This is a genomic window from Streptomyces sp. 11-1-2 (assembly GCF_003595545.1).
Classification (GTDB): Bacteria; Actinomycetota; Actinomycetes; order Streptomycetales; family Streptomycetaceae; genus Streptomyces; species Streptomyces hygroscopicus_B.
In genome coordinates this window covers 230,687-287,025 of record NZ_CP022545.1, presented here as the reverse complement: position 1 = coordinate 287,025, position 56,339 = coordinate 230,687, and the positions used below count along the sequence as shown (strand labels likewise).

Annotated in this window: 48 protein-coding genes and 12 pseudogenes (1 of these 60 cut by a window edge); 34 read left to right on the top strand and 26 right to left on the bottom strand. The window is 69.2% G+C overall.

Going from position 1 to position 56,339, the window contains the following annotated elements; translation table 11 throughout:
* Positions 1-496, top strand: partial view of an aminoglycoside phosphotransferase family protein gene (locus CGL27_RS01410; protein WP_119983871.1) — the 3' portion only. 461 nt of this gene lie to the left of the window's left edge; the window shows 496 of its 957 coding nt (coding positions 462-957); the start codon falls outside the window, past its left edge; its stop codon occupies positions 494-496.
* A 117-nt stretch (positions 497-613) separates the two neighbouring features.
* Here CGL27_RS01410 and CGL27_RS01405 read toward each other — a convergent pair whose 3' ends face one another.
* On the bottom strand, positions 614-1,387 hold the full coding sequence (locus CGL27_RS01405) for an alpha/beta hydrolase (RefSeq protein WP_119983870.1): 774 nt from the start codon (positions 1,385-1,387) through the stop codon (positions 614-616).
* A 266-nt stretch (positions 1,388-1,653) separates the two neighbouring features.
* Here CGL27_RS01405 and CGL27_RS01400 point away from each other — a divergent pair.
* Positions 1,654-1,737 (top strand): annotated as a pseudogene (locus tag CGL27_RS01400) (IS5/IS1182 family transposase); the annotation flags it as partial.
* A gap of 53 nt (positions 1,738-1,790) precedes the next feature.
* Here the strand turns inward: CGL27_RS01400 and CGL27_RS01395 are convergent.
* The gene (locus CGL27_RS01395; protein WP_205587591.1) at positions 1,791-2,879 is read right to left on the bottom strand and encodes an alcohol dehydrogenase catalytic domain-containing protein; all 1,089 of its coding nucleotides are present in this window, start codon (positions 2,877-2,879) and stop codon (positions 1,791-1,793) included.
* 101 nt (positions 2,880-2,980) lie between these two features.
* On the opposite strand from CGL27_RS01395, the gene CGL27_RS01390 reads away from it, so the two are divergent.
* Entirely contained in the window at positions 2,981-3,874 is an 894-nt protein-coding gene (locus CGL27_RS01390; protein ID WP_078638092.1) for a LysR family transcriptional regulator, read from the top strand.
* Positions 3,875-4,091: 217 nt separating this feature from the next.
* On the opposite strand, the pseudogene CGL27_RS01385 reads toward CGL27_RS01390, so the two are convergent.
* A pseudogene (locus tag CGL27_RS01385) lies at positions 4,092-4,301 on the bottom strand (ISAs1 family transposase); the annotation flags it as partial.
* Positions 4,302-4,553: 252 nt separating this feature from the next.
* Positions 4,554-5,144, bottom strand: a complete 591-nt coding sequence (locus tag CGL27_RS01380) for a TetR/AcrR family transcriptional regulator (RefSeq protein ID WP_119983868.1) — start codon at positions 5,142-5,144, stop codon at positions 4,554-4,556.
* Between the two features lie 522 nt (positions 5,145-5,666).
* Here CGL27_RS01380 and CGL27_RS51380 point away from each other — a divergent pair.
* Positions 5,667-6,068 (top strand): hypothetical protein, encoded by a 402-nt coding sequence (locus CGL27_RS51380; protein ID WP_240450306.1) that lies wholly within the window; start codon positions 5,667-5,669, stop codon positions 6,066-6,068.
* Positions 6,061-7,023, top strand: a complete 963-nt coding sequence (locus tag CGL27_RS01370) for an alpha/beta hydrolase (RefSeq protein ID WP_119983866.1) — start codon at positions 6,061-6,063, stop codon at positions 7,021-7,023. The genes CGL27_RS51380 and CGL27_RS01370 overlap by 8 nt, the downstream gene beginning before the upstream one ends.
* Here CGL27_RS01370 and CGL27_RS53410 read toward each other — a convergent pair.
* From CGL27_RS53410 to CGL27_RS01360, 3 genes and pseudogenes are all read right to left on the bottom strand, one after another.
* Positions 6,993-7,328 (bottom strand): discoidin domain-containing protein, encoded by a 336-nt coding sequence (locus tag CGL27_RS53410; protein WP_346345722.1) that lies wholly within the window; start codon positions 7,326-7,328, stop codon positions 6,993-6,995. The two genes, CGL27_RS01370 and CGL27_RS53410, sit on opposite strands and share 31 nt — an antisense overlap.
* Positions 7,329-7,637: pseudogene (locus CGL27_RS53405) on the bottom strand (fibronectin type III domain-containing protein); the annotation flags it as partial.
* A 43-nt stretch (positions 7,638-7,680) separates the two neighbouring features.
* Positions 7,681-8,445, bottom strand: a complete 765-nt coding sequence (locus CGL27_RS01360) for a hypothetical protein (RefSeq protein WP_205587590.1) — start codon at positions 8,443-8,445, stop codon at positions 7,681-7,683.
* On the opposite strand from CGL27_RS01360, the gene CGL27_RS01355 reads away from it, so the two are divergent.
* The 5 genes and pseudogenes from CGL27_RS01355 (at position 8,433) to CGL27_RS01335 (ending at position 12,495) form a co-directional block, all read left to right on the top strand.
* Positions 8,433-8,777: a LysR substrate-binding domain-containing protein gene (locus tag CGL27_RS01355; protein WP_119983864.1), complete on the top strand. Its 345-nt coding sequence runs from the start codon at positions 8,433-8,435 to the stop codon at positions 8,775-8,777. The genes CGL27_RS01360 and CGL27_RS01355 overlap by 13 nt on opposite strands.
* Before the next feature lie 74 nt (positions 8,778-8,851).
* Positions 8,852-9,949, top strand: a pseudogene (locus tag CGL27_RS01350) (mandelate racemase/muconate lactonizing enzyme family protein); the annotation flags it as partial.
* Between the two features lie 261 nt (positions 9,950-10,210).
* Positions 10,211-10,455, top strand: a pseudogene (locus tag CGL27_RS01345) (transposase); the annotation flags it as partial.
* Between the two features lie 350 nt (positions 10,456-10,805).
* Positions 10,806-11,504, top strand: a complete 699-nt coding sequence (locus CGL27_RS01340; protein WP_119983862.1) for an alpha/beta hydrolase — start codon at positions 10,806-10,808, stop codon at positions 11,502-11,504.
* A 136-nt stretch (positions 11,505-11,640) separates the two neighbouring features.
* Positions 11,641-12,495, top strand: a complete 855-nt coding sequence (locus tag CGL27_RS01335) for an alpha/beta hydrolase (protein ID WP_119983860.1) — start codon at positions 11,641-11,643, stop codon at positions 12,493-12,495.
* Between the two features lie 81 nt (positions 12,496-12,576).
* Here CGL27_RS01335 and CGL27_RS01330 read toward each other — a convergent pair whose 3' ends face one another.
* The 3 genes from CGL27_RS01330 to CGL27_RS01320 form a co-directional block, all read right to left on the bottom strand.
* Positions 12,577-12,963, bottom strand: coding sequence for an acetate--CoA ligase family protein (locus tag CGL27_RS01330; protein WP_119983858.1), 387 nt, complete (start codon positions 12,961-12,963; stop codon positions 12,577-12,579).
* A 633-nt stretch (positions 12,964-13,596) separates the two neighbouring features.
* Positions 13,597-14,565, bottom strand: coding sequence for an alpha/beta hydrolase (locus tag CGL27_RS01325; protein ID WP_078638085.1), 969 nt, complete (start codon positions 14,563-14,565; stop codon positions 13,597-13,599).
* Positions 14,566-14,669: 104 nt separating this feature from the next.
* Positions 14,670-14,987, bottom strand: a complete 318-nt coding sequence (locus CGL27_RS01320; RefSeq protein WP_119994192.1) for an antibiotic biosynthesis monooxygenase — start codon at positions 14,985-14,987, stop codon at positions 14,670-14,672.
* A gap of 143 nt (positions 14,988-15,130) precedes the next feature.
* Between CGL27_RS01320 and CGL27_RS01315 the strand changes: the two genes are divergently transcribed.
* The 7 genes from CGL27_RS01315 to CGL27_RS53020 all read left to right on the top strand — a co-directional run bounded on the left by CGL27_RS01315 (position 15,131) and on the right by CGL27_RS53020 (position 21,649).
* Positions 15,131-16,036, top strand: a complete 906-nt coding sequence (locus tag CGL27_RS01315; RefSeq protein ID WP_119983855.1) for an AraC family transcriptional regulator — start codon at positions 15,131-15,133, stop codon at positions 16,034-16,036.
* Between the two features lie 159 nt (positions 16,037-16,195).
* Positions 16,196-16,945, top strand: coding sequence for an SDR family oxidoreductase (locus CGL27_RS01310; protein WP_119983854.1), 750 nt, complete (start codon positions 16,196-16,198; stop codon positions 16,943-16,945).
* Between the two features lie 104 nt (positions 16,946-17,049).
* Positions 17,050-17,505, top strand: coding sequence for an SDR family NAD(P)-dependent oxidoreductase (locus tag CGL27_RS01305; protein WP_119983852.1), 456 nt, complete (start codon positions 17,050-17,052; stop codon positions 17,503-17,505).
* A gap of 1,014 nt (positions 17,506-18,519) precedes the next feature.
* Complete coding sequence (locus CGL27_RS01295; RefSeq protein ID WP_119994191.1) at positions 18,520-19,395, top strand: phosphotransferase; 876 nt, start codon at positions 18,520-18,522, stop codon at positions 19,393-19,395.
* Positions 19,396-19,674: 279 nt separating this feature from the next.
* Positions 19,675-20,589, top strand: a complete 915-nt coding sequence (locus CGL27_RS51375; RefSeq protein ID WP_240450304.1) for a hypothetical protein — start codon at positions 19,675-19,677, stop codon at positions 20,587-20,589.
* A gap of 320 nt (positions 20,590-20,909) precedes the next feature.
* Positions 20,910-21,461 carry a Tn3 family transposase gene (locus tag CGL27_RS01275; RefSeq protein ID WP_162952836.1) on the top strand — a complete coding sequence of 184 codons (552 nt, stop codon included), beginning with the start codon at positions 20,910-20,912 and terminating at the stop codon, positions 21,459-21,461.
* 62 nt (positions 21,462-21,523) lie between these two features.
* Complete coding sequence (locus CGL27_RS53020) at positions 21,524-21,649, top strand: hypothetical protein (protein WP_257789961.1); 126 nt, start codon at positions 21,524-21,526, stop codon at positions 21,647-21,649.
* 20 nt (positions 21,650-21,669) lie between these two features.
* On the opposite strand, the gene CGL27_RS51370 is transcribed toward CGL27_RS53020, so the two are convergent.
* Together CGL27_RS51370 and CGL27_RS51365 are read right to left on the bottom strand one after the other, a co-directional pair.
* On the bottom strand, positions 21,670-22,233 hold the full coding sequence (locus tag CGL27_RS51370; protein ID WP_240450303.1) for a monooxygenase: 564 nt from the start codon (positions 22,231-22,233) through the stop codon (positions 21,670-21,672).
* Between the two features lie 12 nt (positions 22,234-22,245).
* Complete coding sequence (locus tag CGL27_RS51365) at positions 22,246-22,812, bottom strand: FAD-dependent monooxygenase (protein WP_240450302.1); 567 nt, start codon at positions 22,810-22,812, stop codon at positions 22,246-22,248.
* 170 nt (positions 22,813-22,982) lie between these two features.
* Between CGL27_RS51365 and CGL27_RS01265 the strand changes: the two genes are divergently transcribed.
* The 5 genes and pseudogenes from CGL27_RS01265 to CGL27_RS01250 all read left to right on the top strand — a co-directional run.
* Positions 22,983-23,318 carry a winged helix-turn-helix domain-containing protein gene (locus tag CGL27_RS01265; RefSeq protein ID WP_078638080.1) on the top strand — a complete coding sequence of 112 codons (336 nt, stop codon included), beginning with the start codon at positions 22,983-22,985 and terminating at the stop codon, positions 23,316-23,318.
* A 306-nt stretch (positions 23,319-23,624) separates the two neighbouring features.
* Positions 23,625-24,116, top strand: a pseudogene (locus CGL27_RS01260) (transposase family protein); the annotation flags it as partial.
* Positions 24,117-24,196: 80 nt separating this feature from the next.
* A complete protein-coding gene (locus CGL27_RS53400) occupies positions 24,197-24,643 on the top strand; it encodes a hypothetical protein (protein ID WP_346345718.1) in 447 nt (148 codons plus the stop codon).
* Positions 24,640-25,656 (top strand): IS3 family transposase, encoded by a 1,017-nt coding sequence (locus CGL27_RS01255; RefSeq protein ID WP_346345721.1) that lies wholly within the window; start codon positions 24,640-24,642, stop codon positions 25,654-25,656. The genes CGL27_RS53400 and CGL27_RS01255 overlap by 4 nt, the downstream gene beginning before the upstream one ends.
* Before the next feature lie 29 nt (positions 25,657-25,685).
* A pseudogene (locus CGL27_RS01250) lies at positions 25,686-25,904 on the top strand (transposase family protein); the annotation flags it as partial.
* A gap of 20 nt (positions 25,905-25,924) precedes the next feature.
* Here the strand turns inward: CGL27_RS01250 and CGL27_RS01245 are convergent.
* Positions 25,925-26,602 (bottom strand): TIGR00266 family protein, encoded by a 678-nt coding sequence (locus tag CGL27_RS01245; RefSeq protein WP_119983845.1) that lies wholly within the window; start codon positions 26,600-26,602, stop codon positions 25,925-25,927.
* A 211-nt stretch (positions 26,603-26,813) separates the two neighbouring features.
* Between CGL27_RS01245 and CGL27_RS01240 the strand changes: the two genes are divergently transcribed.
* The gene (locus tag CGL27_RS01240; protein WP_119983844.1) at positions 26,814-28,355 is read left to right on the top strand and encodes an ISL3 family transposase; all 1,542 of its coding nucleotides are present in this window, start codon (positions 26,814-26,816) and stop codon (positions 28,353-28,355) included.
* Between the two features lie 582 nt (positions 28,356-28,937).
* Here the strand turns inward: CGL27_RS01240 and CGL27_RS01235 are convergent.
* The 8 genes and pseudogenes from CGL27_RS01235 to CGL27_RS01195 all read right to left on the bottom strand — a co-directional run bounded on the left by CGL27_RS01235 (position 28,938) and on the right by CGL27_RS01195 (position 40,706).
* Positions 28,938-30,164, bottom strand: coding sequence for a lanthionine synthetase C family protein (locus CGL27_RS01235; RefSeq protein ID WP_119983842.1), 1,227 nt, complete (start codon positions 30,162-30,164; stop codon positions 28,938-28,940).
* Positions 30,161-33,013 carry a lantibiotic dehydratase gene (locus tag CGL27_RS01230; protein WP_119983841.1) on the bottom strand — a complete coding sequence of 951 codons (2,853 nt, stop codon included), beginning with the start codon at positions 33,011-33,013 and terminating at the stop codon, positions 30,161-30,163. The genes CGL27_RS01235 and CGL27_RS01230 overlap by 4 nt, the downstream gene beginning before the upstream one ends.
* 73 nt (positions 33,014-33,086) lie before the next feature.
* A complete protein-coding gene (locus CGL27_RS01225; RefSeq protein ID WP_078646996.1) occupies positions 33,087-33,293 on the bottom strand; it encodes a hypothetical protein in 207 nt (68 codons plus the stop codon).
* 81 nt (positions 33,294-33,374) lie between these two features.
* Positions 33,375-34,598 (bottom strand): methyltransferase, FxLD system, encoded by a 1,224-nt coding sequence (fxlM, locus tag CGL27_RS01220; RefSeq protein ID WP_162952835.1) that lies wholly within the window; start codon positions 34,596-34,598, stop codon positions 33,375-33,377.
* A gap of 639 nt (positions 34,599-35,237) precedes the next feature.
* A complete protein-coding gene (locus CGL27_RS51360) occupies positions 35,238-37,274 on the bottom strand; it encodes a TauD/TfdA family dioxygenase (RefSeq protein ID WP_240450301.1) in 2,037 nt (678 codons plus the stop codon).
* The gene (locus CGL27_RS51355; protein WP_240450300.1) at positions 37,235-37,474 is read right to left on the bottom strand and encodes a hypothetical protein; all 240 of its coding nucleotides are present in this window, start codon (positions 37,472-37,474) and stop codon (positions 37,235-37,237) included. Before CGL27_RS51355 ends, CGL27_RS51360 begins: the two co-directional genes overlap by 40 nt.
* Positions 37,475-38,474: 1,000 nt before the next feature.
* A pseudogene (locus CGL27_RS01200) lies at positions 38,475-39,547 on the bottom strand (NmrA family NAD(P)-binding protein).
* 295 nt (positions 39,548-39,842) lie between these two features.
* Entirely contained in the window at positions 39,843-40,706 is an 864-nt protein-coding gene (locus tag CGL27_RS01195; protein WP_119983837.1) for a LuxR C-terminal-related transcriptional regulator, read from the bottom strand.
* A gap of 110 nt (positions 40,707-40,816) precedes the next feature.
* Between CGL27_RS01195 and CGL27_RS01190 the strand changes: the two genes are divergently transcribed.
* From CGL27_RS01190 to CGL27_RS01180, 3 genes are read left to right on the top strand one after another with little or no spacing between them, the layout of a single operon-like run.
* On the top strand, positions 40,817-42,559 hold the full coding sequence (locus CGL27_RS01190) for an AMP-binding protein (protein ID WP_119983836.1): 1,743 nt from the start codon (positions 40,817-40,819) through the stop codon (positions 42,557-42,559).
* The gene (locus CGL27_RS01185) at positions 42,556-43,761 is read left to right on the top strand and encodes an acyl-CoA dehydrogenase family protein (protein ID WP_078638070.1); all 1,206 of its coding nucleotides are present in this window, start codon (positions 42,556-42,558) and stop codon (positions 43,759-43,761) included. Before CGL27_RS01190 ends, CGL27_RS01185 begins: the two co-directional genes overlap by 4 nt.
* A complete protein-coding gene (locus tag CGL27_RS01180) occupies positions 43,758-44,528 on the top strand; it encodes an SDR family NAD(P)-dependent oxidoreductase (RefSeq protein ID WP_078638069.1) in 771 nt (256 codons plus the stop codon). Before CGL27_RS01185 ends, CGL27_RS01180 begins: the two co-directional genes overlap by 4 nt.
* A 346-nt stretch (positions 44,529-44,874) precedes the next feature.
* On the opposite strand, the pseudogene CGL27_RS01175 reads toward CGL27_RS01180, so the two are convergent.
* Both CGL27_RS01175 and CGL27_RS01170 read right to left on the bottom strand, forming a co-directional pair.
* Positions 44,875-45,021, bottom strand: a pseudogene (locus CGL27_RS01175) (alpha/beta hydrolase); the annotation flags it as partial.
* 32 nt (positions 45,022-45,053) lie between these two features.
* Positions 45,054-45,851 (bottom strand): annotated as a pseudogene (locus CGL27_RS01170) (IS3 family transposase); the annotation flags it as partial.
* Between the two features lie 73 nt (positions 45,852-45,924).
* On the opposite strand from CGL27_RS01170, the gene CGL27_RS01165 reads away from it, so the two are divergent.
* The gene (locus tag CGL27_RS01165; RefSeq protein ID WP_205587588.1) at positions 45,925-47,586 is read left to right on the top strand and encodes an IS4 family transposase; all 1,662 of its coding nucleotides are present in this window, start codon (positions 45,925-45,927) and stop codon (positions 47,584-47,586) included.
* A 10-nt stretch (positions 47,587-47,596) separates the two neighbouring features.
* On the opposite strand, the pseudogene CGL27_RS01160 reads toward CGL27_RS01165, so the two are convergent.
* From CGL27_RS01160 to CGL27_RS01145, 3 genes and pseudogenes are all read right to left on the bottom strand, one after another.
* Positions 47,597-48,038: pseudogene (locus tag CGL27_RS01160) on the bottom strand (transposase).
* The gene (locus CGL27_RS01155) at positions 48,035-48,619 is read right to left on the bottom strand and encodes a winged helix-turn-helix domain-containing protein (protein ID WP_276147921.1); all 585 of its coding nucleotides are present in this window, start codon (positions 48,617-48,619) and stop codon (positions 48,035-48,037) included. Before CGL27_RS01155 ends, CGL27_RS01160 begins: the two are co-directional and overlap by 4 nt.
* A gap of 807 nt (positions 48,620-49,426) precedes the next feature.
* Positions 49,427-49,813: a VOC family protein gene (locus CGL27_RS01145; protein WP_119983833.1), complete on the bottom strand. Its 387-nt coding sequence runs from the start codon at positions 49,811-49,813 to the stop codon at positions 49,427-49,429.
* Between the two features lie 103 nt (positions 49,814-49,916).
* On the opposite strand from CGL27_RS01145, the gene CGL27_RS01140 reads away from it, so the two are divergent.
* The 7 genes and pseudogenes from CGL27_RS01140 (at position 49,917) to CGL27_RS01100 (ending at position 56,330) form a co-directional block, all read left to right on the top strand.
* Complete coding sequence (locus CGL27_RS01140) at positions 49,917-50,684, top strand: TetR/AcrR family transcriptional regulator (RefSeq protein ID WP_078646994.1); 768 nt, start codon at positions 49,917-49,919, stop codon at positions 50,682-50,684.
* 519 nt (positions 50,685-51,203) lie between these two features.
* Positions 51,204-52,409, top strand: a complete 1,206-nt coding sequence (locus CGL27_RS51350; RefSeq protein WP_240450299.1) for an MFS transporter — start codon at positions 51,204-51,206, stop codon at positions 52,407-52,409.
* A gap of 364 nt (positions 52,410-52,773) precedes the next feature.
* A complete protein-coding gene (locus CGL27_RS49750; RefSeq protein ID WP_162952794.1) occupies positions 52,774-52,986 on the top strand; it encodes a hypothetical protein in 213 nt (70 codons plus the stop codon).
* Positions 52,987-53,464: 478 nt separating this feature from the next.
* A pseudogene (locus tag CGL27_RS01115) lies at positions 53,465-53,671 on the top strand (haloacid dehalogenase-like hydrolase); the annotation flags it as partial.
* 274 nt (positions 53,672-53,945) lie between these two features.
* A complete protein-coding gene (locus CGL27_RS01110) occupies positions 53,946-54,650 on the top strand; it encodes a type 1 glutamine amidotransferase domain-containing protein (protein WP_119983832.1) in 705 nt (234 codons plus the stop codon).
* Between the two features lie 178 nt (positions 54,651-54,828).
* Entirely contained in the window at positions 54,829-55,314 is a 486-nt protein-coding gene (locus CGL27_RS01105) for a VOC family protein (protein ID WP_119983831.1), read from the top strand.
* A complete protein-coding gene (locus tag CGL27_RS01100) occupies positions 55,311-56,330 on the top strand; it encodes a YncE family protein (RefSeq protein ID WP_119983830.1) in 1,020 nt (339 codons plus the stop codon). Before CGL27_RS01105 ends, CGL27_RS01100 begins: the two co-directional genes overlap by 4 nt.
* Positions 56,331-56,339: the final 9 nt, after the last annotated feature.

Sequence of the window (56,339 nt, the reverse complement as noted above, 5' to 3'; positions counted from 1 at the left end):
CGCCGACACCGTCGTGACTCCGAAGTGCGCCGACGCGGCGGCATGGGCCGCGGCGATCGACGTGATCCGCAAGCCCGCGCCGCCCTATGAAGGGCGATTCCTGCACCGGGACTTCCACCCCGGCAACGTGCTGTTCGACGACGTGCTGTCCCCGGGGCCGGCAGGCGTCCGGATCACCGGTGTCGTCGACTGGGCAGCGGCCTCCTGGGGCCCGGCGGATCTCGATGTGGCGCACTGCTCCACCAATCTCGCGCTGCTGCACGGCCCGGCGTGGGGTCTGCGGTTCGCCGAGGCGTATGAGGAGGCCGGCGGGGTGCCGGCCGCGACCGCGAGCGAGCGGCTGTACTGGCGGGTGCGGGACGGGCTGGCGTTCTCGGAAACAGTGCGGTTGGTGTCGCAGTCATGGCGGGAGGCGGGGAGGACGGAGCTGACGACACGAGCCGTGGAGGAGCGGCTGGATGCCTATGTGACCGCCCTGATGGACGTGCCGGGCTGAGCCAAGGCGGTCCGGGGCGGGCGCGGCCCCGGCCTCATCGTTCACCGCTCAAGGGAACCGACAGTTGGCGTCCCCGTCCGCGCCTGACCGCTGCCGGACTCCACCGGGCCGTGGCCGTCAACGGGCCGTACGGGTCAAGAGCTCCACGACAATGGCGCGCACCGCGTCGGGGCACTCGTACATCGGGCTGTGCCCCGCGTCCACCGTGTGCAAGGTGGCGTTCGGGAACGTCTGAGCCATTGCCGCGGCGTCTGCGGTTGTGCGTACCGGGTCGTGCCGTCCGTGGACGACCGCGACCGGTACGTGGATCGTGGGAAGGGCCGGTGTCAGATCGGTGTCGCGCTGGCTCGTCAGCGCGTCCACGGCTGACCGCGTGGGGATGGCGCTGCCGTAGGCGAGGAAGCGCTCCAACTCGGCCGCGGGCGGAGGGACCTTGAACGAGCGCTGCATCACACGCCGCGTCATGGCCTCGACTCCGTCCGTTGTGATGGCGTCGATCAGAGTGTCCACGTCTCCGTGCCCCCGTATGTGGGGGCCGGTGTTGATCAGTACCAGCCCTCTCAGCAGCCCGGGGTGGTGTGCGGCGGTTTGGAGGGCGATCGCCCCGCCGGTGGAATGGCCGATCAGGACCACCGGCTCGCTGCTGTCCGCCCTGATGCGGTCGGCGACCCACTCGGCGAGCGCGGGGATGCGGTACGCGTCGGCATCCGTCATCCACGACAGAGCCCGCAGCCGGCAGTGTCCCGCCAGCGCGTGTCCGAGTCCGTCGAATATCGCCGGGGCACAGAGGGTTCCGGGCAGCGCGATGGCAAGCGGGGCCGTGCCCGGCGTCGTACACCTGCCGGTGTCGCTGGACGGTACAGGCGGTTCGGTGTTGTGGGCACGATGCATGGCTCTGTCCGTCACTTCGGCGGCCCATTCCCGTCGGCTGCGGCCAGGTCCCCGCCCGGCTGTACGTTCAGCCGGCCCGGCGGCGGCCGGTTGACCAGGCCGCTGGTCCTCGAGCGCTCGACCTCGGTGATGCGCGGCTCGCACCCCTGTCCGCCGAGATCTTACAGGGTGGTTCTGGACTCTTTCAGTGGTCCTGTGACCGCCTGATGATGTGGGTATGGGCGGAATCTACTGGTCCGCCGCCTGCGGTCTGTTGGGGTGGTGGGGTGAGTGAACGCAAGCCGTATCCGAGTGAGTTATCGGACGGGCAGTGGTCGTTGATCGAGCCGGTGATCACCGCGTGGAAGGACCGGCAACGAAGCAGTGACCGGCCGAGCCCCGTGGTGGGGATCAGTGGGCCTTGTCAGCCGGCCGGTGGGGTGAGGCTGGTGCGGTCGAACGGGCCGCCGTGCGCGGCGGCGTACGCGATGGCGTCGTTGACGGCATCGAGGCCGAACGACCGGACGTGTTCGGGGGCGAGATCCAGAGCGCCCGAGGCGAGGAGGCGGATGATACCGACGTTGGCTGTGCGCGGGTACATCCACTGCCCACGCACGGTGATCGAGTTGCGCATGATCCATGGGTACGGGAGTGCGAGGTCGTCGCCACCGAGCATGCCGACGCCGCCCATGAGGACGACGCGGCCGTACTCGCGCACGGTCATGGCCGCCGCGCGCGACACCGAGCTGGGTGCGCTCGGCGGGAGCAGGTCGATCACCATGTCGATCGGGCCGTCGGCCGCCGCGGACATCGCCGCGCGGTCGGTGGCCTCGTCTCCGGTCAGCGGGACCGGGCGCAGACGCGGACCGAACCGGTCGGCGAGGAGGTCGAGCGCGGCCTGGTTGCGGCCCGGGGCGACCACGCGGCCCGCTCCCATCGCGAGCGCGACCGCGACCGCGCTGCTGCCGAGGTTGCCGGTGGCCCCGCTGACGAGCAGCGTCTCGCCGGCCGCGAGCCCGCCTGCCAGCAGCCCGCCGTAGGGGATGGTGTGCACGCTGAGCGCCGCCCAGCGGGCCGGATCGTCCCCTGCCACGGTGGGCAGCGGGAAGACGTTCTCCGTCGGGACCCGCATGAGTTCGGCGAACGAACCGTCGTGCAGGTACCGGGCGAGCCGCGCGCCGCCCTCGCCGCGCGAGCTCCAGCCCTGGAGCGTGATGTCGGGCGTCAGGGCGTCGTCCCGCGAGCGCACCGTCGAGTCGCACCACACCAGGTCGCCGGCGCGCAGCCGGGTGGCGTCCGGGCCGACGTGGACGATCCGCCCCACGCCGCCGATACCGGGCACGACAGGAGGGACGAGGGGGTAGTTCCGCTTGCCGCCGAAGACCTCGGCCGCGTAGGGCGCCACGCAGGTGGCGAGGACCTCGACCACCACCTCACCGCCCCTGGCCTCGGGGTCGGGCACCTCCCGCACCGTGAGCGGGGCGCCGAACCGCGTCAGAACTGCTGCTCGCACGTGATGACCTCCGTGTTCGTCCGTGCTCGTGGGATCGACACTAGGAGCTGGGTGAGCATGCGGGAAGCGAAGATCTGGCATCCGTGGTATGCGTATACCGCATGGACATCTCCAGCGCGGGACTGCGGGTCCTGCGGCAGATCGCCGAGTCCGGCAGCTTCACCGCGGCAGCCGCCCGACTCGGCTACACGCAGTCGGCCGTCTCACGCCAGGCCGCCGCCCTCGAACGCAGCGTGGGCACCACCCTGTTCGAACGCCGCCCGGACGGGGTACGGCTCACCCCCTCCGGCTTGACCGTGCTGCGGCACGCCCACACGGTCCTGGCCTCCCTCGCAGCGGCCGAGCGTGAGCTCACCGGCACCGTCCCGCGGACCGAACTGGTGCGGCTCGGGGTGTTCCTGAGCGCGGGCGCGGTGATCCTGCCCGCCGCACTCGCACACCTCGCGGCGGCCGGCCCGCAGATCACGGTCACCACCAGCGAGGGCACCACGCCCACTCTGATCCGGGCGCTGCGCGCGGGCTCGCTCGACCTCGCCGTGCTGACGTCCCGCCCACCCCACCGGCCCTTCGACGGCGACTCGCCGCGCCTGCACGTCGAGACCGTCGCGGACACCGAACTGGTCGTGGCGGTGCCGTCGACCGGAGAGTTCGCCGGACGCACCACGGTGCACGTCGACGAGCTGGTCGACGCCGCGTGGATCGCCACCCCGTCATCGAGCTCCGAGCCGCTGCTCGGCGTCTGGCCCGGCCTGCCCGGACGGCCGCGCATCATCCACTCCGCGCGCGACTGGCTGACGAAGCTCCAGCTGGTCGCCGGCGGCTTCGGTGTGACGACGGTGCCGTCCCGGCTCTCCCCGGTGCTGCCGCCCGGGGTAAGCCTGCTGCGCGTCGACGGCGCACCCCCCGAGGCCCGCCGGGTGCTCGTGGCGCGTCTCCCCGGCCACCCCGCCCCGGCCATCACGGCCGTCACCCGAGCGATCACTTCGACCGCCTGAACCGCCGCCAAGGCCGCGCACGATCACGTGTGCCAAGCTGCTCTGATCCCGCGCCTCCAGGCCGTGCCGCCGGTGCGGGGCAAGCGCGGCCGGCCCGGGGCCGCCCGGACATGATCCTTGCTGACCGCGGCTACGAACACGACAAGTACCCCCGTCTGGTCCGGGGCTCGGCGTGAAGCCGCTGATCGCCCGCCGCGGCACCGAACACGGCTCCGGACTCGGGGATCTCATTCGTCGTCGCACCGATCTCACGCCAGACCAGAGTGATGCCGTCGCCGTAGCGGACCGCGGAGAGCAGGAAAACCCGGCTCCCGTCAGGGCGCCATGCACCGCGCAGGCACTTGCCGTCCACCGCGATCGCCTGGCACCTGCGATGGACCGGATCGGCCCGGGCGGCAGCCTGGTGGGCCCGGCGCTGTTCACGCTCCTGATGGGGCGCGGGCGAACCGGAGCAGCGATGGGGGATGGGTGGCGGAACGAACACGGCCACCTTCGCGGATCTTGAAGGGTAGAGAACTCCATGATCCACAGGGGCCGTGTTCGCCTGCTTCCAGGGCCCACCACCGACGTCGACCAACAAGCTGGGACGAGCCGGGCAAACACCGGCGCCCTGACGCGCACCCTGACGCACGGCGGTTCTGCTCAGGCAGACGGCGAAGTCCGCTTCGCCGGACAAATCTCAGTCGCTCGCGCCGAGAGTCTGCGCAAGTGCGTCGAGGGTCACCTCGACGATGGCGCGCAGCTGCTCCGTGCTCGTTCCGGCTCTGCTCATGACGGCGAGGGACTGGTTCACGGCCGCAAGGTGGGTCGCGAAGGACTCGGCCGCCTCGTCGTGCAGCCGCCCGGCCTTCAGCGCGGCGCGTAGCCGGGTGTGCTGGAAGCCGATCGCCTCCCGTGCGCGCGCCGCGACGCTCGCGCTCAGCACTGGGGTCGCCATGACAGTTTGGGCCACCAGGCATCCGTCGGGCAGACCCGGGTCCGCGATGCGCTCCAGGGTGATGTCGAAGAACGCCCGCGCGGCTTCCAGGGGCCGGTCGGCGGCGCAGGACAACGCGGCGTCGTACTTGTCCCCGTAGCGCGTGGTGTAGCGCTCCAGGCAGCGCATGAAGAGCGTGTCCTTGTCGCCGAGGGAGGAGTAGATGGAGCTGCGGTTGAGCCCCGTCGCCCGGGACAGGTCGTCCACCGACGTGTCCGCGTAGCCGGCCCGCCAGAACTGGATCATCGCGGCATCGAGCGCCGTGGCGATGTCGAACTGCTTCTTGCCTGCCATGCCGGCACCTCCCTCCTGCTCTGCCTTCTTAGTGGAGACCATCATCTCATCTTGAACTAATCAGTTCAAGATGGGTTAGGGTGAAGGCATGATCGTGGCCGGATACCCCGCGAACCTCACAGCGCAGCGACACGCGCACCGCGTGCTCGCGGTCGGCGCCATCGCGTTCGTCTGCACCGTTGTCATGGCGGGCGGAACACTGACGATCCCGCTGTACGTGCCGTGGGCCTCGCAATTCGGCAACGTCGGCGATCGCGGAACTCGTGCGCGGGCGCAGGACGGCAGCCGTGCTGAGCACCGCGGCCAACATCGGCGGCCCAAGTCTCGGCGTCGTCGCCGCGGGTGTCCTGGCACAATGCGTCACGGCACCGACTCACACCGTGTTCTGGTGCTATCCGGCGACGTGGGCCGTCGTCGGCGTCTCCTGGCTGGTCATCCCGGAGACCGCAGACGAGACCGCAGACCGAACGGCGTGGGTTCTTCTCCTCGCTGGCTCCTGCGTTCCTGCGCGACGACCTGGGCGTGTCGAACTTCGCCGTCATCGGCGTGGGCGTCGGCGCGCTGTGGACCCGCTCCGGGCCGCTTTTCATCGTCGGCACCGTCTTCGCCGGCGCGGCGGTCGGAACGCTGTTCCGACACGGTCTGAGCGTTACCGACGCACTGTGCGATCCCGGCAATCGAGCCGAGCTCAATGCAACCTACTTCTTGTTCCTCCACTCCGGGCTCGTCGTCCCGGTCCTACTGCTCGGTTTCGCCGATCAGGCCGTCGGGACACGGGTCTCCAGCACCATGCTCGCCGCTCTCGTCGTGTCCACCGCGCTCGTGGGCCTGGCCCTCGGCCGACGCACCGAATCAACCAGCACACCTGACACCTTCAGCAGACCGTCAACACACCTCACACCAGTGGAGGAGAACCATGAATGACCCCGCAAGCACCCCCCGCGACTCCGGCAACCCGGTCCGCGACCTGCCGCTGCCCGACCTGGCCGGTTTCACCCACCGTTGGGTCGACGCGGGCGGCGTCCGGCTTCACGCGGTTGAAGGCGGTCGGCCGGACGGTCCAGCCATCGTGCTGCTCGCCGGGTTCCCTCAGACCTGGTGGGCATGGCGCAAGGTGATGCCGAACCTGGCCGACCGATTCCAAGTCATCGCGATCGACCTGCCGGGCCAGGGTCACTCCGAACGCCCGGACATCAGCTACGACACGCACACGGCCGCTGGGCACGTCCACGCCGCGGTCAAGGCGCTCGGAGTCTCGACATACTGGCTGGTCGCCCACGACATCGGCGCGTGGGTCGCCTTTTCCCTCGCATTGAAGTACCAGAGCCAGCTGCGTGGCCTGGCACTGCTCGACGCCGGCATCCCGGGCATCACACTCCCTGACGCCATCCCGACCGACCCCGAGCAGGCGTGGAAGACCTGGCACTTCGCCTTCCACCTCGTGCCCGACCTGCCCGAGACACTGCTCGCCGGCCGCGAACGGGAGTACGTCGGCTGGTTCCTGAAGGTCAAGACCCTCTCCTCCGACACCTTCGACGACGCCGAAATCGAGCAATACGCCGCGTCCGTGGCCGCCGGCGGCGGTCTCCGTGCGTCCCTGGCCTACTACCGGGACGCCGCCGAGTCGGCGCAGAAGAACCACGAAGCGCTGGAACAACAGCGCCTGACGGTCCCGATTCTTGGGATCTCCAGCAGCCACGGCTCCATCCCCGACATGGCAGCTTCCATCAGGCCGTGGGCCGACCACGCCACCGGGATCGTCGTGCCGGACGCAGGACACTTCATCCCCGATGAACAGCCCGATGCCGTCGCTGCCGCGCTGACCGACTTCATCACCGTACCGCCCTCTCAGAAGCCGCCATACACCTGGAGCTCGTAGATGCTGCCGCCGTTCCAGCTGGAATCGGTGACGGTCAGCCGCACGAAGCGGCCGGCGACCGGATCGTCGGTGTGGGCGTAGTCGGTCGTCGTCGTGGTGTTCGCTGTGGTGTGGTCCACAAGTGTCTTCCAGCGGACCTCGTCGGGTGACACCTCGATGCGGTACTTGTAGCCGCTGCTCTTCCCGAAGGTGGTGATCGCACCGTTCACGTCGTACGAAGCGCCGAGGTCGACCTGGATCCAGGACGGGTCGGGCAGGCCCGCGCCCTGCGCCCAGCGGGTGGAGAGATCCCCGTCCACCGCCATCTAAGGCGCGTAGTCCTTGGCGTACGACGACGAGGCGGTGACCGGCTTCTTCAGCGCGAGGTCGGAGCCGGAAGGCATGGTGACCTTCAGCACCTGGCTGGGCTCGGACTCGTTGCCGGCGGCGTCACGGGCGGTGATCCGGAAGGTGTACGTCTTCCCGGCGGTCAGGCCGGGCAACCGGACCGAGGTCTTTCCGGTGGCGCTGATCAGCGTGCCGTCGCGGTAGACGGAGTAGCCCGTCACACCGGTGTCGTCGGTGGACGCGGACCAGGTGAGGTCTGCGACGGTCGGGAAGTCGGTGACCGCGGTCGGGGGGTGAGGACGCGCCCGCCACCCGGCCCGGGGGCGAACCTCACTGCTGCGACAGGGTGATCAGCCGGGACCCATGAGGGGAAACCGCCTTCGCGGTCCAGGAGTTGTCGGACTTGCCGATGTCCCGTTGCCTCACCAGGTCGCGGACCTTGCGCTTGCCGTTGATGCCGAGCTGGTCCCAGGTCACCGTGATGTCGGCGGACGCGTCGCCGAGGTTGTAGACGGCGACGGCGAGCCGGCCGCCGGGCAGGCGCTTCTTCCACACCTGGAGCGGTCCGTCGGAGACCTGAGTGGGGATGACTCCTGCCCGGTCGATGGCGATCACCTCACGGTTGGTGAGGATCGAGGTGGCCTTGGCGTCGAGCTCGGAGATGTCGCCGCCGGCGTACAGCGGGGACGAGGCCATGGGCCAGAACGTCATGACGCTCTGGCGTTCGGTGTCGTTGATGCCGTCTTGGATGCCGTCTTGGATGCCGTCGCCGGTGTTGTTGGAAATCGGCATGGAGTCGAGGTCCGGCCAGTAGTTCGGCTCGACGACGTCGAGCCATTTCGGCAGGTCCTCCCACCTGTTGTCGACCGACGCCTGCCAGGTGGTGAGCGTGTCGCAGTAGCACTCGACGTCGGTGTCGACACGGACGCTGTTCGCCCATGGGCGCAGGCCCTCGCCCGCCTCCCGGGGGACGGGCCAGGCGCTGGCGGTCAGCCACATCGTGCGGCTGCTGCGGTCGATCGCCTTCGACCATGCCTTGACGTCCGCGACGTTGTCGGTCGTGAGGCCGTCGATCTTGATGAATCGGAAACCCACTGCTCGACTCCTACCTCGGCTACGAAGCCGAGGCCGCGCTGCACGCCAGCTACGTGGAGGTGCCGATGGGGCAGGTGTCGCAACAGCCCACCACGCTCGCCGCCATGGTCCGAGCCGGGCTCGGTGTCGGCGTCGTCAACCTGCTCGCCGCGTCGATGGTCCGGCAGGACGGACTCGAACACCGTCCGATCCGCGACCTGCACCGCTACCGCGACGTCGGTATCTGGTGGCACAGCGCACGGCCCCTGCCCCGCGTGTCCAAGACGTTCATCGATCTGGTCGTGGCGGCGCCACCACCGGCGGGCACGACGCCGGTCCCGCCGAGCGCGTAACCGGACATCCCTCGGATCGCGGATGACCGCCATCCGCGATCCACTATTGCCCGGGGAGGAGGGTGCTGGCTGCAATGAACTCGCCGCCGGACCGCGGCAAGGCGCCTGTGACCACGGCCGTTCTCGGCATCCCCCGAGATACCCGACGTACGAAGCTCCAGGACGCGGCTCGGTTTCCGCCACGTAGCGAAGGAGAAGAACACCCCATGCCCGATGATGCTCCGCAGGCGATCGGCGTGCTGTCGCGCGGTCTCAGCGACCTGATCCACGGCGACGAAGGCGCCGACATCGTCTCGGTGGAGACGTACGCGCTCGCCGTGCCACTGGCCCGACCCATCGCGGACGCCACCGTGGCCATGGATCACTGGACGGTGCCTGTCGTCGAGATCCGCACCCGTGACGGCCGGGTCGGCACCGGTATCTCCGGTGTTCACGCCGGTCCGGAGCTCCTGTGTTCCATCATCGACGACTACTACGCCCCCACCCTGCTCGGCGCCTCCTCCGAGGACATCCTCGGCACCTGGAACCGCCTGTACTGGCTGCCCACCCACTGGATAGGCCGCGCCGGCCCCGTGCACATGGCGCTCGGCATGGTCGACATCGCGCTCTGGGACCTCGCAGCGCAGCGCGCCGACGTTCCGCTGTGGCGGCTCCTGGGCGGCGCTGCCGACCCCATCGAGGCGTACAACACTGACGCCGGTTGGCTCAACGCCCCCGTCGACGAACTCATTCGCGGGCTGACCGGCCTCCTCGACCAGGGCTGGCGCCGGGTGAAGGTCAAGGTCGGCATGCCGGACTGGCGAGAAGACGTCGCCCGGGTCCGGGCCGTGCGCTCGGCACTCGGCGACGACGTGACCCTGATGTGCGACGCCAACCAGCGGTGGGACCTGTCGACCGCGAACCGGATCATGCCCGTCCTCGAAGAGGCCCGCATGGACTGGGTCGAGGAACCGCTGCACGCCGACGACCTCAACGGCCATGTCACCGTGCAGCGGTCGACGAGCCTGGACATCGCCGCTGGTGAAAGCATCTACAGCTACCAGCAGTTCAACAGTTTCATCGCCCACGACGCCATCCGTGTCGTCCAGCCCGACGCCACCCGGCTCGGTGGTGTGACCGAATGGCTGCAGGTGACCAGACTCGCCGCCGCGCGCGGCCTGCGCGTCGCACCGCACGCCGGCGACATGATGCAGCTCCACCAGCACCTCGTCGGCGTCGGCCTGTCGGCCGCCCCGCCGCTGGTCGAGTTCATCCCGTGGACCCAGGACGCCTACGCCGACGCAGCGTCGTCCGCGAGGGATACCTCCAGCGCCCGCAAGCCCCCGGCGCCTCCACCACCATCGACCCCAGGGCCCGCCACGACTGGCAGCTCCGCGGCGTCGGCGCCCTGCGCGCCCGATAGCCATCTCGGCTGCCCGCGGCGGACCTTCCGCCTGCTGCGTGTGCCGTTGCCCCCAGCCCGGGTACCGCGGGTCCCGGGCGTGGACAACTTCGCCCTGCGCCGGCGCCACCGCTGCGCCACGGTCCTGATCGACGCCGAGACCGACGAGCGGATCGAGGTGCTCCCCGATCGCAGCACCGACACCTCGAGACGTGGCTGCGCAAGCACCCCGGGGTAGAGGTTGTATGCAGGCACGGATCCGGCTCTTACGGCGAGGCGATACGCCGGGCCCTGCCCGGCCAGGTCCCGCGGCTCCGCGAGTGTGTGGGGCGGCCCCATGCGCGCCCGCTCCAGCCAGGCCAAGAGGCCCCGCCGTCTTCGAGCCAGTTGATCTGCGTGTCGACCGGTGTGGCGATCGAGTTAAGGAAGTCAAGGCAGAGCGTGTCGGCGAGGAGCGGAGCCGGAGCGTGTTGGACCATCCTGCCAGTCCCTTCTGGCGCATGTCGTTGCGGGCAAAGAGGACAATCACCCCCTTGAGGCTCCTTGCCAAGTTACTGATCCTTCGTAACGTCGCCACGGGCGTCAGGGCGGTTACTCGGCCGGTGCCCGCCCGCTGCCCGAGCCGGAGTAGTCCGGAAGGAGCGGGGATGTCCGAGAGCAAGGCCAGGGCCGTGCTGGCGCATGGCGCCTGGGCCGACGGGTCGAGCTGGAACGAGGTGATCGCCGGACTGCGATCCGAAGGCGTGAAGGCCGTCGCCGCACCGCTGCCACTGACCTCGCTCGCCGCCGACGTCTCGGCGCTCGACCGGGCGCTGGAGCGGATCGACGGGCCGGTCGTGGTGGTGGGGCACGCCTATGCCGGGGCGGTCATCGCGTCGACGGGCGACGAGAACGTTGCGTCGCTGGTGTATGTCACCGCGCTCGCCCCCGACGAGGGCGAGACGGTGGCCGACGTCTTCAACCGAACCGAGCCGCATCCGCAGGCCCCCCGACTCGGCCCCGACCCCCACGAGCTGATCTGGCTACCGGAGGACGCCTTCGCCAGGGCGTTCGCGCAGCACGCCTCGCCCGAGGAGCAGGCACTGCTGGCCGCCACCCAGCGGCCGCTCGCGGCGGGATGCATCGGGACCCCGGTGGGGCGTCCGGCGTGGAAGGACCTGCCGAGCTGGTTCCTGGTGGCCGAGGAGGACCGCATGATCCCCGCGGAGAACCAGCGGTTCATGGCCGAGCGTATGAAGGCGCGGGTGCGCACGGCTCCCGTCGACCACCTGCCGATGCTCACGCGGCCGTCCGTGGTCGTCGACATCGTGCTGGAAGCGGTGCGGGAGAGCGACCGGCACGGCTAGGGCCGGCGGCCATCTCCGGCGCAGATGGATAACCCTACTGACTCCATCAAGACAGTTACGTACGAGTGTGAACTCCGGACGTGGCGCGCGGCCGACCCGCCGTTGGCCGTGTCCCGGAAAAGGAGAGGTGCTTGTCATGGTTGACATCGCATACCGCACGGCGGACGTCGATGGTCTCAAGGTGTTCTACCGGGAGGCCGGAGCACCTGACGCACCGACGCTGGTCCTGCTGCACGGGTTCCCGTCCGCGAGCCACATGTTCCGGGAGCTGATCCCGCTGCTCGCCGACCGGTTCCACGTCGTCGCTCCCGACCTGCCGGGCTTCGGCATGTCGGACATGCCCGCGCGAGGCGACTTCGACTACACCTTCGAGCACATCACCGACGTGATCGACCGGCTGACGGAAGTCCTGGGCCTGGATCGCTTTGCCCTGTACGTGTTCGACTACGGCGCCCCGGTCGGGTTCCGGATCGCCACCCGGCACCCCGAGCGGATCAGCGCGATCATCTCGCAGAACGGCAACGCGTACGAGGAGGGGCTGAGCGAGGGCTGGAATCCCGTCCAGGCGTACTGGAAGGAGCCGTCGGCGGCCAACCGGGAAGCGATCCGGAAACTCGTGCAGCCGCAGACAACGGTCTGGCAGTACACGCACGGTGTTCCCGACGAGACGCGGGTCAGTCCGGACGGCTACGGGCTGGACAACTCCTACCTCACGCGCAGTGGAGCGGACGAGATCCAGCTCGACCTGTTCCTCGACTACGCGACCAATGTCGCGCTGTACCCGAGGTTCCAGGAGTACTTCCGGACCAGCAGGCCGCGACTGCTCGCGGTGTGGGGCAAGAACGATCCGTTCTTCCTGCCGGCCGGGGCCGAAGCCTTCAAACGCGACATCCCCGACGCCGAAGTCCGCTTCCTCGACACCGGTCACTTCGCCCTGGAGACCCATGTCGACGAGATCGCCACCGCGATCCGCAAGTTCCTCGCCCCGTAGGCGTCGCGGCAGGTTTCGCCGACGGTCCTGATCGGACTGACAACACGTTTTCAGCGCAGGAGAGGTTGATGCCCAACTGCGTCAATGCAGGACGGAACCGCTGTCGCCGGTGCTGAGTACGCCGTGAGCGTCCAGCGCTGTCGCCCCGTGGGGATGGACGAGCAGCGGATTGACTTCGAGTGCGGTGAGTTCCCCGTGTTCGGCCGCCGCCTGCACCGCCGCCTGGACCGCCTGTGCCGCGGCGTCCAGATTCACAGCGGGGACGCCGCGCCGGCCCGTCAGCAGTGGTGCGTGACGGAGACGGAGCAGCCTTTTCGCATGGCCGTGGGTGAGAGGTGCCAGTGCCACCGCGGTTTCGGCGGCGAGCTCGGCGGTGACGCCTCCGGTGCCCACCATCACGATGGGACCGAAAGACGGGTCCCGGCGCACTCCGACGATGAGTTCGTGGGAGTGCGGGGCGCGGACCATCGCTTCTACCGCGTAGGACGCGGAGTCCTGGGTGGAGCGGCTTTGGTGCGGTTGCCGGACGGGCTGCCGTCGCGCGGATGTTGCGATATGCCTGCCGCATGTGGGCGGGGGTGGGGTGCTGGGGGTCGGAGGGCCTCTCCCCGGGGTGGCGCAGGTCTTCGGCGAGCGGGCGGGCGAGGCGGAGGTGGGTGTGGGCGGTGGTGATGAGCCAGGTCCACAGGTCGGCGGTGTCCGCGTGGCGGACCTTCGGAGCGGTCCGGTCGAAGGTCTGTTTCATGAGTCTGAAGGTGTGCTCAAGATCGAATCTGTGGAGGAAGGACTGCCACCAGCGGTCTACGTTCGCTGGTGTGGCGGCGGTGGCCGAGTACCGTGGTCAGACGGGCTTGGGGGAGCGGTTGCCGGGCAGCCGCCCGGCTTCGAGCCGTAGCAATGTGCCCTGCGGGACGGGCAGTTCCGGCTGTGCTCGGACCGGGTGATGCTCCGCGGCCCCGGGCCTCGCCCGCTGCGGCATCTCGAAGCGTGGAGAACGGCCGCGTCATGTGCCGCCTGTTCCCAGGGATCTCAGCAGGTCGAGTGACCCGCGACGTCAAGCGCCGAGCTCATGCACACTGCATCATCGGGCTTTCGGTGGCGTTATGCGGCGGGGTTTGTGGGCAGGGTTCGGGTGAGCCAGTTGGTGCGGGTTCGGCGGGCTGTGGTCGAGATGTGTGCCTTCGGGTACAGGGCGTCGAATCCGTGGAAGCCGCCTGCCCAGACGTGGAGTTCGGCCTGGCCGCCGGCTGCCCAGATGCGGGTGGCGTAGTCGGTGTCCTCGTCGCGGAAGACTTCGGCGGAGCCGGTGTCGATGTAGGTGGTCGGCAGGCCCGCGAGGTCGTCGGCCAGGGCGGGTGAGACGTATGCGGGTACCTCGTCGTCGGTGAGGTCGCCGAGGAGGCAGCGCCATCCGAATCCGTTCATCTCGCGGGTCCAGACGCCGGGCCGGTTCGAGTACTGGAGGCTGGAGGTGGTGGTGTTGCGGTGGTCGAGCATGGGGCCGATCAGGACTTGGGCGGCGATCGTCGGGGTGCCGAGGTCGCGGGCCAGCAGGGTGACGCCGGCGGCGAGGCCGCCGCCCGCGCTGGCGCCTGCGACGATGATCCGGGCGGGGTCGATGCCCAGTTCGGCGGCGTGGCCGGCGATCCAGAGCAGTCCCTGGTAGCAGTCGTCGACCGGGATGATACCGGTGGCCTCGGGCGCGAGCCGGTAGTCGACGGAGACCACGACGGCGCCGAGCTCGTCGAGCCACTCCAGCGGGATGTCGATCTGTGAGAAGCGGTCGCCCATGACCATCCCGCCGCCGTGTATCCAGTAGACGCAGGGTGCGGCGGTGGTGGGGCCGGTGTTGGCGGGGCTGTAGACGGACAAGGGGATCGGGGTGCCGTCCGGACTCGGAACGGTGATCTCGCGCCGGTCGATAGCGCGGCCCTCGAGGAGGGGTTCGACGGGCATCGAGGAGAAGGGGCGTACCTGCGCCAGCACTTCCGGGCTGAGCTGGGACATCAGCGGCATGTCGGCCAGGAGTTCCTGCAGTTCGGGGTCGAGGGCGGGGCGTGCTGTGGTCATGGTCGTTGCCTTTCGTGGGTGGTGGCGGGACGGTCGGGCGAGGAGGGGGGCCGCCTCGGCGGACACCGAGGCGGCAGGGGGTGGGGTGTGGGGTGTTCGGCGGGTCAGAAGGCGGCTTTGCCGCGGACCGGGACGTAGTCGGTGTACTCGGAGTCCTTGGCGAGCAGCGGGTCGATCTGCGCCACGATGGCCTGGGCGGTCTGGCCGGCGAAGATGCGGTGGTGGTCCTCCTCGCTGGTCCAGCCTTCGGTGACGTGGACGACGTCGGGGTCGGACGCGGAGCGGGAGACGAGGTAGACGAGGCAGTGTTCGCTCGCGCCGGGGCTGCCCTCGTCCAGTCCGGTCAGCAGCAGGTCGACGAGCTGGTCGCCCATTCCGGGCCTGGCGGTCAGGGCGGCGTTGAAGCCGTAGTTGGCGATCATGGATTCCGTCTCTTCGGTGATGGAGTGCGGTGATTCCATTCAACCGGGTTGACCTGCGGAAACGTTAGACCGATTCTCGTTCGTACTTGCACGATCCTCGCGACTATGGGAACTATGGCGCGGGATGGTGCTGCAATGGACGCATGTACCTCGAAGAACTCCGCACCCTGCTGGCCCGCCATGCGCGGCCCGACTGGACCACCGCCGTCGACGGCGTCCTCATCTCGAAGGTCGACCGCCCTGATCCGCCGGCGCCCTCGATGTCCGGCACGCTCCTGGCGGTCATCGCGCAGGGCGCCAAACGCCTCGCCCTGGGGGAGAGGGTGTTCGAGTACGGGCCCGGGCAGTACCTGGTCGCATCCGTCGATCTGCCGGTCACAGGGCAGTTCACCCAGGCCGACCCCAAGCAGCCGGCGCTGGGGTTCGGTCTCGTCCTGGAACCGTCCGCCGTTGCCGAGCTGTTGCTCGAGGCCGGGCCCGGAGACACCCCCCGCAGCAGCGGGGGCGCGCCGTCGGGGATCGCCGTCAGTGACGCTCCGGCCGCGCTGCTGGACGCGGTGGTCCGGCTGCTGCGCCTGCTCGACGAGCCCCGCGACCGGGCCGTACTGGCCCCGCTGGTCAAGCGCGAGATCCTGTGGCGTCTGATCACCGGCGAGCAGGGTGGGACGGTTCGCCAGCTCGGCCTGGCCGACAGCAGCCTCAGCCACGTCTCGCGGGCCGTGCGCTGGATCCGCGAGCACTACGCGCAGCCCTTCCGGGTCGAGGACGTGGCGCGGCAGTCCGGCATGGGCGTCTCCGCCTTCTACCGCAACTTCCGAGCCGTGACCGCGATGAGCCCCATCCAGTTCCAGAAGCAGATCCGGCTCCAGGAGGCCCGGCTGCTGCTCGCCACCCACCCCGGAGATGTCACCGGAGTCGGCCACCGCGTCGGCTACGACAACCCGTCGCAGTTCAGCCGGGAGTACCGCCGCCAGTTCGGCGCCCCCCCTGGCCAGGACGCCGCCCGCCTGCGTCAGGCCGTGCGTGCGCCGACAGGTGTCCTGCCCTGAACCGGGTGGGCCGCGCAGGAGGATCGTGCAAGGAGCAGCGAGGATAGTTCTACTATCTCCGCAGGTCAAAGCGATTCAATGGGATCACCGGTTCTCCCGTGGAGCAGGGAAATGCCTGATCCGCCCGTATGGATCCCACCACATCGCAAGGGGCACAATATGAAGACGGTTCTGATCACTGGTACCTCATCCGGGTACGGGCGGGAGACCGCCCTCTACTTCCACTCGCAGGGGTGGAACGTCATCGCCACGATGCGGACGCCGCGTCCGGGCGTCCTTCCTGAGTCGGACCGGCTCCGCGTCGTCGAGCTCGACGTGACCAGGCCCGAGAGCATCACCGCCGTGTTCGAGGCCGAGGGCCCCGTCGATGTGCTGGTCAACAACGCGGGGGTGCCCTCGATCAGCGTGTTCGAGGGCACCCCCATGGCCCGGGTGCGGGAAGTTTTCGAGACCAACACGTTCGGCGTGATGGCGATGACGCAGGCGGTGCTGCCCCAGTTCCGCGAGCGTGGCTCCGGCGTGGTGGTCAACGTGACCTCCAGCGTGGTGCTGGGGCACATGCCGCTCTCGGCCGTCTACAAGGCGAGCAAGATGGCCATCGAGGGGTTCACCGCATCCCTCGCGCTCGAAGTCGCGCCGTTCGGTGTGCGGGCGAAGACGGTCGAGCCGGGCGCCTGCCTGACGACGAACTTCGCAGCCAGGGCAACGAACGGCGGGTCGCTGGACGCGCTCGTCCCGGCGCCCTACGCAGCGTTCGCGAAGCAGGCCATGGATGACTTCACGAGCCAGGACGTGTTCACCAAGGAGAGCGACGTTGCCGAGACGGTGTGGCGAGCCGTGCACGACATGACCGGCCAGCTGCGATTCCCGGCCGGTCCCGACGCGGTCTGGCTCGCCCAGGCGAAGTGACCAACCCAGCAGGCATGATGACGCCGCACTGATGCCACGAGCCGGCCACGTACACGGGCAAGTGGCCGGCTCGCCGTCCAGCGCCCACCCCGACGAACGGGAACCTGACCAACGACGAGAAGGCGAGCACGGCCCCGATCGAGGAGGTGCGGGCCGTCTGGGAGGTGAACGTCTTCGGTCCTCTGGCGGTGTACCAGGCCATGCTGCCGCTGCTTCGCAAGTCGTCGGATGCGCGCATCGTGAACGTCACGAGCGCACTGGGCTCGCTGACGACCATTGCCGACCCGGCCTTCGCGTATCACTCGGCCTTCGAGCCGGTCTACGCCGCATCGAAGACGGCGCTCAACGCCGTGACGCTGTCCATGATGATCGAGCTGGAAGCGACCGACACCAAGGTCAACCTCGTCTCGCCGGGGTTCGCGAACACCGCACTGGTCAACTTCGAGGGGACGGAGTCGGTCGAGGACGCCGCTCGCGAGGTAGTGCGCGTCGCCTGCCTCGGGCCGAACGGGCCGACCGGCCCCTTCACCCTCTGGGAGGGCGTGGACGTCCCGTGGTGACTGACTCCAACTCGAGCTGATCCGAAAGAGGCGCTGCGTCAACGGCGTGCGACGCCCACGCCCTTGTGATCGCCCGGACTTGACGGCGGTCACTGAACCGTGGTTTCGGATCACTTTCAGCGCCGGAGCCACAGAGGGTCACCACAAGCGCGATCATGAACGGCCGTGGGTGATCTGCTCCTCCGGGAACTGTGGTTCCACCAGGCGAAGCCGTGGTGACCGAAGGCGTCGTAGCCGGTGACGGGTTGGTGGTCGTACGGGCCGGCGCGTCAGCTGAGCGGGCGGCGTGTCCTGCCTGCGGAACTTGGTCGACCCGGGTGCACAGCCGGTACGTACGCCGACTCCCCGACACCGCGATCGGCGGGCGTCCGGTCGTGCCCGGCGTCGTGTCGGGGCCGGACCTATCCGGTGATGTACGCCGTGGCCGTCGGCTGCCGACTGCCGTGAGTACCCGAGTCGTCACGCACCCCAGACCCGTGACCTGCGGCTTCATGATGCACACCACCGAGTGGGGGCGGTGTCGGCACCGAAGCCTGGGCTGCTGGGGTGTGCATGCGCTGTTGGTGTATGCCTGGTCTGCTGGGGTGTGCCTGGGCGTGGGTGAGGACTTTCGGGACGTACCAGTCGGCGTGGTTGTAGGCGTAGATGGTGTCGGGGAGGTTGTGGCCGTCGCGGGCGCCGGAGTCGCTCGGGTATGGGTCGGCGGTGTAGATGGCGTCGTGCGTGTTGTACGGCGAGGGGGAGTGGCTCTCCGTCTTTCGGTGGCGGATGCTGGGCGATGACGCTCTGGAATATGGGCGGCAGGAACTGCATGGGGCCGCGGGGCGCCTCTGGAGGTTGATGCACGAGAATGCTGGTCAAGGGCGCGTGGCGGGCTGAGGAACGTTGGGCATGTGGGGCCTGGGCGGCCAGGTGGAGCAGGTGCGGATCACGGCCTGGCGCGTCGCGTGACGTCGCTTGTGTCGATATGTGTGTGCGTGGCGGCAGTTCGGGGTGCAGGCTGGCGGGGTGAATATTGAAGAGGTCGGCGCGCGGTTGGTGGGTCGGTTCGGCCCCGGGGCCGAGGGTTGGCTCGCTGGGGTTCCGGACCTCGCTGCGCGGCTGGCCGCGCGGTGGGGTTTCGTGCTCGGTGAGCTGTTCGGGAGTGGAGCCTCCTCTGTCGTCTTGCGCTGTCAGTGGCCTGACGGAACGCCGGCGGTTCTCAAACTCAGCCCGGATCGGGCACTGTTGGCCAGGCAGGTGGAGATGCTGCGCGTGTTCGCGCCGTCGGGTCGGGTGCCGGCCGTATTGTCTGCCGACGCTCAGGCCGGGGCGATGGTGTTGGAGGAGGTCCTGCCCGGCACCGGGGCCGAGGAGATGCCCCAGACGTCATTGCCGCAGCAGTGGGGAGAGTTGCTTGCCGCACTGCACGCCGTGGCCCCACCCGCGCACTGGCCACTGGATCTGCGCGGTCGGTGTGACGAGGCCTTCGTCCGGATCGGCCGGCGGCTGTCCGAGCCGGCCATCGGCGCACGGGTTGACCAGGCCGCGTGGCAGCGGGCGATACGGCGCTGTGAGACGTTGCTGGACAGTCAGGACAGGCTCGTGTTGCTGCACGGCGATCTGCACCTCGGCAACGTCCTGGACGGCGGCCCGTCGCGCGGTCTGGTCGCGATCGACCCCAAGGCATGCACAGGCGACCCGTGCTTCGACGCCGTCGACTACGTGGTGGCCGGCGCCGGACAGGAGGGTGTCGAGGCCCGTTGCCGGCGGGTGGCGACCGCGTGCGGGCTCGATGGGGACCGGTTGTATGCCTGGAGCCGGGTGATCGCACCAATGGCAGCCATCGCGCACCTCACCTATGACGGTCCGGAGCCGGTGGTCGACGAACTACTCGCCCTGTCTCGCTGATCCCATGCGAATATCAGTTCATGCCGGTCAGAGTGGCCTCGGCGCTCGTCAGCCACGTGTCGTGCAACCCGGCCGGGGTGTTCCGGATACCCGGCTTCGGCGCAGGGCTCAGATGTCCCGCGCCGGCCGAAGTCGGGCGCGTCGGTCATGAGACCGCCACCGATGCAGAGCCCGAGGTGGTGGACGTTGGCTGGGGTGCCGCAGAAGACCAGATCTCCCGGGAGAAGAGGTTGTCCTGCCAGGACGAGGGGACCGGCGTCGTACAAGGCGCTGGCCGCGGTGCGGGCCCCGGCCGAGCACGGCTTCGCCCATCTGGAGAACTGGCGCATCCTCCGCAAGGTCGCCACGGACCCGGGGCGGACGGCCGCGCTGGTGCGGGCCCTGCTGGTGCTGACGAACCGGGAAGTCGCCCGCCTGGCGACGATGTTCTGCAAGCGGGTGGCCACGAAGATCAAGAAGGCCAAGGACGAGTTGGAGGAGATCCGGCTCGCCGAACGGGAGATCGTTGAGGCCCTTATCGGGAACTACCGCACCGTTCTCAAGAACATCGACGCCGACGGCCCCGCCCAGGAGGCGCTTGGGAAGGCCGCGGCCATGACCGCCGAGGTCCGCCACGCCCTTCAGGGCCTGGACGACGAGGCGTCGGTGGACGAGGTCGCCCAGCGGCTGGACGGCGAGGTCTCCGCGGCGGTCCTCGCGATGGCCAGGGCTCTGGTGGTGCAGGCCGGGGGCCCGGGCCGGGTCACCAACGCGGTGGAGGGCTTCGGCGGGTTCGCCAAGCAGTACGAGCAGATCGAGAAGGTCTCCGCCCACCACGGCAACTTCTGGGAGGTGCTGTACGGGCAGATCGGCCGGGACCGCGCGGTCATGTTCGACCTGGCCGAGAAGCTGGAGTTCACCGAAACGTCCGAGGACCGGCGGGTACTGGACGCGCTCGCGTACGCCCAGCGGCACCGACACGCCCGCGGCGAGTACATCACCGCCTTCGACGAGGAGGGCAAGGCGGTGGACATCTCCTTCGCCGCGCAGAACTGGCGCAAGGCCGTGGTCGACAAGACCCGCTCGGGACAGTTCGTGCGCAAGCACTTCGAGGCGATGGTCTTCACCGCGCTCGCCGAGGAACTGCGCACCGGCGACGTCGCGGTCGTCGGCTCGGAGGAGTACGCGGACTGGTCCAAGCAGCTGCTGGACTGAAAGGTCGTCAAGGAGAAGCGGGTCTCCTACCTGGTCGAGGTCGGCCTGTACGAGGAGGGCGAGACCACCGCGTTCGATGCGGTCTCTTTCCGCCGGCAGCTTGAGGACAAGCTCGCCGCGGCCGCTGCGGCGGCGGATGCTGGGTACCCGGACAACGACGGCCTGGTCATCGACTCCGAGACCGGCGTCCCGTCGCTGAAGCCGCACCGCTCGGAGGGCCAGCGCCCCTCGGCGAAGCGCCTGGAGCAGGAGATCAAGGCCAGGATGCCGGAGCGCTCGCTGATGGGGATCGTGGTTCGGACCGCGTACTGGGTGGATTGGTGGCAGCGCTTCGGCCCGGCGTCCGGCAACGAGCCGAAGCTGGACGATCCTTCGGCCGCTACGTCATCACCACCTTCGTCAAGGGCACCAACATGGGCCCGTACGAGGCCGCTCGCCACATCCCCGGCGTGAGCGGGCACGAGCTGTCGTACACGGCGAACCGGCACTTCTCGATCGTGCTGTTGAACGAGGCGATCGCCGATCTGGTCAACGCGTACGCCCGCCTGGACATCTCCCAGGCGTGGGGCGACGGCACCGCGGTGGCCGCCGACGGTACCCACATGGACACCTGCCTCGACAACCTGCTCGCCGAGACCTCGGTGCGGTACGGCAAGCCGGGCGGGATCGCCTACCATCACATCTCCGACACCTACATCGCGTTGTTCACGCACTTCATCCCGTGCGGGGTGTGGGAGGCCGTCCACATCATCGAGGGCCTGCTCAAGAACACCTCCGAGGTGAAGCCGACCACCGTGCACGCGGAATCCAGCCCGAGGCGTACGACCCGAAGCTCGACGTCGACTTCACTCAGCTCCGCGACCAGGACCTGACCGCCGTCGGCCTCGGCCAAGCTGCCTGACCCGGGCCGCGAGCGGGTCGGCAACATGAGGCCATGGACGAGGCGAGGGGAAATCACCGGCCCGCATCGGCGATGACCTACCACGCCGAGCCGGGCTCGTCGGACATGGCGGCGCCGACCCGGCTGAGAGCTACCGCGGAGCTGCGCACCGACCGGTGACCGGTCAGTGCGGACCCGGTCTACCGGTTCGCGGCTTCGCGAGAGGTGATCCGGCTCATGCGGCCGACCGCGCGGCCCACCGCGTTGCGCACCGCGAGGCCCGGCCGGGTGCGGGGCACCATGAGCCTGGAGAGCAGACCGACGCGTCGCTGCCGCGGGCCTACCTCACGGCGGAGTCGCGACTCGTAGGCGGCGAAGGCGCGAGCGTGATCACCGGGATGGGCGGCGAGCTCTTCTGCGAGGGCGTACGCGCCCGCCATCGCCATGCTGGACCCGTCGCCCAGCAGGGCTGTCGCCGCCGCCGCGTCCCCGAGCAGTACGACCCGTCCGCGGGACCACGAGGGCATCCGGACGGTGGTCAGGGGGTCGAAGAACGGAGCCGGGTGGTCGAGGAACGCCGCCACGAGTTCCGGTGCCCGCCACCGCACGTCGGCGTAGGCGTCGGCCACGGTCTGCTTGTGAAGGGCGATGTTCTTGCGGTCGTGGGGCGCCGGCTGTGCGGCCCGGAAGGTGAAGATCGCGAGCGGGGTGGTCCGCGAGGGGTGGACGACCAGCATCCGGTTCGGCACGGTCAGCATCGTCATCTCGCTCGGGTCCTAGATGGCGTCGGGTTCCAGCGGGACGGTCGCGCCGTACAGGCCCAGGTCGCTCACGAACTGCCGCTCGGGTCCGAATACCAGGCGCCGTACGGTGGAGTGCATCCCGTCGGCACCGACGACCAAGTCGAAGCGCCGTGGCGCGGACCGCCGGAAGGTGACGTCGACCCCACCTCCGTCCTGGTTGAGAGCGGTGACCGTGTCGTCGAACAAGAACTCGGCCGCGGTCTGCGCCGACCGGTGGAGCACCTCGGACAGGTCGGCTCGGGTCACTTCGACCGTCGGCGCCTCGTCCGAGGTGAGCGGGAGTTGCAGGATTCGCCTGCCGCCGGGGTTGAGCAGGGTCAGCGACCGATTGCGGGTGGCGAGCCCGCGGAGCTGCGGGAGGATGCCCATGCGCTGGGCGACCGGGATGGCGGGCCCTTTCACGACGATCGCGCTACCACCGGAGCGCAGCTGCCGGGCATGTTCGATGACCGTCGGCCGGTATCCATTCCGGGAGAGCCAGTACGCGAGTGCGGGCCCTGCGATTCCGGCACCGACTATCAGCACTTCGGGCTTCTTCATGACGATGACCTCTCGGAGTGTCGATGACCAGGTCCCCGGCGAGTGCCGGGCCGGGTCTCAGGGAGCGGCGGCACGGGGCAGCACAACCGGACCAAGGTACGAACGATTTCGTACCTCAGTGGAGCACATCCTTCAGGTACGATTCAAGTCGTACCTGAAGGGGGTGCCACGTGGCCGGGAGGAACCGGATGGGCCCGGAGGCCGATGCGCTCGATCTGGGTGCGGTGTTTCGCGCCCTCGCCGACGAGCACCGTCGTTCGGTGATGACGGAGTTGGCCGCCGACCTCAGCGACAGCGAGCGGGGCTGCAACTCGTTCGATCTTCCGATCTCGAAGCAGACCCAGACCCACCACTTCCGGGTCCTGCGCGAGGCAGGTCTCATTGACGAGATCGACTACGGCAACCGCAAGGGCATCCGACTACGACGCGCGGACATCGAGAAGAGGTTCCCCGGGCTGCTCGCGCTCCTGGGAACAGAGCCCCCGGGCGGTACCGCCCCTCGCTGAGTACACCGGAGGGGAGTCCGAGTCGGCCCTGAGCCGCGAGCTCGACTGGATCCAGCTTGCGCCCGGCTCGCAGGTAGCCGAGCACGACGCGGGCACGAAGGGGATCGGTGTCGCTTCGACCACCGTCCCGCGCTCGTGATCGGCGCCGAGCACTTCCGCGCGCGCTCCCTCACGCCAACACCCACTGAGGTTTCCTCACCTGCGTGCGGAGCGGTGCCACTGGGGTGAGGGCGGGGTCCGGGCGTGGAGAAGCTCCTGGTAGACGGGTGGGTGTCGAGTCCAAGCCGTTCTGCCAGGAGCTTCCGCGTGCTTGTCTACCCAGCCGGGGCCGATCTGTCCGCCTCCGCTCTGCGCTTCCTCGCCCGTGAGTTGACCGCACGTCGTCTTGCACAAGGGGCGCGATGGCGCCGGCTGGCCGCCGGACGGCAGGCGCTGCTCGTGCTGGCTCATCTACGATGCGGCCATACCTACGCCCAGCTCGCCGCCGGGTTCGGTGTGGGCACCACCACCGCCTACCGGTACATCGCCGAGGCCGTCGACGTCCTGGCCGCTCTGGCTCCAACCCTCGCCGAGGCGGTGAGGACAGCCTCCGGCAAGGCGTTCGTGATCTTGGACGGCACGCTGCTGCCGATCGACCGGATCGCCGCCGACCGACCCTTCTACTCCGGGAAACGGGCGTCGCCCGCGCTGCCGGGATCCGTCCACGACATCAAGGCCGCGCGAACCCACGGCATCATCGGTGCCCTGGCAGGGGCTGGGGTGGAATGCTGGGCCGACAAGGGCTACCGGGGCGCCGGCCCTCCCTGTCAGACTCTCGTGAGACATGAGGACAATCGAGTCTTCTGTTGTTAGTAGGGCGAGAACAGGATCTTTCGAGCGTGACGCTGAGCAATGCCGATCTCCTGGCCGGTGTGGCCGATGATGAGGTCGTGGGCAAGAAGAAGCGCGGTCCCCGCGCGGGCGGGCCGAAGCGGCGGACCTTCACCGCGGAGTACAAGCTGCGGATCGTGGAGGAGTACGAGCGGCTGACCGAGCCGGGCGCGAAGGGCGCGCTTCTGCGCCGTGAGGGGTTGTACCACTCGCACATCATCGACTGGAGGACCGCCCGGGACGCGGGCGCACTGGATGCGCTGGCCGCCAGGCCGTCCGGACCGACGGGCAAGAGCGCGGCCGAGAAGGAAGCCGAGCGGCTGCGGGGGGAGAACGAGAAGCTGGCCGCAGAGCTGGCCAAGTCCCAGAAGGCGCTGGCCATCCTGGGAAAAGCACACGAGCTCTTGGAACTGCTCTCCGAGAGCGAGGACTCCGAGCCCAAGCGGAGGAAGTGATCACCGAGGCGTTCGCCGCCCTGGAGTCGGTCGTCGGGATCAAGCCGGCCTGCGAGCTGACCGGCCGCTCGCGGGCCACCGTCTACCGGCAGCGCCACCCCAAGCCCCGCGTGGCCGGGCCGCGCCGGCCGCCGGCAACGCACCCGGCGGCCCTGTCCGAGCTGGAACAGGCACGGGTACTGAGCGTGCTGCGCTCGCAGCGGTTCGTGGACAAGTCCCCCGCGCAGATCTGGGCCACCCTGCTGGACGAGGGCACCTACCTGTGCTCGGTGTCCACGATGTACCGGCTGCTGCGTGAGCACGGTGAGGTCCGCGAGCGCCGCGCGCAGGCCGCCCACCCGCCCAGGACCAAGCCCGAGCTGGTGGCCACCGGCCCGAGCCAGGTGTGGACCTGGGACGCCACCAAGCTCAAGGGCCCCGACCGCGGGATGTACTACGACCTGTTCGTGATGCTCGACATCTACTCCCGCAAAGCGGTCCACTGGCTCGTCGTGCCGCGCGAATCGGCCGCACTGGCCAAGGAGTTCATCGAAGACGCCTTCCGCGCCAACGGCGGGGTCGTCCCGGACGTGGTCCACGCCGACCGGGGCACCTCGATGACCTCCAAGCCAGTCGCCCAGCTGCTCGTCGATCTGAACATCGTCCGCTCGCACTCACGGCCACGCGTGTCCAATGACAATCCGTACTCGGAAGCAAACTTCAAGACCCTGAAGTACTGCCCGGTCTTCCCCGACCGGTTCGGCTCACTGGCCGACGCCCGCGCCTTCTGCCAGCGGTTTTTCACCTACTACAACACCGTCCACTGGCACTCCGGCATCGGACTGCACACCCCCGCATCCGTCCACGACGGCACCGCAGTCACGATCCGAGCCCGGCGGGCCGACGTCCTGGCCGACGCCTACGCCACCAACCCGCACCGGTTCCGCCGAAGACCGACGCCACCCCGCCTCCCGAAGGCGGCCTGGATCAACCAACCCGCCAAGGAGAAGCATCAGGAAGAACCCGCAGCCTGACGTGTCTCACCGAAATTGACAGGCACCGCGGCGGCACCGTGCGAGTTCCCTACTGGGGGCGCTGGGAGACTCTCTCCCCTGGCCAGCGGGCCGTCAACTGTTCACACGCGAAGATCCGTGCACTCGTCGAACAGGCCATGGCCACCCTCAAAACCTGGCGGCTCGTGCGCAAACTGCGATGCTCTACCAGCCGTATCACCAGCCTCGTCCAGGCCGTCCTCACCCTGCACCTGGCATGCTCAAACTGAGGTTGGAAAAGGCCCAGTCCCTAGTTGCGGCTGAAGGGGAGCTCGTCGGTGAGCCAGGTGACCAGTTCCGACGGGTTGCGGCTCTGGGTCCACAGCCGGCCGGGGCCAGTGAATTCAAAGACCAGCCCTTCGCCGGACTTCAGCGTGTTCATGAGCCCGCGGCTCGCCTTGCGAGTGGTGAACGAGACGCCGTCGTCGAACGCGACCATATGGCCCGAGTCGAGGACGATCCCCTCGTCGGGCTTCAGCTCGACGAGGTCGAGGGCGCCGTAGCACGACGCGAGCACCTGTCCCTTGCCTTCCGCCTGCACCAGGAAGCCGCCCTCGCTGCCGACCAGGTTCCGCAGCCCGCCCCACTTGGTGTCGATGTCGACGCCCTCCGACGAGCCCAGCCAGGCTCCGCGCGCGAGGTTGAGGCCGCCTTCGACGTCGATGGCGGTGAGGTCGCCGGGCAACCGCGCGGCCAGGTCGACCCAGCCGCCCCCGGCGCCCGCGGTCAGCCGCGACACGAACATGGACTCGCCGCCCAGCACGCTGCGCTTGAGCCCTTGGAACAGGCCGCCCTCGGACTTGGCCTCGACCTCCACCCCGGTGGAGGTGGCCATCATCGCCCCCGCCTGCGCCCGGATGCTCTCGCCCTCGGCCAGGGCGATGCGGGCGGCGGCGAACGACGGGTTGTGGCGGACTTCGATGTGCATGACTACCTCTCGTAGCGATGATGCTTTCGACGCTACGGGCGGTGGGGCGGCGTGCGCCTCGGCCGAGTGGCCGGAGCATCCCCGCCAGGCCGCCGCATCACCCCCGCCGAGTGGCCGAGGCGCCCGTGGCTGGTCGGCCGAGGTGCGGGTCTGAAACGAACGGCCCTGTCTCACATTCGGTGGTGACGGAGAGTCGTGAGGTGTCGTTGTCATTCGCGTGAAGGATGTCAACGAGCTTGTGCAGATGGTGTTTTCCGGTCTGGCCCCACTGGTCATAGAGGATGTGGCCGACGAGGGTGAGCGGATCGTGGTGCGGGCCCAGACTCCGCAGGAGGCCGCGGTCTGTCCGGTGTGCGGGGCGTCGTCGAGGCGGGTGCACGGCTATCACTGGCGGACGGTGGCCGACGTGCCGGCCGACGGGCGGCGGGTGGTGGTCCGTGTGCGGGTGCGACGCTTGGTGTGTCCCACGCGCGGTTGCCGGCAGACCTTCCGCGAGCAGATGCCCGGAGTGCTGGAGCGTTACCAGCGACGCACGGCGCGTCTGACCAGGCAAGTCAAGGCTGTGGTCAAGGAGTTAGCGGGCCGGGCGGGATCACGTTTGCTGGTGATACTCGCGGCGGGCCTGTCTCGCCACACGGCCCTGCGCGCCCTGCTGCGCATCTCGTTGCCCACCGGGCGGACGCCCCGGGTGATCGGTGTCGACGACTTCGCTCTGCGCCGACGGCACCGCTATGCCACCGTGGTGATCGATGCCGAGACGCATGAGCGGATCGATGTGCTGCCCGACCGCACCGCCGACACTCTGGAGGCGTGGCTGCGCGAGCATCCGGGGGTCGAGGTCGTGTGCCGTGACGGCTCCGCGACCTATGCCGAGGCCATTCGCCGCGCCCTGCCCGACGCGGTGCAGGTCGCGGACAGGTGGCACCTGTGGCACAACCTGTGCGAAGCCGCCCTGAGCGAGGTGAAGGCACACAGTACCTGCTGGGCCGCCGTGCTGGACGCGCCCCTGTACGAAGGGCCCCGCGCACAGACGACCCTGGAACGCTGGCACCAAATCCACGGCCTGCTCGAGAAAGGCGTGGGCCTGCTGGAGTGCGCCCGTCGCCTGCAACTGGCCCTGAACACCGTCAAACGCTACGCGCGAGCCGACCGGCCCGAGCGGGTGCTCCGCGTCCCCAAGTACCGTGCCAGCCTCGTCGACCCCTACCGCGAGCACCTGCGCAAACGTCGCACCGAGGACCCCGCCGTCCCCGTCAGCCACCTCTTCGAAGAGATCAAGCCCCTCGGGTTCACCGGCTGCCTGAACCTCCAGCAAAAGTATATCAACCAAGGCCGCGCGGACGCTGAACGCAGCCACATCTCCCCGCGCCGACTCGCCCGGATGATCCTCACCAGGCCCGACAACCTCAAGGCCGAGCAGCGCGATCTGCTGGCGCGAATCACCGCAGCATGCCCCGAGATGACCCAACTGGCCGCCGTTGTCTGTGGCTACGCCGAACTCCTGACGCCTTGCGCAGAAAATGCCGACGGGCTCTCGCGCTGGATCGTCCAGGTCCGTGCAGCCGATCTGCCTCATCTGCGGGCCTTCACCCGGGGCCTGGAGCGGGACCGCGACGCCGTGGTCGCCGCGCTCACGCTTCCGTACAGCAACGGCCCCACCGAGGGTGTCAACACCAAGACCAAGCGCATCGCGCGCCAGATGCACGGACGAGCAGGCTTCACCCTCCTTCGCCACCGCATCCTCCTCGGATAGCGGCACGCTCCGTCACCACCGAATGTGAGACAGAGCCGACTACGTGACAGACCCGAAAGTCTGACAGAGCCCCTCGTTTGACAGGCCCATTTCGCATTGTGCGGAGTTCGTACAGCAGTCGAAATTCATCCTGGAACGTTCAAAAGCGGTCACCGTGCTGGCCGTTGCGAAGCCTGGTGGTCATATGATCAAGGTCTGCGTGAAGCATCGCACCCGTACCGAAGCACGCAGAATGACGGTCGAGCCACGGGTGGGGCGCCCAGAGGGCCGAGGCGAGGGTGTGGGACGTGGGCAAGCTATTCTCCCGGGGAATGAGCGGCTTACGGTATGGGCGGTGCGTTTACTGTCGAAGACAGGCCCGTCTTGTCGTAGAGCTGGCCTAAGGTATCGGCTTCAGCGAATGATCAAGGAATCAGAGGCACGCAGGATTTCATGAACGGCCCGTCGAGCTACTCGTGCAGCTCAGCGGGCTGGCACTCACGTCCACACGGGGCTTCTTCACAGCTTCTGAGGCCCTTCTGATCTTTATCGTGGTGCGCAGCTCGTATTGGAACGAGAATCAGGCAGTGCCAGGCGTCACAACTAGGACAGCAGGACGAGGCAGTCCCAGGCATTGGCCGGGCTGGCTGGCAGTAGGCCGCTGAGGTTGGCGAGGGCCAATGCGGTACCGGTTCGGCCGGTGAGGAATCCGTGCGGGCGTGAGGTCACGGCGGAGGTCAGTGTGATGTGAGCGGCGCGGTCTGCCAAAGGGCGGCAGGAGAGGCGGAGGGCGCTTTGAAGGATGCCGGCGCTGCCATGGCAGAGGGCGGTGCCTTCGGTGTCCCAGTCTTCGGGCGGCTGTGCGGCGAGGGCGTTCATGGCTGTAGTAGCGGCGCGGTTGAGTGCCGGGAGATCAAGGGCGTGGCCAGCGCTGGCGAGAGCGGCGCCGATGCCGGGGGTGCCGTAGCACCAGGCGGTGGTGCGTCCTGTGACGGGGGCAGTTCCTCCTGAGCTGTTATCCAAGACGTTCCCGCTGATGTGGGGTGGCCAGGTGTTTTCGGGGGTTTGCCAGGTGAGGAGCCACTGGGCTGCGGTGTGGATTGCGTCGGGTTGCCCTGGAACGGTGTGTCCGGCTCGTTGAGCTGTGGCCAGGAGAGCTAGAGGTCCGGCGATGCCGTGAGCGAGACCGGTGGTGGCGGCGCCGGAGGGCGGGATGTTGACGGTGGGTGGGTGAAGGGTGGCGGGAAGCCACCAGCCCGGGCGGGTTCCGACGGGGGTGAGGATCATGTGGGTAAGGGCCGTTAGGGTCGCGCGTAGTCCTGGTTCGGCGTCGGCGCGGTGTCCGCGGTTGTGGGCGGAGAGAAGGACGCGGCCGATGCCGGTGAGCCCCTTGATGGCGTCGTAGACCGCCCAAGGGGTGGCTTCTGTGCGGGCGGCGCGGTGGTGGTGATGGTGAGCGAGTGCGGTGGCGCGGGCGGAGAGCCAGGCTGTGGCGCGGGGCAGCAGGGCCTGGTGAGGGTCGCGGGAGGGAAGGTAGCCGGTACCGATGATCAGGGAGGCAGCGAGGGCTCCGGGACCGGTGTGGATGCCGTCCGCAGGCGCCTTGGCCAACGTGCGGGCGGTGGCGTCCCAGTGGGCCGCGGCCGTGGTGGCTGAGCCGGGTTCGGTCTCGGCGAGGCAGGCGTGCAGGAGGGCGGTGCCGGCGAGCCCGTAGCACAGGGTGTGGGCGGCCCGGTCCGATATGGAAGCGGCCACGTCGCCGGGGATGCGCAGGTCGCGCGCGATGTCCAATGCGCACGCGGCGGCCTGGGCGTCGATGGTGGTGCTCATCGGCGGTGCAGGAAGTCGGCGGCCAGGGTCCGCATGATCTGTTCGATTCCTGGGTCGACGGTGAGCATGCGGTTGGCGTGCATGTGGATGACATCGCTGGCGCACTGGGCGGCGGACTGCTGGGGAACGGCGTCGCGGTAGGCGATCAGTGCGGCGCGTCGCTCTGCGTAGGCAGGGGCGAGACTGGCGGGAATGAGCGCGTTGGAGGCGTCAGCGAGGCGGGGGCGGAGGGCGTCACGGTGGCGGCGCTGGTCTTGGGTGAGGCGGCCAGGGCCGAGGGCGGAGTGGGGCTGGCCGGGTGCAAGGGTGCGGGCGATCTCGGCAGCGCTGGCAGCGGCGGCGAGAAGGCGCACGTCCTCGGTATGGGGGAGGGCGGCCAGGGCGAGACGACTGTCGGCGCAGAAGAGGTCTTCGACTGCGGTGATGGCCTGAGGCCCGCCGTAGCGCTCGATCTCCTGTTCATACGGCTCCAGGCGCAGAGCGCTGGAGCCGAGCAGCCTGCGCTGATGTAGCCGGTCGGCGAGGCGGGCGAGTTGTGGCTGGATGCGGGTGGCGAGCGTGTGGGGTTCGGCGTGGAAGCGCAGGCGCAGGTGGGGTCCGAGGGCCGGTGTGGTGTAGCGCAGCCAGAACCAGCGGTCGACGTCGTCGGGGAGGTTGGTCAGCAGCGGGGCGAGTTCGGCGAGGACGGTGTTGTGGAGGTGGCCGGGTGCGGAGAGGGCGGCTGAAAGCCAGTTGCTGCCGGGCAGGTGGGTGCCGGTGCCCGCAGCGCGCAGTGCGTGGCGCGGGTCGGACGGCGTGTGATGTGGGGTGTGGCGCCGTGTGAGGGGGACGACGAGGTCGATCAGGTGGCGGCCGCCGTTTGGACCATCGACCACGGCCAGTTCCTCGGGTGCTGCGAAGGGTTCGGCCAGGGCCCGGGTGCCGCGGTGGATGCTGCGGCGCAGCAGCTCGCGCTGCCCGGCTTGGCGCAGGTCGAGGGGGAGGCGGCGGTCGGCCTCCTCAGCGACCAGTACGGACGGGGGCGTGGGGCGAGTGCTGGTGCGCCAGGCCAGCAGGTTGGTTTCGAAGGCGGAGCGGTGGTTCGCGGTCGTGGAGAGGGAGTTGGGCAATCGCCAGCGTGCGGGGGCGAGAAGGATGTCGCGGTAGCGCACGCGCGGGGTGTAGGGCCAGCAGAACAGCGGGCCCCAGTTCCAGGGGTGCCACGGCCGGGTTCCGGCATGGCCCAGAAGGTGGAGCAAGTACGCGGCCGGCGGCAGGAGCCGGGGCGCGAGGCGGCTGTAGAGCACGGGTATAACTGGCCTGTGGTGGCGAGTGGACCACAGTTGCAGATGGGTCCCGGTAGTGGTGACGGCGAGGTCGTGGGGGAGGAGATCACCGGGCCGGGCGGGAACGTCGAGCGGGATGCGCCAGGGTGCGCAGCCGGTCTCGACGGCCAGTGCGCCGACGGAGGTGCGGGGGCGGCAGACGATTTCCGCGATCATGGGTCCGCCGCCGGTGTCGGTCTCCTCACGAGGGGCGAGGCCGGGGAGCCACCGTATCCAGCGGCCGGGGGCGGCTCCGGCGTTCTGGGAGCCCGTGGCGGGGCAGACCGCGATGCGCAGTCCGTTCGCCCCGCGCAGCAGTTGGACGTGGATCTCGGCGGTGCACGGCGGCGGCAGGGGCGAGGGATTGGTGAGCTGGTCGATGTGCTGCTCGGTGAGGACGAGTTCGCCCTTGCCGTCTGACAGGGCGTCGGCGAGCAGCCTGGCCAGGGCAGCGGTGCGACGCGGGTCGGGTGCCTCGTCGGTACCGATCGCGTCGTGAGGGCCGGGTGGGCCGAGACCGGTGACGGGGTCGAGAGCGTCCAGCAGCGGCACGAGCCGCTGGCGGCCGTAAGCGGCGCAGAAGCGCCGGTGATACTCCGTCAGCGGGCCGGTTCGGTGACCGATCCGCCACAGTAATGAGGCGGCTACGGCGGCTTGCTCGCCCACCGCGGGAGGCAAGGCGATCTCGGCGTCGGCGAGGGTGTCCACGGCCAGCGGCCGGCTTGTGTGGTGCAGCGTGTCGGCCAGGTCCCGGGCCTCTGCCAGCAGCTTCCGCCTCTGCAAGGCGCCGGGCGGGTGCGCATCGCACTGCTCCAGCAGACCGCCCAGATGAGTCAGCAAAGTCCGTGCTGACGCTGTGGCCGGGAGCTTGCCCAGCAGGTGCTCCAGCGGGGCCGCGCGCAGGTCGGCGGGGAGCAGGTTGGTCCACAGCAGACCGGTATCGATCATGTCGAGCATGGCGCGGGCAGCCTTCTGCGGGGCGGCGCCCGGATGGCGGCGGAGAAGTTCCGCGAGAAGGGCAGCAGCTGACGCCCCGTCGCGGCTGGCTTCCAGCAGCCAGCGCGAGACCTCGGTGGCGCGCACGCTGGCAAACCGTGCCCCCGTGGAGACGGCATGCTCGATCTCCAGCCGGTCCCCTCTGGCGGTGGCTGAGGACGCGGCGGTCAGGGTGAGCGCGGGCAGCAGATCAGGCTCGTCATGGAGCAGCCGGTTTGCTATTTCGGTCAGCCAGGTGGGGCTGAGCGCAGTGACGGCCCGGTGGGCTTCCCCCAGCCACATGGTGGGAGAAGCGGCTGTGAGCACAGCGGGGGCGACCCCGGCGAACACCCCGTGCGGGGTGGTACGGAGTCGGGAGCGCAGATCGTAGGCGCAGCGCGTCACTCGTCCGCTCTCCGTGGCCTCGGCAGCGGCCCGCGCAGCGCTCCGGCTGGCCATGAAGACCGCTTCCTCCAATAGATCGCCGCAGTCACTGCCGTCGGGATGGAGGAAGGGGCGCAACGGGATCCGGGCCATCGCCATGGAGTGGGAGTCGAAGAGCCTGCGCATCAGCCGTCCCTTCGAGAGCACCGATCAGGGAGGTCGGGCGCGAGCAGCGCGCGCCCGACCCCAAGTGCATGTGTCAGCAGCCGGTCGTCGGGCCCTGCGGTGGCGACTCCCCGCAGCCGTCCCCAGTGGTGTCGCCCTCGTCGTCCTCGTCGCCGCCGAGCCAGCCCCCCAGTCTTCCGATGTCCTCCTGGGTGGGGTCCAGGTCGAAGGCGTCGGCAAGTTCCTCGGGCAGCTCGGCCAGTTTTCTGGTCGGTTGTGCCTGCGGTGTCGGTGGTGCCATCTTTACTCCCTCCACTCGAGCCTCCCGGGCTCAACGCCGGGAGGCGTGGATCCGGACCGCCCCAGCGGGCCGTCCGAGTCTTCAGGTGATCACCAAACGCACGTTGGGCTTGTCGACGGTCACTTCGCCGAGGCTGTGCTCCCGGACGTCGCGGCGGTAGGCGCGCACAACAGGCTCCCCCGCACTCCTGGCCTCGCGGTCGAAGCGGCCCACAGCGTCGGCCAGGTGAGCGGCGAGGCGCTCGCGGTCCGGGCCATGGGCGATTACCCCCAACTCGTAACGCCCTTCCGTCGCCTGCGGGGCAGGGCGCAGCGTGACATAAGCCAGCGAATCCCGATGCCACACCGCGGGCGCGCCCCTGCCCAGCACCCAGCCGACCAAGCCACGCTCGGCCGCAGCCTGCGTGGCGCGCAGCCTGCCGTAGGGGGCGATTGCGCCCGCAAGCCACACGTCCAACCGTGGCAGCAACCCTTCCGAGCTTCCCAGCTCCACCCGGGCCCAGTGCTCATATCGGGGACTGGTGAACGCTGCGGCCAGCGCATCGGCGTCGGCAGGCTGATTCTCGTCGACGACCAGTCGCACCTCCTGTCCAGCCAGGCGTACGACGCGTGGTGCGTGCGCACCGTCGCCTTGAATGGCAACGAATCCGGAGACGATGAGTGTGTCGCTACGCAGATGATCCTGCTTGCGGGCGAAGGCGATTGTGCGGGAGAGGCCGCGGAAACGTAGCGGCACTACCAGCCGTCCCGTGGGGGCGAGTTGATCCAACCAAGCGGGCGACAGGTCGGCGGCTCCGACGGTGACAACAATGCGATCAAATCCCTGGGCCGGAGCGTCCTGAAGCGGCTGGATACCGTCCGCCTCTCTGACCCGCACCTGCCCGTAGCCAGCTTCGGCGAGTAGCCTGCTGGCCCGCGTGGTGATGTCGGGATCAATGTCCACAGTGGTCACCGACCCTTGATCGCCAACTAACTCCGCCAGCAGCGCTGCATTGCACCCTCCGGAGCCGATCTCCAACACCCTCATGCCGGGAGCCACCTGCGCCGCCTCCAGCATCCGGGCATGCAGCCATGGAGCCGAGACCGAACTGACCGGCTTACCCTGCGAGTTGCGTTTGATAAAGACCGCCTCCGGCGCCCCGTACACCTCTGTGGCAGACACCTCGGGGACAAAAAGGTGCCGCGGCACCTTGCCGAAGGCAGCCTCCACCCCAGGCGAGACGAGCGCCCCTTGCTCCCGCAGATCCTCCACCATCCGCTTGCGTAGAACCTCCGGCGCCTCCGCATCAACAGCGGTCTCGGTCACGCAGAACTTCCTTCCAGTCGCCCTGCAGACCCTCGGCACCGTACTGGCGAGAGCCCGGTCGGGAAAGCTGTCATGGAACCACTCCACACCGTGATCGCGGGGCTTGCACCAACACTTACCAGCCATCGCGACGGCTGCCATTGCTGGCAGGATTCGCAAAGTTGTGCGGACCGCCCCGTGGCAGGACCGCATCAGGGCCGCAAAGCCCTCGCAGTCCACCTCGACGCCCCGCAAGGCGGGTGGCAGGTGCTCTGCGAGAGCGGAGAGTGCGGCACGATCGGCCCACGAAATCCGCGGCCACTCCACCTGCCGACGGAGCGCAAGGATCTCATGACGCAGAGCAAGGGTCTCGGCGTTGCTCGCAGCGGACGAACGGCCCAGCAGGAGGGCGCAATCCAGTAGTCGGCAGAAGATCAGGTAGAGCAGTCGCAGTCCCACGTTCCGTGATCATGCCCAAACTCGGGCCATCGCAAAGCCCATGGTCAGCCACCCTACGGCAGTGAAGAGACCCTTCAGCTCCAGCAGGGCCCGTTCGGCAGCGGATATGTCGGACGGGTGGTGGCGACGGGAAGCGGCGGGCATCGCGTGCTCGGCAGACGGGCGCGGCCGGGAGTGACCAGCCTGAGAGGCGCAGCCCCATCAGTTCCCGGGCATCGCGTCCGTGGGGGCGATCGCGCAGACCGGACGGGTGCGGGCGGCGTACGAGCGGGCCGCGGCGATCAGTCCGAAGCCCAGGCCGCCGAAGGCCGGCCCGCCGAACAGCACCATCCAGGTGATTCCCGCGCTGGAGGTGAACGCCCCGTCCGGTGCGATCCGCGGCAGCACATCCGCGGCACTGAGCGGGGCGTAGACCACGAGGACGACGCCGTACACCGACAGGCCGATCGCTGACAGCCACGCCGGGAGGAGTGGCAGGAGCCGGGGCACCCGCCGCCCGGTGAGGAGGAGTGTCCAGCGTGGGAACACCTGGACCCAGGGGTACATCAACCCCAGCAGCAGGAAGATCCCGGCCAGCGCGGCCAGGACGGTGACGTCGATGCCCACTGAGACGAGCGCTTTGGCCACGCCTGAGCCGCCCGCGTTCTCCTCGCGCCACTTCTCCGCCGTGACGCTCAGCGCGTCGCCGCCGAGCGTCCAGATGGTCTTGACGACCGCCCACGGCAGAAGCCCGCACATCAGCAGGTACACCTGGATCCGGGTCCGCCGGGACGCCACGGAGGCGGGCGGGTGGACCAGCGGCCCGCAGCCGCCGCCGGTGTGCCCGGCCCCGCACCGCGGACACCGGCCCCGCAGCCGCCGCCGGTGGGAGACGCCGACCAGCAGCAGCAGGCCCAGGCCCACGGTGTTCAGCAGGACATGGGCGAAGCCGGTGGCGCTCTCCACACCCGATAACGACGCCAAGGTGACGACGTACGCGGGCAGGCTCGCCATGCCCATCGCGAAGACGGGGACGGCCACGGCCAGTACCGCCGCCACCGCCACCCGGCCGCGCCGGGCCAACGGCCGGGGGGTGGCCAGGCAGGCCCCGGAGGCCAGCAGGGCCCCGGCGGCCAGCGCGAGCTGGACGCCGGGTGCGTAGGCCACATGCGGCGACCAGGGCACGGTGGTGCCCGCCGCGGCCCAGACCACCTGGACGGCGGCGTACAACACACCCCACACCGCAGTGACGTGGGGCGCCCACCGGGGCCACCGCCGCGGCCACACCCGCCACCCGGGCTCCGGGGACGGCAGCCCGGGGCGGGCCGGGGTTTGCGCGGGAACAGTCACCGTGACATCCGGTTTCGCGGTGCCGATACTCAAGCCTGTCCGGTAGCGGCGGCGGGTGCATCCGTCCCGGGGGCGACCCCCTCCACCGCGCGGGGGAGGGCGGATGAGCCTCGCGGATGATACTCCGCCCCTGCCCGTGCGACCCGCGGGGCCGGGCGAATCAGAACAGAACGTTTCCGTTGCCGGCTGGGTGGGCCCGGGTACGGCGGTGGTCCAGAGGATGAAGGTGCGGTGCAGCCACCGGTCGTAGCCGTCGTACTTCGGCTGGTACGCGGTGCGCCCGTGGATGGCGATGCGGTTGTCCACGACGGCCATCTCGCCCGGCCGCAGGAGCGGCGTCCGCGCGCCGTCGAGGAACGCGCCCCGTAGGGACTCCAACGCCACCTTCGCCTCGTCGTCGTTGGCGGTCGTCGCGTGGAAGTCCACCTTCACGTCGGGATCGTCCGGGTCGTCCCTGAGCACCGCGTGTGCGGGGCCGGGGCCGCCGCCGCGGAAGGACGGCGGCGGGGCGGTGGTGAAGCGCTCCTCCTGCAGGACGCGCAGCGTCCCGGGGCTCAGCAGCTCCAGGGCGGTGCGGATCGACGACACCACCGTGCCCTCGTTCAGGGGCTCGTCATTGCGCAGACAGAGCAGGCTGACGTAGTCGGGGCAGTGCGGATGGAACGCGTTCTCCACGTGCAGCTCCAGCGGGGTGGAGCCGGCATTGCTCTGCGACCCCTCGCGGCCGGGCACGGGCACCACGTTCTGGACGAGCGCACCGGACTTCTCGTCCCGGTACGCCGCTATCTCGCCGATCTGCAGGGTGACCATCACGGCGACGGCAGCGGGCACGGTGGCGGTGCGCTCCACCGACTCGGGCACGGTGGGAGTCAGGCGCAGCTCCGCTTCGTCCACCGACAGGTTGCGCACGATGAGAACGCCGTCCCGGCCGGGGTCGTGGCGATAGAGGCGGGCGGCCTCCCGCAGCCGCAGCGGAAGACGCAGGACATTCTTCGGGCTTCGGCCACCCAGTGCGGATCGTCGATGAGGCCGGGAGGGGTGGCGGCCAGTTCGGCCGCCAGGGCGCCCGTCTCCCGGCGGTCCTGGGCGGACAGGTTCACAGTGGTCATGTCTTGTCTCTCCTAGAGGTCCTCAGGGCCGACCTGCGACGCCGGCACAGGTCAGCGCGCCGGGGTCGCGCGGCGGGGGCACCGTTCGGAAAGGCGGTGCTACCTGCGGTGACGGTGCGGCGCGGTTTGCGGGCCGCCCACCGGGGCGTAGGACCGCGAGACTACGCGAGAGGGCATGGGCGAGTATGACGAGAGTGCCCGAGCGGGACAACGACGCGTAGCGGCAGGCCTGGCGCTGGTCGCGTCCGATCAGCACGCCGGCCCTCGTCGCCGTCGGCAGGCGCCGCATCGGAGGGGCGGCGCCTGCCGATCAGGAGTCAGGAGCGGGCCTTGCCCGAGAAGATCTCGGTCTTCACTCCGACCGCGCGCCGCTGCTGATCTGCTGGGTGAGCTTGAGCAGTTCCTCGACGCGGTAGATCTCGGCGATCTTGCCGTCGACGATGCGCATGATGTCCTGGCCGTTGATGTCGACCGGGTTGCCGCTGGCGGGAACCCGAAGGCGTCTCCGGTGTGGGTCCCGGTCATCCGCCAGTGGAGCACCACCCAGCCGCCGGGAAGCTCCTGCTGGAAAAGGATCCGGTGCTGCGTGTCGGTGAATCCGTCACGGACCGCGGCGATCGACGCTCGCATGCCGTCGATGCCCGAGGCGGCCTCAGTAGCGGGGTCGTGATCGATCACATTCGGAGCGAACACCTCGTCCGCCCCGTCGACGTTGCCGGTGTCGTAGAGCTCCAACTCGCGCGCGGCGACTCGCAACGCGGTGCTCGTGGCCGAGCGCACCATCTCGCTTGCGGTGTTGGCCGTGGTGATCGCGGTCATGAGGTCCTCCATGGTGTGGTGCGGGCTGAGCCAGCTACGGTTCCCAAAGGAACCAGTTACTTCAAATGCACTAATGGGGGGAGCGTGAGTGATACAGAGCACTCTCCGCCGGAATGGCCGATCGCCGGGTTCCTGACCGTGGGGGACGGGCCCTGGGCAAGACCGAACAGGACGGGTCCGCTTACAACTTGCCCGTCCTGAAGTCCGCGCTGCTCTTGAGGATCGCGGAGTCCATGTTCCAGTTCTCCGGCTGGACCCTCTCCCAGAGGCTTCCCTTGCCGAGTTCCCTGCCCAACTGGTCCTCTCGACGGAACCACTCCTCAGCACTTCTGATCCTGTTGGGATGAATTTCGTCGAGTAGAGCGTAGTCCCTGGTGATGATCCCGTGCTTCCACACATTCCAGAAGCCCGTGAAATTGTCACGGAAGCTCATGGTGCTTTTGTCGTTGGGGTCGGCGTTGTATCCGGCAGGGTGATCGGCAATCCCGGTCAGGTCCGGACTGTTCCAGTATGCGGCCAGGTCGGTGTCGATGTACTGTGCCGGGTGCCCGGTGGCCTTCTCGAATGCGGCAGCCATGTCGGCGTAGGTCATGTGCTCGACGGCGACTTCGAGGTCCATGCCATTGGCCCGTTCCGGATGGTCGAAGAGCCAGCGGACATAGAATCCGCAGTCTTCGAGAGCCACGTGCGGAACGGCTCCCTCACCGAGTGGGACCCGCCAGGTGACGACACCGTCCTCGACGGTGGGCGTCATGGGAGTGAGCGGTGAGATCACCATCTCGATGTAGGGACCCGAGGTGAAGACAGCCGCTCCCATCCGGTCCCTGTTCTTTTCGTTCTGGAACAGCACCCATTCGGCGATGCGGCCCTTGCCGTCGTAGTGGCCGGTGCGGAACAGGGCGTAGTCGAGGTTTCCGTAGACGAAGAACTTGATTCCTTCTTCGATCGCTATCTCATAAGTGCGGATGGCCCAGTAGGTCTCCGTTTTCTCGCCGGTGTTGAACCCGTCGATGTTGATGAACGCTCCGTCGCAGCCGTGAAATCCTTCGCGCAGTACGTCCTCGTCGGCGAATGACCCTTCGATAACGGAAACGTTGCCGAGCGCGAGAAGAGCCTGGGCCCGGGGGAGGCGGCATCCCGCGTGAGGACCTTGACGGAGTACTTCTTGTCGGCGACAAGAGCACGGACAACAGGAATCCCTTGGGCCCCTGTGCCGCCGATGACGAAGATGGTGGAGGTGGCATGAGTAGTCATGTTCTTGACTCCAAAGCGGAAACCGATCGGTTTCTCGTGCGGTACACCGATCGGTTTCCAGGCGGCAAGCGTCCAGGCATCCGGATCTTCACTGTGGTGCGATGCGGAGGGGCCTGCGGGCTCGTGGCGTCCAGCGGCCTGATCGCGTAGGGATCCGCATCGGCAAGGGTCGTCAGGATCCTCGAAGAACTCATGATCCGTAGGCCGTGGGCCCGAGCCCGACCCGCGCCACCGCAGGATGTACGTGCAGACGGAAGACCTTGTGACCTGCGAGGTTCCGACCTGTACGGGAAGACTAGGGAAGCAGACCCTGTCGACGTGCGGCGACCACCGCCTCGAAGCGGGTGCTCGCTCCCAGCTTGCGCATCGCGCTGCGCAGGTAGGACTTGACCGTTTCGGGCAGCAGCGAGAGCCTGCGCCCGGCTTCGGCGTTGCTGCAGCCCAGCGCCACCTGCGCCAGGACGTCGAGTTCCCTGGGCGCCAGGGGCGGGCCCGGCGCCGGGTGGGCGGCGGACGGCGGGGCCAGCCGCCCGGCCATGTCGAGCAGCCGACCGCGCAGGTCGCCGTCGGGCACCTGTTGGGCTATGCGTCGCAACTCGGCGTGGACCTGGCGCAGTTCTTCCAGTGGCACGCCCCGTTGCCCGCCCACGGCAGCGCCCTGCGTGGCGTCCAGCAGACGCAGGCGGTGGTCGACCTCGTCACGGATGACCAGCTCGGCGGCGAGTCGCCGGGAGGCGTCGGCGACCGCTTCGGCCGCCCGGTCCCCGAGCGGGGCCGGGCCGCGGCTGGCCCCGTAGAGCACCGCGCGCACCGTACCGGACACCATGACGGGCACGGCTACGACGGATCGGATCCCTTCCGTCAGCACGGGGCGGTCGTAGTCGTGCGTGATCGAGCGGGCCGATCTGTAGTCGGTCACCTTGGCCGGCCGCCCCGTGGTGAGGACCCGGCCGCCCAGCCCGGCCTCGGCGCGCACCCTGAGACCTCGTAGACCCGCCGTCCGCATACCGATGAATTGCGACAGGCTCAGCAGGGTGTTCTCCACCTGTCCGCCGAACAGGACCGGGATGCCGGAGCGGTGGTGGACCTGGCGGAGCACCTGCCGAAGCGCGTCGCCGTCATCGGGCCGCAGAAGGGTGTCGGGGCCGGAGCGCGTCATCCGTCACCCCTTTCCGGGGGTAGTCCGCCGTCGTCGTGATGCGGAGCATAAACCGCCGTAACACCCCCGCCATAGAGCGGTGACGTGATCGGAAAGGGGATGACGTGGCCATGAACGAACGATCGGCCTCGGTGGTGACCGCGGGTGTCGACGGGCCGCCGGCTGGCCGGGTGCGGGAGTTGCTCGGCCTCTTCGGTGCTCCGGACGCCTGTGCCGCGGAGCTGCTCTGCGACCGGCATCCCGCGGACGCGGTGGCCTTCACGGTGGTCGAGGAGGACCTGACGGCCACGGAGCTCACGTACGCGGACCTGCGCCGCGACTCGGCCCGTTTCGCCGCCGCGCTCGCCGACCTGGGGATCGGCCCCGGCGACGCGGTCGCCACCCTGATGGGCAAGTCCGCCGATCTGGTCGTGGCCCTGCTGGGCATCTGGCGTCGCGGGGCCGTGCACGTACCGCTGTTCACCGCCTTCGCGCCGTCCGCCGTGGCTCTGCGGCTCGGCGCGAGTGCGGCGAAGGCCGTCGTGGTCGACGCGGACCAGCGGGGCAAGCTCGCACCCGGGGAGGACATGCCCGCCGACCGGCCCTGGCTGACCGTGGTCGCCGGGGGTGCCCCCGAGGGCGCGGAGCTGTCCTTCGGTGAACTGCTCGCCCGGTACTCCGGTGACGAGCCGCAGGGCCGCCCGGTCGCGACGGGCGCGGACGCTCCGCTGGTCCTGTTGTTCACCTCGGGCACCACCGGCGCTCCCAAGGGCGTCCCAGTTCCCGTCCGGGCACTGGCCTCCTTCCAGGCGTACCTGGAGTTCGGCCTCGACGTGCGCGAGGACGACGTGTTCTGGAACGCCGCCGACCCCGGATGGGCGTACGGCCTCTACTACGCGATCCTCGGCCCGCTCGCGGCCGGACGCCGCAGCCTGCTGCTGCATGCCGGCTTCAGCCCCGCCCTGACCTGGCAGGTCATGGCCGCTTTCGAGGTCACCAACTTCACGGCCGCGCCGACCGTCTACCGCAGCCTGCGGGCCGCGTCCGACCCGGTCCCCGACGGGCTACGGCTGCGGCGCGCCTCCTCCGCCGGTGAACCGCTCACCCCGGAGGTCGTCTCCTGGTCGGAGCAGGCCCTCGGTGTGGCCGTACGCGATCACTACGGACAGACCGAACACGGCATGATCATCACCGCCGCATGGGCCGATGCCGTCCGGGCACCGGTGCCGCCCGGCTCGATGGGCCGACCGCTGCCCGGCTGGTCCGCCGAAGTGCTGTACGAGGAGCGGGACGAACCCGCCCCTCCCGGCACGCTCGGCCGCGTGGCCCTCAGCGTGCCGGACAGCCCGCTGCTCTGGTTCACCGGCTACACGGGAGCGCCGGAGAAGACCGCTGAGCGGTTCAGCGGCGACGGCCGCTGGTACCTCACGGGCGACGCCGGCCTCAGGGACGAGAACGGCTGCTTCTTCTTCTCCTCCCGCGACGACGACGTGATCATCATGGCCGGGTACCGCATCGGCCCCTTCGACGTCGAGAGCGTGCTCGTACAGCACGACTCCGTGCTGGAGGCGGCCGTCATCGGCGCCCCCGACACCCTGCGCGGCGAGGTGCTGGAGGTGTACGTGGTGCTGCGACCCGGGACACCGCCCGGCGAGGACCTGGTGACGGAGCTCCAGCAACTCGTCAAGCGGAAGTTCGCCGCGCACGCCTACCCGCGGGCGGTGCACTTCACCGACCAGTTGCCCAAGACGCCCAGCGGCAAGGTCCAGCGTTTCCTGCTGCGCCGCAAGCGTGCGCAGGGAACCGGCCTACCGCTGAACGCCCCGACAGGGTCGACCGCCCCGACCGGACCGACCGGAGAGACGAACTCATGACGGCGTACGTGTGCCGCCTGCTGCCCAGCGACGAGGCGGCCGAACTGCTCGACCTGACCCGGGAGATCGCCGACGGTGCCCTCGCACCCCGGGCCGCCGCCGACGAGAGGGCCGAACGCTTCCCGCGTGACGTCTTCCGCACGCTCGGCCGGGCCGGGCTGCTCAGCCTGCCCTACCCCGAGCAGTACGGGGGCAGCGCCCAGCCCTACGAGGTCTACCTGCAGGTCGTCGAGGAGATCTCGGCCAGCTGGGCGAGCGTGGGCGTCGGACTGAGCGTGCACACGCTGTCCTGCTTCGCCCTGGCCGAGTACGGCACCGAGGAGCAGCGCGAGAGGTGGCTGCCCGACATGCTCGGTGGTGAACTGCTCGGTGCCTACTGTCTGTCGGAGTCGCACGCCGGCTCCGACCCGGCCGCGATGCGCACCCGTGCCCGACGGGACGGCGACGCGTACGTACTGCGGGGCGAGAAGGCGTGGACGACCCACGGCGGTCACGCGGACTTCTACCAGGTGATGGCCCGCACCTCCGACCACCGCAGCCGTGGTGTCTCCTGTCTCCTTGTCCCCGCCGAGTCGCCCGGGCTGTCGGCCGACCCTCCCGAGCGCAAGATGGGGCTGACCGGATCGGCCACGGCGACCGTGCGGTTCGACGACGTCCGGGTCCCCGAGGACAGGCGTCTCGGCGAGGAGGGGCAGGGCCTGCCGATCGCCCTCGCCGGGCTGGACGCGGGCCGGCTCGGCATCGCGGCCGTCGCCGTGGGCCTGGCCCAGGGCGCCCTCAGCGACGCGCTCACGTACGCGAAACAGCGGGAGACCTTCGGACAACCGATCGCCGGACACCAGGGAGTCGCGTTCCTCCTGGCTGACATGGAGGCCGCCGTGGACTCCGCCCGGGCCACCATGCTGGCGGCGGCCCGACGCAAGGACGCCGGACTGCCGTACGCCCGTCAGGCCAGCATCGCCAAACTCGTCGCCACCGAGGCGGCGATGCGGGTCACCACCGACGCCGTCCAGGTCTTCGGCGGCGCGGGCTACACGCGGGACTTCCCCGTCGAGCGCTATATGCGCGAGGCCAAGGTCATGCAGATCTTCGAGGGCACCAACCAGATCCAGCGCCTGGTCATCAGCCGCCACCTGGTCCGCGCTCGCACCGAACCCTCCCACCACGTCCTGCGTACCGCACCCAAGGAGCCCCGGGCATGAAACTCACCGGATCCGCCGCCCTGGTCACCGGCGGCGCCAGCGGTCTCGGCCGCGCCACCGCCACCGCGCTGCTGCACGCCGGCGCCCATGTGGTCATCGCCGACCTGCCGTCCTCACCGGGGGCCACCGTCGCCGAGGAACTCGCGGACGTCGGCCCCCGCGTCCGCTTCGTCCCCTGCGACGTCACCGACCCCGACGCCGTGCAGGCCGCGGTCGACGCGGCGAGCGAAGCGGGCCCACTGCGCGTCGCGGTCAGCTGCGCGGGCGTCGCGACGCCGGGCCGCATGCTCTCCCGCAGCGGACCACTGGACCTGGACGCCTTCGCCCGGGTGGTCGGAGTCAACCTCGTCGGCACCTTCAACGTCTTCCGGCTCGCCGCCCAGCGCATCGCCGAGTCCGAGCTCGTGGACGGGGAGCGCGGTGTCCTCGTCGCCACCTCCTCGGTCGCCGCCTACGACGGCCAGATCGGCCAGGCCGCCTACGCCGCGTCCAAGGGCGGGGTAGCCGCCCTCACCCTCCCCGCCGCCCGGGAACTCGCCCAGCACCTCATCCGCGTGGTCTCGATCGCACCCGGCCTCTTCGACACCCCGCTCATGGCAGGACTGCCCCAGGGAGCCCGCGACTCCCTCGGACAGCAGGTGCCCCACCCCGCCCGCCTCGGCGACCCGGCCGAGTTCGCCGCCCTGGTCCGGCACATCGCCGAGAACCCCATGCTCAACGGCGAGGTCATCCGCCTCGACGGAGCCATCCGCATGGCCCCGCGCTGACTGTCCCCACCCCCACCCCACGAGGAGAACCGACCATGCCTGGCCCGCTGACCGGCCTGCTTCGAGGAGCGAGGTCGCTCCCCTCGGGCAGGCGGCGAGCGCAGCGGCACGGTCTGTGGCCTACAAGTCCGCGGAAGGTCAGCGCCGGCGTCGGGTCACCAGTGCCGACGTCTCCCCGAGTCCGGTGCGTCACGCATCTGAGCCGGAACATCGCCCACTCCATCGGCATCACCGCCAAGTATTGGCCCCTCACCCACCACGACGCCGTTGCGCGACATCGTGGAGTCGAACGTCATCCCTCTCCCCCCTCGAACGGGACGGGGGTGGCCACGGCACTGTGGGGGCGTCACGCCACCGCGTTCAACAGGTCGGCCACCACCTCCGGCCTCTCCAGCGCGATGAAGTGGTCCGCTCCCGGCACCTGTGTGAAGTCGGCGGCGGGCAGCAGCTGCTTGTTGGCCTCGCGGTCCGTGGGCCGGGACCAGTCGTTCTCTGAGGTTGATCCCGGGGAGTGGACACCGGGTTTCATGCGGCAAGCGACAGAATACGTGATGTGATCTGACGCTGTTCGAACTCGACCGGTGTGAGGTAGCCGAGCGCGGAGTGCCGGCGGCGCCGGTTGTAGTACGACATCCAGCGGAACAGTTCCAGGCGGGCTTGTGCCTTCGACGTCCAGCGCCGTCCGTGCAGCAGCTCCCGCTTGAGGCCCTGGAAGAACGACTCGGCGAGGGCATTGTCATAGCTGGACCCGACGCGTCCCATGCTGCGGCGGATGCCGTGTCGCCGGCAGACATCGGCGAAGGCCCGGCTCACGTACTGGGCGCCTCTGTCCGTGTGGAAGACGACGCCGTCCACCCGGCCGCCGCGGGCGGTCACGGCCATCTCGATGGCGTCGGTGACCAGGGACGCACGCATGTGGTCGGCGATCGACCAGCCCACGACCCGGCGCGAGCAGATGTCGATCACCGTGGCCAGATACAGCCACGTCGAACCGACAGGTATGTAGGTGATGTCACCGCACCACTTCGTGTTCAGCATGTCGGCGGTGAAGTCGCCCATCACCAGGTCTGGGGCGGGCAGGGCCGTCTTGTCCGCGATCGTCGTTCGCCTGGTGCGGCGCAGGTGACGCCCGATGATGTGGTAAATGCGCATCAGCCGTGTCACGCGCTTGCGGTTGATCTTCCTTCCCCGGGCCCTGAGCTCGGCATGGACGCGCGGAGCGCCGTAGGCGCCCCGGTGCTCGGCGTGGATGGCACGGATCTCGGCGACCGCCGCCGCCTCGCGGGCCCGGCGTTCGACTCGGGCCTCTTCGGTGGCCATGTTGGGTCGAAACCCGGGCAACGGGGCTGCGTTGGTCAGGTAGTCCGCCAAGACTGCTGATCGCCGAGGTGCCCCGTTGCCCGCACGTCATTGTGCCCTGCCACCTGGTCTGACGACGCTCTCCCGCGAGTTCACCGTGGCGGAGGGCCGGTTCGCGCCCGGCCATCTGGGCGAGTTGACGCAGGTCATACCCTTCGACCTCGTCGATGCCCTCCTTGACGAAACCCGCTGTGTTCAGGGCCGGTTACGGGATCTGCCTTCGCGGGTCGGGGTCTACTTCCTGCTGGCGATGTGCCTGTTCCCCGAGGTCGGCTATCGACTGGTCTGGAGCAAACTGACCGCAGCCCTGACCGGCGGCCGGCTCACGGTCCCGGAGCCGACCGCGAAAGCCCTGCGTGACCTGCGCCGCCGGGTCGGCGCCAAGCCGATGCGGCGCTTGTTCGAGGTCCTGGCCGGTCCGCTCGCCCGGCCGATGACTCACGGCGTGCGGTTCGGGCCGTTCCGGATGGTCTCCTTCGACGGCTGCAGCTCGATCAAACTCCCCGACAGCGAGCGGAACGCAGAGTGGTTCGGGCCCGGCAGCCGCGGCGGCTACCCCATGCTGGAGCTGATGACGTTGGTGGAGACCGGCCCCCGGGCCCTGATAGGCGCCGTTTTCGGTCCCACCAGCGACGGCGAGACCGCCTACGCCCGTCAGCTGCTGCACCACCTGGGCCCGGACATGCTGGTCTTGTGGGACAAGGGCTTCGACGCCAACGCCTTCCTCGCCGCCGTGGCCGATACCGGCGCGAAGTTCCTCGGCCGGCTCCGCGCCAACCGCCGAACCCCGGTCCTGGCCCGCCTCGCGGACGGCTCCTACCTGTCCGTCATCGGCACCGTACCGGTCCGCGTGGTGGAAGCGCAGATCACCGTGACCTGCGAAGACGGCACCTCGTTCACCGCCTCCTACCGGCTCGTCACGACACTGACCGACGCCCGCCGCTATCCCGCTGAGACCCTCGTCGCCCTCTACCACCAAAGGTGGGAACACGAGTCGGCGTACTACGCGCTTCGCCACACGATCATGGAGGGTCGGATACTGCGCTCGGGCGACCCCGTCGGCGTCGAGCAGGAGATGTGGGCCCTCCTCGCCCTCTACCAGGCATTACGGACGGTGATGGTGGAGGCCGCCGAGTCCAGGCCCGGCACCGATCCGGACCGCTGCGGCTTCACCATCACGATCCAGTCAGCCCGTGACCTCGTCGTTCAGGCCGCCGGCATCATCAGGCCCGCTGGCGTCACCACCGGCATCGCGGGTGTCATCGGCAACCGCAACCTGGCAGGACTCCTCCCGCCCAGACGTCCTCGTATCAGCACCCGAAAGGTCAGGTCCCCGGTCTCCCGATATGCCGAACGCCAGGACGATGGCCGCCCCAGCGCCAGCAGCCCGGTCACGAGCCTCGACGTCGCCATCCTCGACCCCGAGCCCGACCTCCCCACCGTCTCCCACGACGACCGGTACACCCCGCTCGCAGACCGGCGCAGAGGACAGGTCGTGGACCTCCTCCACGCAGACCCAGACCGCCACTGGCACACCCGCGACCTCGCCCGCCACCTCGGCAACATCACCCTCGGCACGATGTACCGGCAACTCGACAGATGGGCCGCACAAGGACTCATCTCCAAGACCGGACCCGGGACCTACGCCAGCCCGAGAACCCCCTCAAAGCCCTTGCCACCAGCGCAAATACGTTACTGATCTCGGCTCGTTAGGGTGATGTGGGGGTGTCCAGGGGCAGGCCGGTTCCGGCTATGAACCCATCGAGGGTGTCGGGTCGGTACTGCAGGTGTTTGAGCCGGTTGCGCACGAGCTTCTCCAGGCGGTCGAGGGCGACGACGGCGAGGTTGGCCAGGCTGCGTTTGACATGTGCCCACACGCCCTCGACCGGGTTCAGATCGGGCGAGTGCGCAGGAAGCAGGAACACCGTCAGCCACTCACGTTCGGCAACCAGCTCCTGCATCGTCTTGGAGACGTGGGTGTTGAGCCGGTCCCACACCAGCACGATGGGTGCCTTCACCAGCTGGTGGACGCCGTCCAGAAGGGCGATGTAGTCGCGCTCGCTCATGCTGCGTCGGGTGCCCTTGCCCGCGGGGTGAGTGAGCAGGCGGTGGCACCAGCCGGGTGCGGGAGCCCGGGCGCCAGGCGATCAGCCCGGCCACCGACAGGCGCCCCGAGCGTCGTCCACTGACGGTGACGACCGGGGTGTGGCCTCGCCGGCCCCAGGTGCGTCCTTTGGGCGGCCTGCGGGTGAAGCCCGCCTCGTCCTCAAAGCAGATGTAGCCCCTGCAGGCCGCCCGGGCCCTTTTACCTCCATCCAGGTCGCCTCCTTCCAGCCGGTCACGGCCTGCTCGTCGCGCTCGGCCACCCTGCGTGCGGGCATCTGCGGAGTGAAACCGAGCCGGCGCATCAGCCTCGTTGCGCCCGAGACGCTGTAGGAGACGTGGAACTTCCTGCCGATCAGCGTGGCCACCCGTGCAGCCGTCCACACCTGGTCTTCCGTCCAGCCGTGCGCGGCCGGCCCCTGCTCGAGATACCCGGCGAGCTTCTCCAGACAGCGCGGCGACAGGCGACACCGGCCCCCGCTCGGCCCTCGCGAAAGCAGCGCGTCGGCACCACCTTGCCGCCACAACTGCTGCCACTGGTAAGCCGACTTCACACGCACACGCAGCTGCCGGGCCACCTCGGGCGGTTTGACCTGCTGAGCGAACAGCTCCGCCGCCTGTATCCGCACCGCTTCCCGGCGCCGCCGTGCTGCAGGCGTCAGCCCGCCCCCATCCGCATATCTCACGCACCACGGACTACCGACAACACAACACCCACATCAGGATGTTCCGCAAACATCACCCTAACGAGCCGAGATCAGTAACTACCCGGCCTTGGGTCAAGGCCCATGCTCTGAATGACGATCGGTCCAGCGTGCCGGTTCCTGTTGCACGAAGCCGCCGTACCGGCGTGAGACGGCAACTTCGCTCACAACCTCGCAAGACCATGCAGGACACGGTGTTGACACGCTGAATGTTTGTGCCAGGTGCGCGGGCGGCTCATGATGGCTGGGTTGGTCTTGTGCTGGGGTCCAGCCGCACCCACGCCGGTCGGCCGGGCCAGAGCGGGCTCGGCCGGCCACCTCGGGAGGGGACATCCGGTACTGACTACGGCCTTGCCCCGCAGTCGGCCCGCGGCCATCTCCTTCAGCAGCGGGCCGGCGCTGTCCCCGCCGCCGCGGTGACCGATCTCGATCTCAAACTTCCCCTGTGACGCCGGGTTCAGCAGCGCGTCCATGTCCGCTACCTCGACGCCGCTGTTGCCCGGCTCCGTGCCGAGGGCCACGACATCAAGGACAGGGCGTCGCCCGCCTCTCCCCGCTCGAGGACCGGCACATCAACTACTTGGGCCGCTACCTGTTCAACATCAAGGCCAGCGGCCCCGGCCAGGGCCTGCGTCCCTTCCGTGCCCCGGCGCCACCGCGGACGACGAGGAAGAAGACGGACGCGGGCCGCTCCACGGGCCGGCCGTCGGCGGTGCGGCTGGCCCGTGGCCGTCACTGGTGCTCGTGGGCGGCCCAGGCGACAAGCTGGAGGGTGACGCCGTTCGGGTCGGTGACCTGGAAGAGGCGTTCGCCCCACGGCTCCTCACGCAGCGGCATGGTGATGGGCGCATCCTCGCTCCGCAGCCGCTCGTACTCGGTGTCCAGATCGTTCACGGTGAACGCGATGATCACGCCTGCGGCGCGCTGGTCCCGGAAGCCTTCGGGCAGGACCTCGATGCCGCGCTGAAGAAAGATCACGTTGGCCGCATCCTCGCGGACCAGCGAGGCGACGCCGTCGGCGGCCATGGCTTCCTGAAAGCCGAAGTGCTTGACCAGGAATGCGGCGGAGGCGGGGACGTCGTCAACGGTCAGGGAGACGGCTGTGGAGGTGATGTTCATGACCTGTCCTCGGGTTGGGGTAAATCTTTATACGTCGTACATTGTACTTTGTATAGAGTGGGAAGCGGAGGCACCCACGACCTCAGCGGGAAGAATGGAGCGCATGGTCAAGGAACACGGGGGCACGAGTGACCCGGCCCGCATCCTGGAACTGCTCTGGCGCGAGCCCGGATACGGAGGTTTCCGCCGCGGCCCCAAGCAGGGTCTGACGGTCGACGCCGTTGTCCGGGTCGCCGTCGAGCTCGCGGACTCCGACGGCCTGGAAGCCCTGACCATGCGCGGCATCGCCCGGCAGTTGGGCGTGACGCCGATGACGCTCTACACCTACGTCCCGGGTAAGGCGGAACTGCTCGACCTCATGCTGGACGCCGTGTACCTGGAGATGCCGCGCAGCGACCGATCGACGGCCCCGTGGCGCAGAAGGGTGGAGGCCGTCGCGCACGAGAACCGTGATCTGTACGACCGCCACCCCTGGGTGGCAACCATGCTCACCGCACGCCCGCCACTGGGTCCCGGCCTCATGGCCAAGTACGAACACGAACTGGCTGCGTTCGACGGCCTGGGGCTCGACGATGTGGAGATGGACGCAGCTCTCACCTTCCTTCTCGGCTTCGTCCAGTCCGTCGCCCGCGCGACCCTTGATACCCAGGCCGCCGCCCGCGACAGCGCGATGTCCGACCAGCAGTGGTGGGCCGTCAATGAGCCACTCCTGGTCAAAGTTTTCGATCCCGACCGGTTCCCCCTGGCTGCCCGTGTCGGAAGCGCCGCGGGCGCCGCCCACCAGGGCATGTACAACCCTGACCATGCCTTCAGCTTCGGACTGCAATGCGTCCTGGACGGTCTCGCCCACCTCATGAGTCAGCCCCGGTGACAACCCCGCGCCATCCTGGCCGCGTGACGCTTGGTGATTCTCGCAAATGGCCAGTTGCAAGAGTTCTGCGAAAGCTCCGGAGGCGATCACGAATCCACAGGTCGCCGTTTGCGGAAGTCCTCTCAAAACAGGCATGTTGTGCGAGACAGTTCTGACAGGCTGCCGGGGTGAACCTGACGCCCGATCAAGCAGTAAACGCGGCAGAACGAAACGACACCCAGCCTGCTCTGGTGGTCGGCGGCCGGCTGCTCGCCGTCGCCGCGATCGTCACCCTCGCCGCGCTCGCCACCACACGCGCCGCCCGCGACAACCGGCGTGCCACACTGCTCAAGGCCGTCGGCGCCGGACCCGCCACCGTCACCGCCGCCCTGCTGGCGCAGTACCTACTGCTGACCCTCCTGGCCTCAGCAAGCGAGCACCGGACTCGGTGGGCCGAGGATGCCCGGCCATCCCTCGGCCTGGCTCCGCTTGACCTTGACACAGTGACAAGGACTTCACTGCGCCAAGGAGGCGGTCCCCATGACAGTGCCGAGCGAGGGCACGAACACGATACGAGTTCTCCGGGGGCTGGAGAACGGCAGCTCATCGGTCCGGCTGCAGGCAGCGCTGGCGGTCGGCACGTGTTGGCGACACAGCTCGGGATTCGAGTTCGCGATAGAGGAGGCGTTCCGCGAGCTCGTAGATGGTCGGCCGTTTCGGGTCGATCGCAGCGCCGAGACGGCCGACGTGGATCTGCACTCCGGCCCGTCGAAGTGCAGACCCAATGGTGCGGCCGACCATCATCAGCCGGTTGTGCCGTCCCTGCGACTGACCCCAGGTGGCCAGGTCGGCGCCCACGAGGTGGTCGGCCGCGTAGGCCGCCGGGACCATGACCACCTCCACCGACTCACCAGAGTCAACCGCCGCTGCGGCATCCTCCAGGACCGGCCGGCCTGCGACCTCTACTACTACGGTCACAAGAGCAGCGACCGTGGTGGCATTAGGCGGGCGGCGGGCGAACTCGCTGGAACACTCACCGACATCCTCGGCTGGCGGCGGATGCTCCTCGTCTTCGCCGCCCTCGCCCTGCTCGGCGCGATCGCCGCCGCCACACTCTTGCCCCGGCAGCCGCCCCGCTCCGAGGGCACCTACCGTGCAGCTCTCACCTCACTTCCCCCGTTGCTGCGCCAGTTCCCGCAGCTGCGCCGCGCGGTGGCCACCGGCGGGCTGTGGTACTTCGCCTTCAATCTCATCTGGGTCGCCCTCGCCCTCACCTTGGCCGAGCCGCCGTACTCCCGCGGCCCGACCGCCATCGGCCTGTACAGCCTGGCCGGACTCCTCGGCTTCGCCGTACTCCCGCTCACCGGACGCCTCGCCGACCGGTACACCTCCCACACCGTGATCATCGCCGGCATGCTGGGCGCCGCGGCCGGAGCCACCCTGCTGGCCACCGGCCTGAACACCCCGCCGGCCACGGCACTCGGACTCGCCCTGTTCGACACCGGCTGCTTCGCCGCCCAGGCCGCAAACCAGAGCCGCATCATCGCCCTCGACCCCCAGCGCTCCGGCAGCCTCAGCGGCATCTACCTCGTGCTGTACTTCACGACCGGCGCCATCGGCACCGCCCTCGCCGCACCCCTGCTCAACATCCTCGGCTGGCAAGGCACCACCCTCACCGCCCTCACCGCGCTGCTCCTCGCCGCCGCCCTCGGACGCATGGGCGCCCGGCAGACCCGCCGCGAGTGAACTCGTGGCACGGGCCGTCGTCTCGCCTCACGCGCGCAGAGATGAGTTCTGAGACGGAGAGCTCTGCGGAACCGAGGCGACGGGCCTTCGCCGTCCTCGATCTGAGGGGAAGGCGACAAGGATTGCTCCGGTCAAGTTCAGTCGGCCGAAGGGTGCTTGCCGGGGGCGGAACCGTAACTCGGCAGCACTCATCCGGTGCGGAGCCCCGCAGGATGTACGCGATCACGTCGTCCAGCCCGTGCTGGCTCATCTCGGGCGGCGGCATGCCGCTCACCGCCATGCCGGCGTAGCCGTGGAGGACCGTGAAGACCGGTAGGGCGACCCGTTCCAGCGGGCCCTTTCGCGACTCGCCCCGGAGTCGGCCGTGACTGATCAGACCACCGTCGACGCCAAGGTGCGCTGGCTGAAGGACCGTACGACATACGCCGTCACCGACATCACGATCGACGACGACGGCACCCAGGCCCAGGCCGCCAAGGGGGAGTTCACCGGGTGGCAACTCCGAGCCGAGGGGCTGCCGGTCGACCTGTCCGAGAACACCTCGAAGGGCAAAGCCTTCTGGCTGGAGGCGATCTGAGCCAGGGGCAAAAACAGCGCGACGCCGGGGATGGCGAGTGTGGTCAAGGCTTGGGTGTGCAGGAACTGTCGCCATGTCGTGTCGGTCTGCCGCTGGGGAGCTGTCCATTTCCGTGCCACCAGGCGTCGGTGCCAGCGCAAGAGCGTGCCGGGGGCGACCGGCCTGTGCCCGCGCAGCCTTCTCGGCAGGAGCTGGACCAGGGCGGTGAGGATCGTGCGGTCGGCCCAGTCCAGGCGTGGCCTCCGGGTACCGCGGCGCAGCACGGCGACCTCATGATGCGGCACGAGCAGCTCGACGTCCTTGGACCGCGGAGGAACGGGTGAGCAGCACGATCCAGCTGAGCAGCCGCGTGGCGATCAGGTGGAGCAGACGCAAGGACATGAATCACGATCCTGTCCGCCCGTCGACGCTTTTTCGATCCTTGCTGGTCAAGAGGCATGGCCGAGTTACGGAACCCCGCAGGTCCTCAACCGGAACCAAGAACGAGATCATGTGCCGGGCCTACGACAACGCGGACGGCAGCTGGCTGATCAACCCCATGTTCATCGATCCGCTGCCGCGCAAGGAAGCCGCCTACCCCTGCTCCACCACCGGATACATCAACTCCGACAGCACGATGGGTCCGGTGCGGCGACAGGACGGCAGTGTTATCCCGGACAAGGAGGACTCGGTCCACGGAGGCTGAGGGGTTGGCACGAGTTCCCTGGGCTCGGCGGTCAGTGCGAAGCAGCGCAAGCCACGGGGAATGCGGTTGCTTCGTCGTAGTAGACAGCACGAAGGACGGAGGGAAGGCAACGTTTCCCCTCCTGTCATCTATAAATAATCTTATGGGCCGCGGGAGACGTGCGGATGACTCGTGATGGAGGCTGGTGTTGTTCCCGAGGCCGCCGGCGAACCGGCTACGGCGCCGGCGGTGCATGACGACACAACCCCTCCAAGCGAGAAGAGCAGGCATTTCGATGTCGAAGATTCTGATGGTCATCTCCGGTGCGAGCAGCCTGAAGATGGCGGACGGCTCGACCCACCCCACCGGTTACTGGGCGGAGGAGGTGGCCGCCTCCCACGAGGTGCTCGCCGCCGACGGCGGGGACATCGACCTGGCCACCCCGGGCGGGGTACGCCCCACAGTCGATGTCCTCAGCCTCGACGAGCGCGGCGGCGTGAGCGAGGAGGACGCGCAGAAGTTCCGCGCCTACCTCGACGGCATCGCCGATCAGTTGGCCACGCCGCTCGCCCTGTCCGACGTGCGGGCGGACGACTACGACGCGATCTACATTCCCGGCGGCCATGGCCCTATGGCGGACCTCGTCGCCGACGACGACCTCGGCCGTCTGCTCAACGAGGCAGTTGGCCAGGGCAAGCTCGTGGTCGCTCTGTGCCACGGAGTCGGCGCGCTGCTGAGCGCGAGCACGCCGGACGGCGGTTTCACTTTCGCCGGTCGCGAGCTGACCGCCTTCTCGGATGAGGAAGAGCGCCAGGGCGGCCTGGGCGACAACGTCCCCTTCTCCGTCGAGGGCCGCCTGCGCGAGCGTGGTGCGCAGGTCACGCCCGGCGCCCCGTGGAGCAGCACGGTCATCCATGACGCCGACCTGATCACCGGCCAGAACCCGCAGTCCAGCGTGGCCACGGCCCGCAAGGTGCTGGAGGCCCTGGCCGCTCGGTAAGCCACCGCCCTATGTCCGGGCTCTCAGCGGTGTGCTGTCGCCCGGACATGCCGTGCCGCCCCCGCCTCGCAGCCCGCGAGCACCGCGCGCGCCCAGCCGGCCGTCCGCGGGCTGCGGAGTGCGAAAAGCCGCTGAGCTCCCGCAGGCCCTCCAGCCGCGCATCACGCAAGGAACACATGTGACCAGCCCCGTTTCGAACCGTGGTCTCGACCACGTCGCCGTACACGTCTACGACCTCGACGCCTCGGTGGACTTCTACACTCGCGCCCTGGGTTTCCGCTTCGTTCGCGAATGGAGCGTCCCAGGCGGCGGAGTGCACCGTGCCGTCTTCCTCGACGCCGGTGACGACCGGCTCATCGAACTCTTCGATGCCGCTTCGACCCCGCCGGGCGGCTCGCCGCAAGGGCTTGACCCCGCGCAACGTCACGACGACGGCGAACGCAGCCGGGTGGCCGCTCTGGTGCACTTCGCCGTCCGCACCGATGACGTCGCCGACCTCTTCGACCGCGCGGTCGCCGCCGGCGCGCGTCTGCTGGCAGCCCCGAAGAAGATCACCACCGCTGGAGACGATCCGATGACCTTCCAGGTGGCGTTCGTCTACGGGCCCAACGACGAGGTCATCGAGTTCATCGACCGCGAGACCACGAACGGAGACCGGCAGTGAACCAGACTCCGGCTCGGCGACCGGTCCTGGCCGTGGTCACGTCCGCCGGCGAAGCGATCCGTTTCTTCGACGGTCTGAACTACGAGCCGCTCGGCGTTCTCGCGGTAGCCGCCCAGCCCCACGAGATCACCGTCGACCACACGGCAGAGCTGTTGTACGTCTCGCACACCTACCGCTCCGGCGTCTACACCGACCCTGGCGAGAAGGCACACGAGATCTCGATCGTCGACCCGTTCCTCCGCGAGCTCGTCGATGTCATCCCGCTCGCTCCCGAGGAAGCGCCCCACGGCCTCGCTCTCGACGCCGGCCGCGGGCTGCTCTACGTGACCGTCGAGGCCGGCCCCGCCGGCGGGGGAGCGGTCGTCGTGCTCGACACGGCCGCGCGCATGCCGGTTGGCCGCATCGAGGTCGGTGCCCACCGCCCCCACTGGTTCGCCATCACTCCCGACGGACGCAAAGGCTATGCCACCAACAAGGCGGACCCCTTCATCTCCGTCCTCGACCTCGCCCGCGGCGAACTCGCCGCACGCATCCCCGCCCCTTACGGCACCGAAGAGGTTGCCGTCTCCCCGGACGGTATCCACGCCTACGCCGCGGGCACGGCCCTCCACTACGACGGCGGCTCCGCGGGCCGGCCCCCGGCAACGGTCTTGGTGATCGACACCGGCTCCGATGAAGTAATCCACCGCGCGCCACTGAACGCGCCCGGCTGTCCTGTCCACGTGGCCGCGGACGGCCGCGTCCTGGTCGGTCTCGTGGCCACGGACGGCGCCGGACAGTCCGTGGCCGGGCAGCTGTCCGTCCACGGACCAGGTGGCCTCGAGCACCACTTCGACGCGCCGGTCGGAAAGGTCCCCATCACCATCCGCACCACGCCGGACGGCGGCCGTGCTTTCGTCGCCAACCTGTACTCGGGCACTCTCCACGTGATCGACCTCAACACCGGCACGGTCGAACGGACGTTGGACATCGACCCCGGCGATCAAGGAGCCCACGGCATCGTCTACCTGGCATGAGTCGGAGAC

Excerpts from the sequence above, each read along its gene's own strand:
- CGL27_RS01405 (WP_119983870.1), bottom strand. The coding sequence starts at position 1,387 with ATGCATCGTGCCCACAACACCGAACCGCCTGTACCGTCCAGCGACACC.
- CGL27_RS01390 (WP_078638092.1), top strand. The coding sequence starts at position 2,981 with ATGGACATCTCCAGCGCGGGACTGCGGGTCCTGCGGCAGATCGCCGAG.
- CGL27_RS01380 (WP_119983868.1), bottom strand. The coding sequence starts at position 5,144 with ATGGCAGGCAAGAAGCAGTTCGACATCGCCACGGCGCTCGATGCCGCG.
- CGL27_RS01370 (WP_119983866.1), top strand. The coding sequence starts at position 6,061 with ATGAATGACCCCGCAAGCACCCCCCGCGACTCCGGCAACCCGGTCCGC.
- CGL27_RS53410 (WP_346345722.1), bottom strand. The coding sequence starts at position 7,328 with ATGGCGGTGGACGGGGATCTCTCCACCCGCTGGGCGCAGGGCGCGGGC.
- CGL27_RS01340 (WP_119983862.1), top strand. The coding sequence starts at position 10,806 with ATGTCCGAGAGCAAGGCCAGGGCCGTGCTGGCGCATGGCGCCTGGGCC.
- CGL27_RS01335 (WP_119983860.1), top strand. The coding sequence starts at position 11,641 with ATGGTTGACATCGCATACCGCACGGCGGACGTCGATGGTCTCAAGGTG.
- CGL27_RS01330 (WP_119983858.1), bottom strand. The coding sequence starts at position 12,963 with ATGGTCCGCGCCCCGCACTCCCACGAACTCATCGTCGGAGTGCGCCGG.
- CGL27_RS01325 (WP_078638085.1), bottom strand. The coding sequence starts at position 14,565 with ATGACCACAGCACGCCCCGCCCTCGACCCCGAACTGCAGGAACTCCTG.
- CGL27_RS01320 (WP_119994192.1), bottom strand. The coding sequence starts at position 14,987 with ATGATCGCCAACTACGGCTTCAACGCCGCCCTGACCGCCAGGCCCGGA.
- CGL27_RS01315 (WP_119983855.1), top strand. The coding sequence starts at position 15,131 with ATGTACCTCGAAGAACTCCGCACCCTGCTGGCCCGCCATGCGCGGCCC.
- CGL27_RS01310 (WP_119983854.1), top strand. The coding sequence starts at position 16,196 with ATGAAGACGGTTCTGATCACTGGTACCTCATCCGGGTACGGGCGGGAG.
- CGL27_RS53020 (WP_257789961.1), top strand. The coding sequence starts at position 21,524 with ATGGACGAGGCGAGGGGAAATCACCGGCCCGCATCGGCGATGACCTAC.
- CGL27_RS51370 (WP_240450303.1), bottom strand. The coding sequence starts at position 22,233 with ATGACGATGCTGACCGTGCCGAACCGGATGCTGGTCGTCCACCCCTCG.
- CGL27_RS51365 (WP_240450302.1), bottom strand. The coding sequence starts at position 22,812 with ATGAAGAAGCCCGAAGTGCTGATAGTCGGTGCCGGAATCGCAGGGCCC.
- CGL27_RS01245 (WP_119983845.1), bottom strand. The coding sequence starts at position 26,602 with ATGCACATCGAAGTCCGCCACAACCCGTCGTTCGCCGCCGCCCGCATC.
- CGL27_RS01235 (WP_119983842.1), bottom strand. The coding sequence starts at position 30,164 with ATGAGCACCACCATCGACGCCCAGGCCGCCGCGTGCGCATTGGACATC.
- CGL27_RS01230 (WP_119983841.1), bottom strand. The coding sequence starts at position 33,013 with ATGCGCAGGCTCTTCGACTCCCACTCCATGGCGATGGCCCGGATCCCG.
- CGL27_RS01225 (WP_078646996.1), bottom strand. The coding sequence starts at position 33,293 with ATGGCACCACCGACACCGCAGGCACAACCGACCAGAAAACTGGCCGAG.
- CGL27_RS51355 (WP_240450300.1), bottom strand. The coding sequence starts at position 37,474 with ATGACCACTGTGAACCTGTCCGCCCAGGACCGCCGGGAGACGGGCGCC.
- CGL27_RS01195 (WP_119983837.1), bottom strand. The coding sequence starts at position 40,706 with ATGACGCGCTCCGGCCCCGACACCCTTCTGCGGCCCGATGACGGCGAC.
- CGL27_RS01190 (WP_119983836.1), top strand. The coding sequence starts at position 40,817 with ATGAACGAACGATCGGCCTCGGTGGTGACCGCGGGTGTCGACGGGCCG.
- CGL27_RS01185 (WP_078638070.1), top strand. The coding sequence starts at position 42,556 with ATGACGGCGTACGTGTGCCGCCTGCTGCCCAGCGACGAGGCGGCCGAA.
- CGL27_RS01180 (WP_078638069.1), top strand. The coding sequence starts at position 43,758 with ATGAAACTCACCGGATCCGCCGCCCTGGTCACCGGCGGCGCCAGCGGT.
- CGL27_RS01145 (WP_119983833.1), bottom strand. The coding sequence starts at position 49,813 with ATGAACATCACCTCCACAGCCGTCTCCCTGACCGTTGACGACGTCCCC.
- CGL27_RS01140 (WP_078646994.1), top strand. The coding sequence starts at position 49,917 with ATGGTCAAGGAACACGGGGGCACGAGTGACCCGGCCCGCATCCTGGAA.
- CGL27_RS51350 (WP_240450299.1), top strand. The coding sequence starts at position 51,204 with ATGACAGTGCCGAGCGAGGGCACGAACACGATACGAGTTCTCCGGGGG.
- CGL27_RS01110 (WP_119983832.1), top strand. The coding sequence starts at position 53,946 with ATGTCGAAGATTCTGATGGTCATCTCCGGTGCGAGCAGCCTGAAGATG.